A 54,957-nucleotide genomic window follows, 5' to 3' on the forward strand; every position below is an offset into this window, starting at 1 on the left:
TAACGTTTGACGTGAGGGGCCGCCGTAGCGGCGAAGCCGCGAAGGGAACCCACAAGCGCAGCTTGTGGGCGGTCCCTCTCGACGGAATGGTTAGGCAACCCTCTCAATTTTGCCACCATCTATATTTAGTTTGGAATAGCTAAAGCAGCCATCGAATAAAGGCATAAAAACCAGCGACAGTGAAAGCGACAACAAAAATGAGGAAAACTACCAGAGCAACATTGGCATAACGAATCGGCTTTGCATTCATCGGGCTCTTGAACCAAGAGGATTCTGGTTCTGACTCGGATGTGTTTTTGTTTTTTCAAATCTAGAAAATATGAAACGTCGCCACGCGTAGCAGAGAAAACCAAAAAACGCAGAATCCATCAAAATCCCGGCAAGCCAAGAGAAATCCACCCAATCTAACGGCGGTCGTGGCGGCGAAAATTCTAACCACCACCACATGAATACCATGTTATTGGCAATGGCTGCGGTCAGAGCCCCGAATAGTATAGGTTTGTCTTTTGAAATAAATGCAATCACGGCGGAAATAAAAACAGCAGCGATTAGGCCGGAAATTTGTTCAGAGTTACGGATCGAGAGTCCAATGTGTAGCGAGTAAATTTCAGAAGAAATAAATATACAAATATTGTTTAAGATTGCGCCGATAAAAATCGAGACAACAGTTGACGCAAACAAAGACGTACGTAACGACATGAGCGACGCCTAACGTTTGACGTGAGGGGCCGCCGCAGCGGCGAAGCCGCGAAGGGAACCCACAAGCGCAGCTTGTGGGCGGTCCCTCTCGACGGAATGGTTAGGCGATTTTGCGGGCATCACTTGAAATCAATGCATGCTAGGCGCATGGAAGAAAGTGTTTTTGTATCTGTCACAGGCTGCGGCGGAGGTGTTGTAGCTGAGGCCGCCCGTGCGCGCAATTCGCGCATTGGGGTTAAGGTGGCTGATTTGATATCGGTTTGATGCTTCCCGCTCTCCAACGGCAAAGTAACTGAGCCATTCGGACCCATCATTACTTTCTTTCCGCAACCATCGATTGAAATCAACATTTCCAGATAGTAATCGGACGTTAAGTTTTTAACGACAACAGAATTTAACGTCGTTTGAACATCGAATGAGTTTTCTGCAAATGAATACGTGGGTAACGCAGCTATCAGGGCTAAAAAGATTTTGAATGTATTTCTCATGCTCAGACCCAATGATTCAAAACGCCTAACGTTTGACGTGAGGGGCCGCCGTAGCGGCGAAGCCGCGAAGGGAACCGCAAGCGCAGCTTGCGGCGGTCCCTCTCGACGGAATTGTTAGAGCGCGGACCACTTTGCACCACGCCCAGAAATTAAAGCTTGGCATACATCACCAATGCACTGCACATCTACGGGATGACGTTTGTGGTCATCTGCGCTGTCGCGCGCGAGCCAAATTCTGAATGGAACGCTTTTGGCAAAGCAAAGCTGAATCATTTGATATGCAGCTAGCTCTGTCGCGGAGCCGCTATCAGAAATTGCTTCTTGTAAGTCACCAATCAGTAAATCACTGGTGCCCGTTTCTCCATCGTGAACCAAAAACACTGGGGCACCATCTTCTTCAGCGAGCTCACCTTCAAGCGACGAAATATAGCGCTGCGCGTTAGCGGCAGGCACCAACTCCACACCAGCAACAACTTCGCTGTTTGGAATTCTTCCGCTAACGGTCATGAAGTAACTCATAGAGCGCTCTAACGTGAAGTAGTCCTCAAAACGAGGAAATAAAGGTTTATTTGTCAAAACGACCCGCAAGGGCAAGCCATTGGTTATTAACGGGCTTGTTGTCTTTACTGGCCTCATGATGACAAATAAAACCACGACCGCCAAGACGGTGCCGGGCGCGGCTGCCCCGGCGTCCCTTGAGCCTGGCGCTGCGCCGAAACTGCTCGATCTGTTGCGTGATCGCTTGCGTTTGAAGCATTACAGCATTCGCACCGAAGAGGCTTATCTGCATTGGGTCAAACGCTTCATTCTTTTTCACGGCAAGCGGCATCCTGCAGAGATGGGCAAGGATGAGGTGGAGGCGTTTCTGACTTCGCTGGCGGTGGAGCGCAATGTGGCGGCCTCTACGCAATCGCAGGCGCTTTCGGCGATCCTGTTCCTGTATCAGGAGGTGCTGGGTCAGGTGCTGCCTTGGCTGGATGAGGTGACGCGGGCGAAGAAGCCGGTGCGCTTGCCGACGGTGTTGGCGGTACCCGAGGTGCAGGCCTTGATGGCGGCGGTGGATGATCCGGAGATGGCACTGCTGGTGCGCTTGCTCTACGGCACAGGGATGCGGGTGATGGAGGGGGTGCGCTTGCGGGTGAAGGATGTGGATTTTGCACGGCGCGAGATCGTGGTACGCGAGGGCAAGGGCAACAAGGATCGGGTGACGATGCTGCCGGGGAGCCTGGTGGAGCCCCTGCGCGCGAAGATCAAGTGGCGCCAGCAGCAGCACGTGGCGGATCTGGCGCTCGGGCGCGGCTCGGTATATCTGCCGCACGCGTTGGCGGTGAAGTATCCGGCGGCGGATTCCTATTTTGGCTGGCAGTATGTTTTTGCAGCGACGGGCTTTTCGACGGATCCGCGCTCGGGTGTGATGCGGCGCCATCATATTGAAGACCAGCGGGTGCAACGGGCTGTGAAGAAGGCGGCGCACGCGGCAGGGATCGTCAAATCCGTGTCGCCACACACCTTGCGCCATTCGTTTGCAACGCATCTGCTGGAGGCTGGGCAAGATATCCGTACCGTGCAGGAACTGCTGGGCCACAAGGATGTGAGCACCACCATGATCTACACCCATGTGCTCAATCGCGGCGGGCTGGCGGTGCTGTCGCCGCTGGACCGGGTCTGATGGGCTTCGGGTGATAGACACGGCCTTGTTTTTGTGACGATCCAGCGCCTTGAGCAGGCTGATCTTTGTGGGGGCTCCGGAGGGGGCGAGTCTGAGATTCAGGGGTGGGGCTTTGGCCTCACTGTTTTGGTGAGGGTGTTTAGATCTTTTCTGTGTTGTATTGGCAGGCTTTGAGCGGGCAGGCGGGCCTGGGTTTTAGGGGGCTGGATGCACGTTTTTCCGTGGCAGGAAATGGGGGGCGTCTCTGTCCGAAACCAGCGCCAGATCTGTGCGCGAAGGCGCAGTCGGCTGGCTGCGGTAGAATCCGCCCCTGACCTGTTGTCCAGATTGAGGATACCGACGTGAGCGTAGTAACCGGATTGAGAAACCTGAGCCAGCAAACCCTGTTCAAGAAGGGCGATGTATTCGTCCTGTTCGGCGAGCTTTTCGGGCGCGGCTACGCCAATGGCCTGGTGAACGAAGCCCGTGATGCCGGCCTGACCCTGATTGGCATGACCGTGGGCCGTCGCGAAGCGGATGGCAGCCTGCGCAAGCTGAATGACGAAGAGCTTGCTGCGGCCGAAGCCAATTTCGGCGGCAAGATCATCAATGTGCCGATGATGGCTGGTTTCGACATGGATGCCCCCGCTGGCACGCCTACCGTGACCTCGCTGGTCAACGAGATGGGCCTCAAGACCTGGCAGGAAGACAAGCTCGACTGGGCGCATGTGGAAGCCTGCCGCGCAGTCGGCGTGGCCCGCTTCAAGGCCGCCGTGACGGAAGCCATGGCGCAGCTCGACGGCATGATTCCGGATGGCGCCAACGTATTCTTTGCCCACACCATGGCTGGTGGTCTGGTGAAGGCCAAGGTCTTCCTCGCGATTGCCAACCGCATCTACAAGGGCCGCGGCGACCGTTTCATGTCCTCGCAGGCGCTGATCGAGTCCGATCTCGGCAAGCTCAACCTGATGAACTTCGATGAAGTCACCGCCAATACCTTCGGCTACTTGATCGAAGGCTCCGCTGCGATCCGCGCCCGCGTCGAAAAAACCGGTGGCGCCGCGCGTTACACAGCCTACGGTTACCACGGCACCGAGATCCTGATCGGTGGCGAATACTACTGGCAGACCTATACCAACTACACCCAGGGCTATGCGAAGAAGCGTCTGGAGGACATCGCCAAGGCAGCCTGGGACAAGGGTGTGAAGGCAACCGTGTTCAACTGCCCCGAAATCCGCACCAATTCATCCGACATCTTCGTCGGTGTGGAGCTCTCGCTAGTGCCGCTGCTCAACGCACTCAAACGCGAAGGCTGTGGTGCCTGGGGCGAAGCCCAGTGGGCTGCCTGCGAAGCGCTGCTGCAAGAAGGCCATTCGCTGGCCGCCATTCTTGAACAGCTCGATACCTACAATCAGGACCCCGTGATGGTGGGCTTCCGCAATTTCGACGCCTGGCCGATGAACAACACCCCGGAACTGGCAGATCGCATGATCGGCACCTCCGAATCCATCACCGCCATGCACAAGGAGCGCACGGCGCTGATCACCGACCACCTCTCCGGTGTGGTGATCGAAGCCACCGGCCCGCTGATGTTCAACGAAGCCGCCCAGCCCTCCGGCCCGGTGCTGTGGTTGAGCCACGACGTGATCGCCAAGCAGCTGGCGAAGCTGCACGGCTGATCCGTTTCGGCGTTTGAATGCAAAACAGCCCGCTGACGCGGGCTGTTTTGTTTGTGGAAGTCCTAGGGCGTCAATCGCCCGAAGGGCATTGCGCCGAATGCATCAAGCCGCAGCAAATGCTCCCAGCGCTGCCACCACATCGTCCCTGCTCACGCCTTCGACGAAGCTCGCCGGCACGCCGTCCAGCGCGGCGGCGCCTTCGTTTTTGAGGCGCCCGACCCACTGACCGGCATCACGGCCGGAGTCGAAGCCTTGGCTTTGCAGGAGCAGGCGGCCGTCAGCGCTGCTGAGCTTGAAGTAGAACTTGCCGTCGGCTTCGCGGTATTGCTTGAACACCGGCAACTGGGGGGCGGCGATTTCGGCTTTCTTTTCGACGGCGACCGGAATCGCGTTGAAGCGGCGCAGGCCGACGGCTTCGCGCAGCTCGGCCAGAAACGGCGTGGCGACGGCACGGGCCTTGGCGGCACCTTCCTGCAGCAGCGCTTCGATGTGCTCGGGGCGGCTCATCAGTTCGTCGTACTTGGCACGCATCGGGGCGAGGTCACGTTCCAGCACGGTGAGGAAGCGCTGCTTGGCTTCGCCCCAGGCGAGGCCGCTGCGCAGATCTGCGCGGAACTGGCTGCGTTCCTCGGCGTTGGCGAAGGCGTCAAAGAGGGTGACGAGGTGGCTGTTGTCCGGGTCTTTCGGTTCGCCGGGCAGCTTGGAGTCGGTGACGATGCGGGCCACCGCAGCTTTCAGCGCCTTGGCGCCGCCTTCAAACAGCGGAATGGTGTTGTCGTAGCTCTTGGACATCTTGCGGCCGTCCAGCCCTGGCAGCGTGGCGACGTTGTCTTCGATGGCCGCCTCGGGCAGCACAAAGAGTTCGCGGCCTGCACCAAAGAGATGGTTGAAGCGCTGACCAACGTCGCGGGCCATTTCGATGTGCTGGATCTGATCGCGGCCGACCGGCACCTTGTGTGCCTTGAACATGAGAATGTCGGCCGCCATCAGCACCGGGTAGCAATAAAGGCCCATGGTGACGCCGGCGTCCAGCTCTTCGCCAGCGGCTTCATTGGCGTCGGTGCTGGCCTTGTAGGCGTGGGCACGGTTCATCATGCCCTTGCTGGTCACGCAGGTGAGCAGCCAGTTGAGTTCCGGGATCTCGGGGATGTCGCTCTGGCGGTAGAAGGTGACGCGCGAGGTGTCCAGCCCGCTAGCCAGCCAGGTGGCGGCAATTTCGAGACGCGAGCGCTGGATGCGCGCGGGGTCGTCGCACTTGATCAGGGCGTGGTAGTCGGCCAGGAAGAAGAAACTTTCGGCACCGGGCTGGCGGCTGGCGGCAATCGCTGGGCGGATGGCGCCAGCGTAGTTGCCGAGGTGAGGGGTGCCGGAGGTGGTGATGCCGGTGAGTACGCGCAGAGTCATGATCGGATTCGGTGATGAGCGCCGGAGGGGCGGGCAAGGCGCAAGTGTACGGTGGAATTGGGCGTGCGGGGCAGTGCCGACTGCGGAATGGCGGGCGGGTGTTCAGTTCTCGTCCGCACTGCGCAGGAGGAGCGGATTCTGGCGCTGCAGTGGGTTGCGCGCCTCCAGTTCGCTGATGTACTGCGCCATGCCGTCTGATTCCCGCGCCAGAAAGTCTTCCACGGCACGGGCAAAGCGTGCGTCGGCGAGCCAGTGCAGCGAGCTGGTTTCCACCGGTTGCAGCCCGCGTGCGAGCTTGTGCTCGCCCTGGGCACCGCCTTCGAAGCGTTGCAGCCCGTGCTGGATGGCGTATTCGATCGGTGCGTAATAGCAGGCTTCGAAGTGCAGGCAGCTGACCTCGGCGAGCGTGCCCCAGTAGCGTCCGTAGAGGCTCGTGCTGTCGCGCAGGAGCAGGCTGGCGGCGATGTCCTGCCCGCTCTGATGGGCGATCAGCAGAACGCAATGCTGCGGCAGGCGCTCGCCCAGTAGCTCGAAGAAATCCAGATTGAGATAGGGGGCGGAGCGGTGCAGGGCGTAGGTGCGGGCGTAGCAGCGGGTGAAGAAGGCCCAGTCCTGCCGGCTGATCCGCGCTCCTTCGAGCACCCGCAGGCTGACGCCGGCTTCGGCCACGCGGCGGCGCTCCTGGCGGATCTTCTTGCGCTTCTCGCCGCTGAGTGCGGCGAGGAAGTCCTCGAAGTTGCGATAGCCCGCGTTATGCCAGTGAAACTGCACGCTGGTGCGGCGCATGCAGCCCAATTCCTGTGCCCAGCGCACTTCATCGGCTGCCGCAAACAACAGGTGCAGGGACGACAGGCCGCTGTGCTGGGCGGCTTGCAGAACGCCACCCAGCAGCGCACGGCGACAGGCTGCGTCAACGCCCAGCACGCGTTGCCCCGGCACTGGCGTGAAGGGTATGGCCGCCAGCCATTTCGGGTAATAGTCGAGACCGTGCCGGGCGTAGGCCTCGGCCCAGGACCAGTCGAACACGTATTCTCCCATCGAGTGCTGCTTGAGATAGAGCGGCATGGCGGCGAGCAGCCGGCCGTCGTCCCATAGGGCGGCGTGGGCGCTTTGCCAGCCCGTGCCTTCGCCGACGCAGGCGGTGGCCTCTAGTGCGTGCAGGTAAGCGTGACGCAGGAAAGGCTGGTCATTCGGCGCCAGGGCATCCCAGGCCCGGGCCGGGATTTCGCTGATGCGGGCGTGGTGGCGGAATTCCATGATGCGGTTCGAGATGCCGGGGGCGGCGCTTAGTGTTTTCCAAGATGATGCCTGAAGCAGGCGCCGCAGTCTGGCTTGCCGGAAACGCCAAGGGCCAGCGCGTGGCTGGCCCTTGGGCGGCGAAGCGGGAGGCGTTTATTCCTTGATGGCTTCGACGGAGATGCTCAGGGTGACTTCGTCCGACACATAGGGGGCGTACTTGCCCATGTTGAAATCGCTGCGCTTGAGGGTGGCCACGGCGTTGGCGCCGATGGTGTCCTTCTTCATCATCGGATGCGGCGCCAGCGTGAAGTTGGTGACCGTGAGGGTCACGGGCTTGGTGATGCCCTTCATCGTGAGGTTGCCTTCGATGGATGCCGGCTTGTCGCCCTCGAATTTCACGGCGGTGGATTTGAAGCTGATGCTGGGGTACTTGGTGCTGTCGAAGAAGTCTTCGCCCTGGATGTGGCCGTTGAACACTTCATAGCCGGTGTTGACCGACTTGGCGTCGATCACCACATCCACGGCGCCGGTCTTGGCTGCGCGATCCAGCGTGATCTTGCCGCTGGTCTTGTCGAAACGGTGCTGTTGGTTGCTGTAGCCGAAGTGGTTGTACTCGAAGCGCGGCGCGGTATGCGTCGGGTCGATGGCGAAGCTTTCGGGGGCGGCGAAGCTGGTCGCGGAAACCGCGGTCAGGGCGAAGGCTGCGATGATTTTTTTCATGGTGACAATCCTTTGGGTGGGGTGGGGATGGAACTGTTTATTTCTTTGCCGCGGCGAGCAGGCGGAACTTGATCTGGACGTCGTTGGCCACGGTGCCGAAATCGGCCCACATGCCTTCACCGATGGCGTAGTCAGCGCGCTTGATGGTGAAAGCGCCTTCGAAAACGCCGTTGGTTCCGTCGGCCTTGAAGCTGACCGGGGTGCTGACATCCAGGGTCTTGCCCTTGATCGTGAGCTTGCCGGCTACTTCAAAGCGGTTATTGCCCAGTGCCTTGATGCCGCTGGAGACGAAGCGCGCAGTCGGGTGGGTGGCTGTGTTGAACCACAGCTTGCCGCTGACCTCGGAATTGCCTTCCGCTGAGCCCACATCGATGCTGGCCACTTCGATCTCGAAGGCCGCGCTGGCCTTGGCCGGCTGGGCCGGGTCAAAGGCCAGCTGGGCCTTGAAGCGCTTGAAGCTGCCCTCCATCGGCACATTCATCTGACGGTAGGAGAAGCCCAGGCTGCTCTTGTCGGCAAGCAGCTGGCTGTATTCGACGGCCTGTGCTGCAGTGGAGGCGAGCAGGCTCAGCAACAGGGGAATGGTGTAGGCGAGGCGGATTTTCATGGCGGTTCCGGAGCGGGAGGGGAGTCAGGCTTTGTTCAGAAAGGGCAGCATGCGGCCCAGCACTTCGTCGCGATCGATCACGTAGTGTTTGAGGGCGGCAGCAGCATGCAGGGCGACCAAGCCCAGCAGGCCGAAATTGAGGGCGCCGTGCAGCTGGCCGAGCTGTTTGCCGAGTTCAACATTGCGTTCGAGCAGGTCAGGCAGCGGCAGCACGCCGAAATACACGGTAGGCACGCCCTTGGCCGAGCTCATCAGCCAGCCTGAAAGCGGAATCGCCAGCATCAGCAGATAGAGCAGGCGATGCGTCCATTCCGATGCTGCGTGCTGCCAGGCCGGCATCCCCGCCGGGGCGGCCGGAGCCGGGTGGGTGAGGCGCCAGCCGAGGCGGAACACGGCCAGCAGCAGCAGGGTGATGCCGGCCCACTTGTGCCAAGAGTAGTACTGCAGCTTGGCCGGAGAGAAAGGCAGGTCGCTCATGTAGAAGCCAAGCGCCAGGGTGGCGGAGAGGCCGAGGGCCAGCAGCCAGTGCAGGCGGATTGCGGTACGGGTGTAGGAGCCGGGGCGGGAGGAACTCATGGCAAGGCGCAGCCTTCAAGTCAGAATGAAGCGGACTTTACACAAGGCGTTAATTGCGTTGAATCTGCTTGCAGGCAATTAATTGTTGCGAAAACTGCAACTATTGGCGTGGAACTTTCCGGTGGGGCGATGAGCTTGAGCGGAAAGATGGCGGGCTGAGCGGGGCTGCAGGCCTGAACGTTTCAGGAGGTGCGAGGCTCAGTCCGTGGCAGCGGTGACCTCGACCAGACAGTCGTAGAAGGTCGCTCCCTTGCCCAGATCGGTGGGCGCCTGGGAGGTGACGGCGTTGGCGTTGCAGCCGTCGCCGGAGAGTTTCTGCCACCAGATCGAGGGGGCGCTGACAACGCCTTCGCGTATTCCGGGATGGGTTGCATCGACGCGCAGGCTGGCGTGGAAGGCGCCGCGCGCGTTGAAGATGCGAACCCGCGCGCCATTCTGCAGGCCGCGTGCCGCGGCATCGGCCGGATGCATGTCCAGCCAGGGTTTGCCTTCGGCCGCAACAAAGCGCGGCAGGTTGGCGAAGCTGGAGTTCAGGAAGTGGCGCGAAGGGGGGCTGACGAAGGCCAGCGGGTATTTCGCAGCCAGCGCTGGGTTGCTGCGCGGTCCCTCGCGCGGCGGTACGTAATGTGGCAGCGGGTCAATACCCTGGTGCGCCAAAGTGTCGGAGTAGAACTCGCACTTGCCCGAGGGGGTCAGGAAGCCGCCCTCGGCGAAAGGTGCATAGGGCGTCGGCACGTTCAGGCGCTGCCAGCCCTGTGCTTGCAGACTTGCCATGTCGATGTTGCCGCTGCGTGGGTGCTCCTTGCGGAAGGCCTGGGCGCCGATCTCTTCGTCGGTTTCGGCGAAGCAGGGTTCGGTAAAGCCCATGCGGCGGGCGAGTTCGCGGAAGACCCAAGTATTGGGCCGCGCTTCACCGAGCGAGGCGATGGCGGGCTCGTTCACCATCACGTTGAGATGACCGTAGGATTTGTGAATATCCCACTGCTCCAGCTGACTGGTGGCTGGCAGCAGGATGTCGGCAAAGTCGGCGGTATCGGTCTGGAATAGCTCGTGCACCACGCAGAAAAGGTCTTCGCGGGCAAAACCGGCGCGCACCTTGTTCGAATCGGGCGCGACGGCGACTGGGTTCGAGTTGTACACCATGATCGCGCGGATTGCCGGGTCGTCCGCTTCGAGCAAGGCATCGCCGATCGCGCTCATATTGATGTGGCGTGGCGGGAAACGCGAGTCGCAGGGATAGAGGTCGGGGCGTTCCAAGGCATGGCTGTCAGTGCCATAGGTGCCGGAGGTGGACAGCAGGATGCCGCCTTGTGGCCAGCGCCAGTGCCCGGTCAGCGCCGGTAGGCAGCTGATTGCGCGCATGGCGGAGCCGCCACCAGCGCAGCGGTTGAGGCCGTAATTCACGCGGATGGCGGCGGGGCGGCCGTCCTGACCGTATTCGCGGGCCAGTTGTTCGATGTCAGCGGCAGCCAGCCCCGTTTCGCCGGCAGCCCGCTCTGGCGTCCAGTCCGCGACGCGGCGTTTCAGGGCGGCGTAGCCGGTGGTGTAGCGCGCGACGTAGTCTTCGTCGACCAGTCCATCACGGATCAGCACATGCATCAGGGCCAGCGCCAGCGCGCCATCGGTGCCGGGCAGCGGCGCGAGGTGCCAGTCAGACTTCTCGGCGGTGAGGCTGCGGACAGGATCGATGCACACCACGCGGGCACCCTTGCGCTTGGCTTCAACGATGCGCGCCCACAGGTGCAGATTGGAAACAACCGGGTTACTGCCCCAGATCAGGATGTAAGGCGCGTCGGCAAAGGCTTCCGGATCAGTGCCGAGGGTTGCGCCGATAGTGGCCTTGTAGCCCTGATAGCCGGCTTCGGCGCAGATCGTGCGATCAAGGAAGCTGGCGCCGAGGCGGTGGAAGAAGCGCCGGTCCATCGAGCTGCCCTGCACCAGGCCCATGGTGCCGGCGTAGCTGTAGGGCAGGATGCTGCGCGGATCGGTCGCGGCGAGCTGGCGAAACCTTTCGGCGATGGTGTCTAGCGCCAGCTCCCAGCTGATGCGCTCGAAGCGCCCTTCGCCTTTCTTGCCGACGCGCTTCATCGGATACAGCAGTCGCTGCTCGGAGTAGGTGCGTTCCAGGTAGTGGGCGACCTTGCTGCACAGGGTGCCGCGCGTGATCGCCACATCCGGCGCACCGCGCACTGCGGTGGCTCGCCCGTCTTCAACCGTGACCTGCATCGCGCAGGTGTCAGGGCAATCATGCGGGCAGACGGCGCGGACACTGCGGCGGCTGTCGCTCATGGCTTTACCTGTGCGGAACGACGGGGGTTTCGGTGAGTTCGACGTAGCGCTTGCGGTCGGCATCGAAGCTGGCCCGCAGTTGCTCGATCTCGCGGAGCTTGGAGGCGATCACCTGACGGATGCCTTCAAGCTCCGAAGCATTCACGGCGATGTTTTCTGACAAAGTGCGCGGAATCGCCCCCTTGGCCGGCTTCTGCTTTTCGAGCTGGGCGTTCTGGGCGACCAGGTCGGCTTCACGGGCACGCGCGGCGCGGATTTCGCCTTCGATGTTGCCGATGTCGCGATCGCGGCGGCGATCCAGCTCACCGACCGTGGCGTAGGAGTCCAGCAGCACCTGATCGCGGCGGCGGGCTTCGGCCTCCTTGGCAACCTTGGCGCGTTGGGCGCGCAGCTCAACTTCGCGCCTCGCTTTCTGCTCGGGCGTCAGTGGCGCCTCGACTTCGCGTACCACCCGGCCGCCCAGAATTTCGTAGTAGGCGCGGTCGTAACAAATCTGCGGCAGGCTGTCTCCACAGGTTCGGCGACCCGTGCTGTCATTGCAGCAATACGTGCGCGTCTGAGCCTGTGCGGGCGCAGCCAGCATCAGCAGCAAGGGCAGCACGAGCAAGGCGCGCACAGACATTTCAACTCACTCCGTAGGTGGCTCGGTAGGTTTGCACCGCCGGCAGGTATTCAGCGAGACGGGCGTCATCGGCAATGAAAGCCATCAGATCGTCCAGTGTGGCGACGGCCACCACGGGGACGCCGAAGGCGTCACGCACTTCCTGGGCTGCGCTCTTAGCGCCGGTGCCGCGCTCCATGCGATCGATGGCAATCACCACGCCAGCCAGCTCGGCGCCATTGGCGCGGATGATTTCCACAGACTCACGTACCGAAGTGCCCGCCGAAATCACATCATCGACCACGATCACGCGGCCTTTGAGCGGTGCGCCCACCAGGGTGCCCCCTTCGCCATGATCCTTGGCTTCCTTGCGGTTGAAGCAGAAGGGGATGTTGCGACCCAGGGCGGCCATCTGCATGGCGGTACCGGCCGCGAGCGGAATGCCTTTGTAGGCCGGGCCGAAGAGGGTGTCGAAAGCGATGCCGGACGTGCCGATGGCCTGAGCGTAGAAGCGGCACAGCTCGCCAAAGGAGGCGCCGTCATCAAACAGGGCGGTATTGAAGAAGTACGGCGACAGGCGTCCGGCCTTGGTCTTGAATTCGCCAAAGCGTAAAACCCCCTTGCGCTCGGCAAGGGCGAGGAAATCACGGCTAAAATCCACGGCAATCAATCATCCACAAGAAAACACGCTGAATGTTACGCATCATCACTGCCAACCTCAACGGCATCCGCTCCGCAGCGACCAAAGGCTTCTTCGACTGGCTGGCGCAGCAGGAGGCCGATGTGGTCTGCCTGCAGGAACTCAAGGCGCAGGAAGCCGACCTCACGGCGCAGATGCTGCAGCCGCATGGTTTGCAGGGTTATTTCCACTGTGCCGAGAAGAAGGGCTATAGCGGCGTGGGCATTTACACGCGCCAGACCCCCGCGGCGGTGGCGAGTGGCATCGGGGTGGCCGAGTTCGACGCAGAGGGGCGCTATCTGCAGGCTGACTTCGATACGCCGGACGGGGGCTTGTCGGTCGTGGCGCTCTACCTGCCTTCCGGCTCCAGTTCGGAAGAGCGGCAGCAGGCCAAATTCCGTTTCATGGATGAGTTTGCGCCCCGCATGGCCGCTTTGCGTAGCAGCGGGCGGGAGGTGGTGATCTGCGCGGACTGGAATATCGCTCAGCGCGAGATTGACCTGAAAAACTGGAAGAGCAACCAGAAAAACTCCGGCTTTCTGCCCGAGGAGCGGAGCTGGATCGCGGCACGGCTGGCCGAGGGCTGGGTGGATGCTTATCGCCGCCTGCATCCCGAGGCGACTGACGAGTGCTACACCTGGTGGAGCAATCGTGGTCAGGCCTGGGCCAAGAACGTGGGTTGGCGGCTGGACTATCAGCTGGTCACGCCGGGCCTTGCTGCGCGGGTGGAGCGGGCCGCCGTTTACAAGGCGCAGCGCTTCTCGGATCACGCGCCGCTGAGTGTGGATTACCGTTGGAGCAACGCCTGACCCCTGATTTGAACAAGAGTTCAACAGGCTGGGGCGAGGCTGGATTAAAATTCCGCAAATCCGCTTTACGAAGACAATCATGGAAACTCTCGAACTGCTGCAGGAATTCATCAAGCGCCGGGTGCCGAATCCGCCGGAAAACGTGACGCTGGAAAGCAAGCTCGAAGAAGTCGGGGTGGACTCCTTGACCTTGCTGGACCTGATGTTTGATATGGAAGACAAGTTCGGCGTGCGCATGCCGGACGATCTGCCGCGCCCGGAGACCGTGGGTGAATTGATCGAAATCTTCGAAAAGCTCAAGCCGGCCGACGCTGCGATTCCGAATGAGTAATGCTGGCCGCCGCCGTGTGGCGGTGACTGGCGTCGGGCTGGTCAATCCCTTTGGCGGGATGGACGCTCAGGACTTCTTCGCGCGCCTGATGCGTGGTGAGTCTGCCGTTCGCCTCCATCAACATCCTGCTTCGCCTGCGCCACTGGCTCAGCCCGCAGGCATCTGCACCGGCTTTGACGCCGAGGCTGTACTCGGCCGCCCCCTGGCGGCCGTGACCGACCGTTACGCCCAGCTGGGCGTGGCTGCCGGCTTTGCGGCCTGGGACGACGCGGGCATGCCACGCCAGGGCGAAGAGCGCGACGAATACGGCGTGTCCTGGGGCACCGGCATCGGCGGCACGATGAGCATGGAGAAGGGCTATAACGACTTCTTTGTGCACGGCAAGGACCGCGCCCATCCGCTATCGGTGGTGCTGGTCATGAACAATGCGGCTGCCTCGCATCTGGCCATCAATCTAGGCCTCGGTTCGGCTTGCCTGACCTATTCGGTGGCCTGCGCTTCTTCGGCGATCGCGATTGGTGAGGCGATGCGGCGGATCCAGAGTGGTGAGTCGCAAATGGTGATTGCCGGTGGCTCAGAGGCTCCGCTGTCTTTCTCGATCATGCGCGCTTGGGAAGCCATGCGCGTGGTGGCGCAAGGGAACGAAGAAACGGCTTTCAAGGCTTGCCGCCCCTTTCAGGAAGGGCGTAGCGGTCTGGTCCTCGGCGAAGGTGCTGCGGCTCTGGTGCTGGAAGACTGGGAGCATGCCCAGGCGCGTGGCGCCCGTATCTATTGCGAGCTGGCCGGCTATGGCCAGAGCTGCGATCACACGCATCTGGTCAAGCCGGACGCCTACGGTCAGACCCGCGCTATGAACCTGGCGCTGCGCGAGGCGGGCCTGGCGGTTGAAGAGATTGGCTATCTGAACGCCCATGGCACGGCAACCCGCGAGGGAGATCCCTCAGAGATCGAGGCGCTGCGTCAGGTCTTCGGGGCGCATGCGGAGCAACTGCTGGTCAGTGCCAGCAAATCCATGCATGGCCACTTGCTGGGCGCCACCGGTGCATTGGAGGCGCTGATCACGGTGCTGGCCCTGGCGCGTGGTGAAGTGCCGCCGACCGCGCATCTCGATCTTGTGGCCGAAGATTGCCGCGGCGTGCGTCACGTGATGGGCGAGGGCCTGCGCAACGTGCCCTTGCGCGCGGCCGTATCCAACTCTTTTGCTTTTGGCGGCAGCAATGCCGTGCTGGCGTTCAAGGCGGTGTCGTGAGTTTTTTGTCCCTGAGTCTGCAGGCCCCGGGTGCCGCAGAGGCTGCCGGATGGCTGGGGGCGGCGGTTTATGGTGAGGCGCAGGCCTTGCCGGGGGCGGTGCATGTGCCGATGCCCCTGCTCGCCACTTCGCATACCTCCTTGCTGCATGCCTGGCACTGCGATGGCACGCTCAGTGAGGGGCGTCTGGGGGCCGTGGCTTATCGCCGCAGCGAAGACTTCCTGTTCGGAGTCCTGAGTCTGCCCGAGGCGGGGCGTGGCATGCAGGCTCTTGGTTTTGCCGCCTATCGCGACATCTTTGCCTGCCTTGAGCGTGAGGGCATGCCACAGTTGCTGCGCTTCTGGAATTACCTGCCGCGTATCAATGAGGCAGAGGGAGGCATGGAGCGCTATCGCGAGTTCAATGTCGGCCGTCAGGACGCCTTTATCGAAGGTAGCCATCCACATCTGGCCGGTTCTCCCTCGGCGTGTGCGCTGGGCTGTGGCGGCGATGCACTGGTGGTGTATTTCCTCGCTTCGCGACATGCGCCACTGGCGATCGAAAATCCGCGCCAGCTCAGCGCCTGGAGCTACCCGCAGCAATACGGTCCGCGTGCGCCGACGTTTTCGCGTGCCAGCCTGCTGCAGTTACCCGCGCAGGAGGTGCTGTTTATTTCCGGTACAGCCAGCATTCTTGGTCACGAGAGTGTGCATCCGGGCGATGTGGCCGCGCAGACTCAGGAAACCCTGCGCAATATCGAGGCCGTGCTGAGCGAGGCCAATCGCCGCGCCCGCCATGGAAGCTTTGCGGCGCGCGATCTGACGCTCAAGGTTTTCGTTCGCCATGCGGCAGATGTCGTTGCCGTGCAGCATGTGCTGGAGACTGAATTGGGCAAGGATCTGAATGTCATGTATTTGCGTGCCGATGTCTGTCGTGCCGAGCTGCTGGTGGAAATCGAGGCTTTCGGTTTTCTCGGAGCGGCTGCATGAAGGCGCTACTGCTGTTCCTGCTTCTCCTGGCGCTGCCCGCACAGGCCGAACTCAAGCCGCGCTGGGAGTTGGGCATGGGGGTGGCTGCTGCGACTTTGCCGGATTACCGGGGTTCGGATGAAGCCAGTGAGATGCTGCTGCCCTTTCCGTATGCGGCTTATCGTTTCGACTGGCTCAAGGCCGATCGCAACGGTGTGCGCGCCACGCTCTTCGATTCGGACAAGGTTGAGCTGAACCTGAGCGCCGGTGCCACGCCGCCGGTGAAGAGCAAGAATAACCAGGCGCGTCAGGGTATGAGCGATCTGAAGCCGATGATCGAATTCGGCCCCTCGCTCGATTTCAAGCTGTGGCAGAGCGACAACCAGGACACTCGGCTGGACCTGCGCCTGCCGGCGCGTGCGGCCTTCGAGTTGCGCGAGGGCATGCATTACAGCGGCTGGCTGTTCTCGCCGCGCCTGAATCTGGACTTCCTCAATGTGGGGCTGCCCGAAGGCTGGCGCGTGGGGTTGGTGACCGGCCCGACCTTTCAGGACAAGCATCTGAACGCCTATTTCTACTCGGTCGACGAGCAATATGCGCGCGCTGACCGCCCGGCCTACTCGGCCAGCGGCGGTTATACCGGCTGGCAGTTTCTAGGCGCTGTGTCACGCAAATTCGGCAAGACCTGGGTGGGCGCCTACGCGCGCTGGGATACGCTGAAAGGCGCGGCTTTCGAGGATAGTCCGCTGGTCAGGCGCAAGACCTATTTCACCGCCGGTATCGGCGTGACCTGGACTCTGGCGCAATCCTCGGAGATGGTCGAAGTCGGCGACGACTGAGGCGGTGCGCAAGATGAAGTCCCTGATTCTGCTGCTGCGCCGTGCGCATGCTTTCCTTGCCTTGCACCTCGGCTTGGGCTCGCTGGCGGCGGGCTGCCTGTTGTGGACCGCAGTAGCCTTGCCACTGAACCTGCTCCTGCCCCGTCAGGCTGGGATCCTTCTCGGTCGCCGTATCGCCATGCTGGGGTTCCGCCTGTATCTGTGGTGGCTGCGCCGGCTCGGCATTGGCCACTTCGATCTGCGTGCACTGGATGCTTTGCGTGAGGCTGGCCCGCTGATCATTGCGCCGAATCATCCAGGCCTGCTGGATGCGCTGATGGTGATCTCGCGCTTGCCCAATGTCGCTTGCGTGCTCAAGGCCGGCCTGCTCGACAATCCTTTGTGGGGCGCCGGTGCGCGTCTCGCCGGCTATGTGCGTAATGACTGGTTCATTGGCTCGATCAACCTTGCCGTCGAGCAGTTGCGCGGTGGTAGCCAGTTGCTGCTGTTCCCTGAAGGCACGCGAACTGAAACGCCGCCGGTACTGAATCCGTTCCGCGCGGGCACCGGCTATGTGGCCCATCGTGCCGGGGTGCCGATCCAGACCGTGATCATCGAGCAGGACACGCGCTTTCTCGGCAAGGGCTGGCCGCTGTTCCGCCCGCCCGTGATGCCGATGAATTTCCGCGTCCGTCTTGGCCAGCGCTTTGCTCCGCCCGATGACCCGGTTGCCTTCACGGCCGAACTGCAGGATTACTTTGCGCGCGAAATGCGTAGCCCGCCGCTTCCCGACTGACATGCCGACGCCCTCCCAGACCCATCTCGTCCTGATTCCCAGCTACAACCCCGGCGCCAAGGTGTATGAAACCGTGCGTGCCGCGCGCGCGCAGTGGAGTCCGGTATGGGTCGTCGTTGATGGCAGCACCGATGGTACGGATGCCGGCCTGCGCGAGATGGCGGCGACCGACCCCGAACTGCGCGTGATCGTGCTGGCGCAGAATGGCGGCAAGGGCGCGGCCGTGCTGCATGGGCTCGATGAAGCCGCGAAGCTTGGTTTCACGCACGCCCTGACCATGGACTCGGATGGCCAGCATCCGGCGGAGCTCATCCCGGCCTTCATGGCTGCCTCGCAACAGAATGCCGGCTGCATGGTTCTGGGCCGCCCGGTGTTCGATGCCAGCGCGCCAGCGCTGCGGGTGAAGGGGCGCAAGATTTCCAACTGGTGGGCGAATCTTGAAACCCTGTGGATGGGGGTCGGTGATTCGCTCTACGGTTTTCGCGTCTATCCGGTCGAGCCCTTGCGTGCCGTGATGCGCGGCCAGCGCTGGATGCGCCGCTTTGATTTCGATCCCGAAGCCGTGGTGCGCATGTGCTGGCGCGGCGTGACTCCGCTCAATCTTGATGCGCCGGTGAAATACCTCACGGCCGAGGAGGGCGGGGTCTCGCACTTTAATTACTGGCGCGACAACCGTCTGCTCACCTGGATGCACATCCGCCTGATGTTCGGTTTCGGCATGCGTCTGCCGTTGCTGGTTTGCCGCAAACTTTTTTCCTGAATCAACTTCCTGACCCGAGGTCACCATGTCCACCGATCCGAAACTCACGCCGGCCCATGCGCCGCACCAGCCGCTGACCGACTATTACGCCAACGAGGATGCGCGTGCCGGTTTCGTGCGCGAGATGTTCGATTCCACTGCGGAAGACTATGACCGCATGGAGACTATCCTCGGTCTCGGCACTGGCCCCTGGTATCGCGGTCAGGCGCTCGAGCGTGCGGGCCTCAAGGCCGGCATGCGCGTGATCGACGTGGGCACCGGCACCGGCCTGGTCGCCAAGGAAGCCGCCCGCATCGTCGGCGACGGCGCGCTGGTCACCGGCGTCGATCCCAGTCCCGGCATGATGGCCCAGGCCAAGTTGCCGGCCGGCGTGCAACTGGTGGAAGGCCGCGCCGAAGCGATTCCCTTCCCGGACGGCACGGCGGACTTCCTCTCCATGGGCTACGCGCTGCGCCACATCAGTGATCTGGAAGTCGCTTTCCGTGAGTTCCACCGCGTCATGAAGCCGGGCGCCAAGCTGTGTCTGCTCGAAATCACCCGCCCCGAGTCGTCCTGGGGCCGCTTCTTCCTCAAGATCTACATGAAGGGCATTGTGCCGCTGCTGGCTTTCGTGGTTGGCCGCCAGAAGAAGGGCACCTGCAAACTGTGGCGTTATTACTGGGACACCATCGAGGCCTGCGTGCCCGCCGCCCAGGTTGTCGCTACGCTGGAAGCCGCCGGTTTCGTGAATGCCCGTCGCTATATCGACACCAAGGGGTTGCCGATTCTGGCTGAGTATCAGGCCACCAAGCCGGAGTAAGCGAGCTTCGTAGGGAGGTCTTCAGCCCGTCATGTGCGGCTGGAGCCGCACCTACAGCATCAAGCACCATGCTCATCAGCCAGCTCCGCGATCACCTCCGCGCGCTCGGCGCCAAACCGGCGCACGAGCAGCGCATCCTGCGTGCCTGGCTGCAGGGCCAGCCGCTCACGGCCGGGCGCAAGAAGGCTGAAGACGTGCTGCCGCTGGCGGTGCGTGAAGCCTTGCCGGGGATTGAAGCCGAGTTGAACGCGCTGGCCACGCTGCGCAGCAGTCACCCGGGCGAGGACGGCTCGGCGCGTCTGCTGGTGGGCCTGCTCGATGGTCAGACCGTGGAGAGCGTGCTGCTGCCGCGCGATGGGCTGTGCGTGTCGAGCCAGGTGGGTTGTGCGGTCGGCTGCGTGTTCTGCATGACTGGCAAGGATGGCCTGTTGCGTCAGGTCGGCAGTGCCGAAATCGCTGCTCAGCTGGTGCTGGCACGCAAGCAGCGCGCGGTGAAGAAGGTCGTGTTCATGGGCATGGGCGAGCCGGCGCACAACCTCGACAACGTCATGGAGGCGATCGAGGCATTCGGCCTCTATGGCGACATCGGCCACAAGAATCTGGTCTTCTCCACGGTGGGCGACCCGCGCGTCTTTGAGCGCCTGCCACAAGGCCCGGTCAAGCCGGCGCTGGCGGTGTCCCTGCATACCACCGACGCCAAGCTGCGTGAGGAGTTGCTGCCGCGTGCGCCGCGCCTCGACCCGGCCTGGCTGGTCGAGCAGGCCGAAGCCTACGCCCGCGCCACCGGTTACCCGATCCAGTACCAGTGGACCCTGCTCGAAGGCATCAACGATTCCGAAGCTGAACTCGAGGGCATCGTGCGTTTGCTGGCCGGCAAGTACGGCCTGCTCAACATGATTCCCTACAACGCCAACGACGGCCTGCCGTACAAGCGCCCGTCCTGGGACAAGGCCCGCGCGATCGCCAAACGCCTCACTCAGGCTGGCGTGCTCACCAAGCTGCGTGACTCGGCCGGGCAGGATGTGGATGGCGGCTGTGGCCAGCTGCGGGCGCGCGAGAAAGAGAAGTTTGAGCCGGCCGTGGCCAAGGCGCAGCGAGTGGAGTGGCTGAAGCGCGGGACCTAGGGCCGACTTCAGTCGGCCCTTCACGCGTGGCGTGCGACTGAAGTCGCACCTACGACAATGGCTTACCAGCCGTACCAGGCATCCTTCAGCGGGCCGGCTTCCACCTCGCGCACGCTGACCTGCGTCTTGAGCCAGTCCAGCACCGCCTGGCGGGCTTCTTCCCTGACGGTGCCGGGGCCTTCGCTGCACACGAAGGCGTCGGTTTCGCTCAGCGGCAGCTGGCCGCCCAGCCCGACCAGCATCAGGCCCTCTTCGCGGGCACAGGCGCGCAGGCCTTCCCACACCGGCATGTAGGCGCGTGCATCGAGGGCTTCGCTGAACACAAGACGCAGTTCGAAGCCGGTCTCACGGTATTCGCCCACGCGCAGCTTCTTGCGCTGACGCGGGTTCAGGCGATGCAGCCAGGTGGCGGAGGGAACGGGGCGGTTGGTCATGGTGTGGGTCCGATGAGGGGGAGCTTGCAGGGTAGTAGTTGGGTGCAAATTTAGACAAGTCAGCCAGAAAAAACCGGCTTTGTTTTCAATTTCGATCGAGTGAAAACGCGAGGGAAAGGCGTAGCGAGCGCTTCAAGGTCGCGACGAGGAGCGGAAACGTACGCATGTACGTTGAGTACCGGAGTTGCGAGATTGGAGCGCGCTTAGCCTTGCACCGCGTTTAGATCATGCCGCCGTTGATCGAGATGACTTGGCCGCTGATGTAGGCCGCCGCATCCGAAGCGAGAAAGCCCACCAGGGCGGCGACTTCTTCCGGTTTGCCGGCGCGCTTCATCGGCACCAGCTGCTTGATGGTGTCGGCATCGAAGACGTCTTTCGTCATGTCCGACGTGATGATGCCGGGCGCCACCGCATTCACCGTGATGCCGCGGCTGGCGAGTTCCAGTGCCAGCGATTTGCTGGCAGCGTGCAGCGCGCCCTTGGCAGCGGAGTAGTTCACCTGGCCACGGTTGCCAGTGATGCCGGCAATTGAGGAAATGGTGATGATGCGTCCCCAGCGTGAGCGGATCATCGGCATGGTCAGCGGCTGGGTGACGTTGAAGAAACCGTTCAGCGACACGTCCAGCACGCGGCTCCATTGCTCGCGACTCATGCCAGGGAAGACGGCATCGTCGTGGATCCCGGCGTTGTTGACCAGCACCTGGATGGGGCCGGCTTCGAGCAGCTTCTCGAGGGCTGCAGCGGTGGCATCAGGGTTGGCCACATCGAACTGACAGGCTTCGGCGGACAGGCCGGCTGCTGTGAGTTCGGCGACCAGTGCGGCGGCGGCGGCGAGATTGCTGTTGGCGTGGACGATCACGTGCAGGCCGTCGGTGGCCAGCTTGCGGGCGATTGCTGCGCCGATAGCGCCGCTACCGCCGGTGATGAGAGCGCGTTTCATGGCTGACTCCTTGGTAGATAACGTAGGTGCGACTCCAGTCGCACACTGCGCGTGGTTGGCCGATTGAGGTCGGCCCTACCGCAGTTCATGGGGTGTTGTCGGCATCCAGCATCACGCTGGCACGCCCGCTGACCAGCGTTCGGCTGGCCGCTTCGATGCGGAATGCATACATGAGGTGGTTTCCCTCGCCGGAAAGGCACTCGGCGTGCACCTCAAGCTGCTCGGCTTGATCAAGCCGGTCGGTATGGAATTCCACTTCGCGCACGCTGGTCAGGAAGCCCGCGCGTGGGGCGGTGTCCGTTCCGGCACGCAGGGCACCGTGCACGGCCATGGCCTGGGCCGCGTATTCGATGGCGTTAGCCGGGCCAAGGCGCTCGCCTGCGCGCAGCGGGTTATCTGTCAGGCACTGGCTGCTGGCCGTACAGTGGATTGCTTCCGGCGACCAGTGGATGACGGCATCGAGCAGACACATGGCGCCGGCGTGCGGAATCCTGGTTGCGATCCATGCCCGATCAAACATCACTGGCTGACCTCGATCGTCAGCGAAAGATCATCGAAGCAGTCAATCACGACGCTGCCGGTTTCACGCCGGGCGAGCTTGTGCAGCAGTGGCAGGGCGCGCGCTGCAGGCACGCGCTGACGCAGCGTTTCGAGGGTGGCATCGGCCATGGCATCCGGCTGTGCTGTGCTGAGGCGGATGGCGAGTTCTGCCAGGTTTTTTTCGCTGGCTTGCGGTGTCAGCAGCAGGGCCACGCCGATGGCATGTGGGATCGGCCGGCAGGAATACAGCGGCTCGGGGTAGGCTGTGTCATAGGTCAGCAGCAGGCAGGGCTGGCCGGTGGTGGCGACCTGGCTGGCGGCTTCGAGCAGGCCGGCGGCAAAGGTGGCGTCGTAGGCACACAAGCTGGTGGAAGGCGCCATGCAGTGGGTGGCGATGCCCCAGTAGCCGCTCGGGGCGTTGTGCACCGAGTTATGGAAGCGGGTCGGTGATACCGATCGATCGTCACTGGCCAGCACTTCGAGGATGGCGTGGCAATTGTCGCAATCGCCGCCGGTGGAGGAGAACACACTGGCGAGCTGACTGGCATCCACGCCGGCCTGTTTGATCGCATCGAAACCGATGGCCATCGACAGCTTGATCGGCAGGCCCACGCGGCGGCGCTCGGCCGGGGGCAAGGCTTCGGCTGGCGGCAGCGTGAGCGGTGTGAGTTCAAACGGGGCGTTACTGGCGAGCAAGGCCTGCGCGGCTTCCCAGCCATTCAGGCCTGGGCCGTAGAGGCCAACGCCGGCGACGCCGACCTGTAGCGCATCCTGTGCCGGGTGGGCCTTGCTCTCAGCGGGCGCGAGCAGTTTCGAGAGCACGATGCTGCTGTTGCTGCCGCCGAAACCGAAGGAATTGCTGAGCGTGTGGCGCATCGGCTTTGCTTCGTTGGCGAGCAGGTAGTGGCTGGTGAGCTTTGGGTCGATTTCGCGGGTGCCGACGCCCCCCGGTGCGAAGTCATGCGTGAGCGCTAGCGCGCAGATCACTACTTCGACACCACCGGCGGCGCCCAGGGTGTGGCCGGTGTGGCCCTTGGTCGAGCTGCATGGGGTTTGCGAGCCGAACAGGCTTGCCACGCCTTTGTCTTCGGCGGCGTCGTTGCTGGGCGTTGAGGTGCCGTGCAAGTTGATGTAGTCGATATCACGCGGCTGCAGGCCTGCCATGTCCAGCGCGGCCTGCATGGCGAGCTTGGCGCCGAGGCCTTCCGGATGCGGCGAGGACATGTGGTGTGCATCGCTCGACTCGCCGATGCCGCTCATGACGATGTCGCCAGGCTGCGCCAACTCGCCGCGCTCGACGAGGATGAAGGCGCCGGCTTCGCCGATCGAGATGCCGTCGCGGTCCGCATCGAAGGGCTTGCAGGGGTTGGGCGAGACCAGTTGCAGCGAGTTGAAGCCGTAGATGGTGGTCAGGCACAGCGAGTCGACGCCGCCGACGATGGCCGCGTCGATCAGGCCGCAGGCCATCATGCGCTGGGCGTCGGCAAAGACCTTGGCCGAGGACGAACAGGCGGTGGACACCACCCAGGCCGGGCCGTGCAGATCGAAATAGCTGCGCACGAAATCGCCTACCGAATAGCTGTTGTGGGTGTGGCGATAGTCGTGGTTTTCCGGCCAGCCGCCGGCGGCCGGATCGCGGTGGCGGAAAGCGATTTCTGAACTCAGGATGCCTGAGGTGCTGGTGCCGAGGAACACGCCGATGCGGGTCTTGCCGTAGCGGCCAATCGCGTCGCGCACTGCATCGGTGAAGCCGTCGCATTCGAGGGCGCGCTGGGCGAGGCGGTTGTTGCGGCAATCGAAGGCTGCCAGGTCGGCGCGTACCGGCGCATCATCCAGCCCGGCGACGGAGCCGATGCAGGTATCGAGATCGACAGTCTCCCAGTGCTGGCGCGCGAGGCCGCTGCGCTGCGCACGCAGGGCGGCGAGCGTGGCATCGAGGCCGCTGCCGAGGGCACTGGCGAGGGTATAAGCGGTAAGGCGGAGGGGCTGCACAAGGGCTCCGATCTGGGTTGGCGCGCGGATTTTACCTGATGGGCCGGGGCGCGCCCCTCTGTATTGTCAAAGCCAGGCTGGAGATGGCTGGATTGGGCTGCCGGAACCCGTTACGGCTGGGGAAGTACGCGGGCGATCAGCATCACGTTGGCGAAGGGGTTGTGGCCGTTCATGGGCAGACATTCCACCTTGAAGCCACGTGCCTCCAGTGCGGCCACCCAGGCCTTCACCGGGCGGCACCACATGCGCGGCAGGCGATGCCCCTGGACGAAGGAAATACCGCGATCCACCAACTGGCTGATGCGAAAGCGCAGGCCACCCTCGGCATCGCCTACACGGGTCAGGAACAGCCCGCCAGGCGGCAGTGCCGCGCGAATCTTGTCGAGGAGGCGATCTTGCTCGGCGTAGTCGATGTAGTGCAGCACATCGAGGATGGCGATGGCGTTCAGCCCGGAGAGGTCGGCCGCGCGCATGTCGCCGCCGGAGAGTTCGACGCGCCCCGGGTAGCGCGGCTGCAAGGCGCGGTTGCCGACTTCGGCTTCGCGACCCATCAGCTCGCAGCCGCGAAAATGCAGGCCGCGGGGCGGTGGCGGGACGTCGTCGGGCCATTGCCCCTCATCGGCCAGACGCTCGGCGGCGAGGAACCAGGCTGCGAGCAGGCCGCGGCCGCAGCCCAGATCGGTGATGCGGGCGCCGTCCGGAAAGATCTGACGCTCCAGCAGGGCGCAGAAGATCGGATCATTGCCGAGCTTGCCGCGCCCCCAGCGGTAGTGGAACACGCCCAGCCCACGGTAGGGCGCGGTGGCGCGATCGAGGAGATGGCGTTTGAGGCTGGACTTCATGGCAGACAGGAGCGCAGGGTGACCGGGGTGAGGCCGCGTGCGGCGAGGGCTTCGAGCAGCCGTGGCAGGACGCCGAGAATGATCGGCTGGCCGGCCGCATCGCGCGCAGCGTGGCCATCGTGGAGGAGCAGGATGGCGCCGGGCTCGAGTCCCTTGCACAGGCGGGCGAGTACTTCGGCGGGATCGCTGCAGCGGGTGTCAAAGCCGCGCCGGCTCCAGGTGGCGAGATGCAGGCCCAAGGCTTGCAGCACTGGATCCAGGAAGGGATTGCGCAGTCCGGCCAGCGCCCGGTAGAAGCGCGGTGGCGTGCCGGCCAGTTCGCTGAGCGTGAATTGCGCGCTGCCGACCTCGCGGCGCCAGCCGCCAAAGCCGGAGAAGGCGAGGTGATTGCGGTGATGCATGCCGTGGTTCTCCACCGCATGACCCGCGGCCACCATGGCGCGCACGAGTTCAGGATGCCTGGCCGCGCGCTCGCCGATGCAGAAAAAACTGGCTACGGCGCCATGGGCGGCGAGGATCGCCAGCACCTGCGGGGTGACAGCGGGGTCGGGGCCGTCGTCGATGGTGATTGCCACCTCGCGCCGCGCCGCGGCGTGCGCTGGCAGACGGGTGATGTTGGCACCGAGGAGTGTGCTCTGCGGCCACATGCCGGCCAGGCCCAGCACCAGATGGTCCAGCACGAAGATCGCCAGCAGCACCGGCCACCAATCCGGGCGCAGCAGCAGGGCCACGGCCAGCGCGCCATGCAGGCCCAGCGAGAAACGCATGAAGGGGCTCAGCTTCATGCGCGGCTCCAGGGGCCGTGGTCCAGCCAGTGTGCCCACTGCGCCTGCCAGGCCGGCCAGTCGTGCGCGCCGGGCAATTCGGTGCGGCAGGTGGCGGGCAGGGTGTCCATCAGCAGGCGCTGGCCGCGGATGAAGCGGTCTTCCGTGCCGGTGATGGCGTGAATCGGGCAGGGCCAGTGCTCGCTACGCTGGCATTCGGCGAGCCAGCGCCAGAACACGCGTTCGTCGCCTTGCTGAGCCTCGGGTGTCTCGAGCCAGCTTTGCGGTCCGCCAGCGCTGCGGATCTCGCCCAGGATGTCTCCGGTGCCGGGGTAGGGCGAGAGCAGGCACAGACCGGCAAGCTCCGCTGCGTGCTGGCTGGCGTAGAGCAGGCTGTTGAAGGCGCCCAGCGAGATGCCGGCGAGCCAGATCTGGCGGTAGCCGGCGGCCTGGGCCGGCTGGATGACTTCGGTGTGCAGTGTGCTTTCCACCGTGCGCGCCATGACGTGGGTGTAGTCCAGCGCGGCGCACTGGATGTCGAAGGCGTAGCCACGCTCACGCACGGCGGCGATGAAGCCCTGGCGCGCGAAATCCTCCAGCGCAATTTCGGCGCCCGGCAGCAGGATCAGCAGGCGCTCGCTGCCGCCCGGATGAGAGTCAGTGAGCAGACGCATCCTGATCCCGCGCGAGGATGGCGGCCGACACCAGTGCCAGGAAGGCGCCGGGGCCGACGGTGCAACCGAGGTAAGCGAGCACCGGCACCGAGGAGAAGGCCAGCACGCCGAAGCTGCCGACGGCCGTGAGGTTGGCAACCAGGATCGAGACTTGTACCTGGCGTTGCTGCTCGGCGTTGCCGGCGTGGCTGCCGGCGTCGAAAAACAGCGTGTAGTTGCGGCCGATTGCTACGACCAGCAAGAGGCCGATCAGATGCAGGATGGTGAGACTGGTGCCGCTGGCGAGCAGGCCGGCAGTCACTCCGATCACGGCGCAGGCCAGCGGTGCCACGGCGCGCAGCGCACGCGGCAGGGAGCGCAGGGCGGCGAGCAGCAGCAGGAAGATCACGCCCATGCCACAGGCCACCAGCAGCTTGGCTTCGGAGAGATAGCTGGCGAAGAGGCTGGTGGATTCTTCGAGGATGTCCAGCACCGTCACGCCGGATTGCCCGGCCCCCTGCAGGGCAGCTTCGAGCGCGCGGGTGTCGAGTTCTTCCTGGCCCGCCGGCGCCCGCAGCGGCAGCAGCACCAGCCAGTCCTGCTGGCGCTGGATCAGTAGCGAGTCCACGCCCAGCGCGGCGGAGCTGCCGGCGAGATCCGCCCGGCTCAGCAGGGGCTGCTGACGTGCTTTCTGCACATCGGCCACGAAGCCGTCGAGGCGCTCCGCACGCACCGGCAGCTCGCGCAGGGCGTCGCTGAGGCGGCTGCGCAGACTGGCCTCGTCCGGCAGGGCTTGCTGGCGGGCCTGCTGGGTCTGCCGGCTGGGCAGGAACTGGGCTGGCGAGGTGAAGCCACCGAGGCGCCCGGCCGCCACTTCGGCGCGCAGCACGTGACCCACGGCTTCGGCCGCCTGCAGCGCGTGCTCGGCATCCGGCGCGGTGAGCGCGGCGATGTAGCGCATGTCCGGCGCGCCCATGTCATTGCGCAGGGCCATGTCCAGATCCTGCTCGGCGCGCGTCACCGGGCTCAGTGCGTTGAGCTGGCGGTTCCAGATGGCATCTCCCTGCCACAGGATCCAGGCCGTGGCGGCGAGCGCGCCGGCCAGCAGCAACGGACGCAGGCGGCGCAGGCTGCGGAAGATGCGGTCGAGCAGGCGGGCCGGGGCGGACAGATCGCTGATCTGCAGTTGCTGCGGCATCAAGGCCGGCAGCACATGGCGGGCGACCAGCGCCGCACCGACCAGCCCGGCCATCGAGAACACGCCAAGCTGGGCGAGGCCCGGGAAGCCGGAGACCAGCAACACGGCGAAGCCGGCCAGCGAACACAGTACGCCGAGCCACATGGTGCGCCAGAAGCGCGAGGCTTCGATGCCGGCAGCGCGCTGGATGAAGTAGTAGATCGAGTAATCGACTGATTCACCGATCAGGGTGGAGCCGAAGGCGAGCGTGAGGCCGTGGATATTGCCGAAGACGAGGCTCACCGCAGCGATGCCGGCCACCAGGCCACTGGCCACCGGTAGCAGGCCCAGGCCGAGCAGGCGTGGTGAGCGATAGATCGCCAGCAGCAGGCCGATCACCAGGATGCTGCTGCCGATTGCAAGGCGGTGGATGTCGCTCTGGATACGCTCGCGCGACGTCACCGAGAACACCGCCGTGCCGCTCAGCAGCAGGCGATGTCCCGCCTGGTGCGCAGGCAGGCTGGCGAAGGTTTCGCGCACGCGCTCGAGGCTGGCAGCCTGGGCGTCGGTATCGGAGCCGTCGGCACGGGTCTGGACCAGCAGCAGGGCGCGTGTGCCGTCGCGCGAGGCCCAGGCACCTTCGAGCTGGCGCGGCTGCTGGCCACCGGCGAACTGCTCGAGCAGGGCCAGGGTTTCACCGGTCGGATCGCGTGGCAGGAGCTTCTTGAGCATCAGGCCGGCGTCGCCCGAAAGTTTCTCCACCGAGGCGCCGATGGCCGCCTGCAGGCCCTCGCTGCTGAAGCGCTCGGCACTCATCGCCGGGCTCAGCAGATAGCGGTTGTCGAAAAAGTAGCTGCGGTCGCGTGCCTCGACCGAGGCTTCGCCGTTCTGCACGCCGACGAAGGCCGGATCCTGGCGCAGGCGGGCCGCCAGTTGGCGCGAGAGGTCGGCGCGGCTGGCCGCATCGCCGCCTTCGATGCCCACCATCACGAGGCGGGCAATGATGCCGTCACGCAGCTGCTCGATCAGCATCTGCTGACGGGCATTCGGGGCCTTGGGCATGAAGGCCGAGAGGTCGGCGATGAAGCGGGTGTGCAGGATCACCGTGACGCAGGCGGCCAGCGCCAGCAGCCACAGGCCCAGCGGCAGGGCGTGGGTGCGCAGGCGGGCGATCACGGCCCCACCTTGCTGATCAGCATCTCGGAATGGTCGCCATCGGCCAGTGCGAATTCGATGCGCTGCACTTCACCCTGGCGGCCGCTGATCGCGATGCGGGTGAGGATGGCGCTCATGCTGGTGTATTTCGGCAGCAGGATCAGCTGCCATTTATCCGCCGCGCCGAGCAGGTTGAGCTGATAGCTGTTTTCGAGCGCCTTGCGGTCGCCGGCCAGGGTGGCGCGAATGCTGTCGACGAAGGCGGCCACTTCCGGATAGCTCGAAAGGTTCAGGTTCAGCGGGGCCTTGCCGGCCTGCTCGATGTAGAGTTTGTCGCCTTCCAGGCGCAGTAGCTCGGGGCGCGGCTTGAGGGTTCGTTTTTCAAGCTTGTCCGGTGCGGTGAAGGCCAGCGTGCCGGAGGACTCGACCGGCTTGTCGAGAATGCCGATGTATTTCTTTTCGATGTAACTGGCGCGGCCGGATTTTTGCTGGGCGAGCAGCTTGAAGAGCTCAGCCGCGGGCCATTCCGCGGCCTGGATGGCGAGGGGGGCGAGCAGCAGGGCGGGCAGCAGCACCGCGCCAAGCAGACGGCGCAGGCGGGCGTGAAGATCAGGAGTGCTCGGCACGGGCGGATTTCCAGAAGTCGAAGAAGTTGAACCAGTTGTGGGGTGCGGCGCGCACATGCTTTTCGAGCACCCGCACATAGTTTTCCATCGCGGCGCGGATGGCCGCATCGCGCTCACGCGGCCCTACCTGGCTGAAGTCGGCAATCTGTTCGAAGTGCACGTCGTAGCGCTTACCGCCACGGTACAGACCGATCATGAAGAATACCGGGTGGCGCAGCATCGCCGCCATGCGGAAGGGGCCACTCGGGAAGTGCGCCGGGCTGCCGAGAAAATCCAGTGTCTCGTAGGCGTCGTCACCGCTGGCGCGGTCAGCCAGGATGCCGACCATGGCGCCCTCGATCAGGCGGTTGTGTACCTCCAGCATCGAATCGAGGCGCCCCAGCGGAATGATGTCCTGCATAGCGTCCGGGTTGATGGCAGAGAGCGCCGAGTTGATCAGGCGGGCGTTGTCCGGGTACATCGCCATGCTCACCTTGAGTCTGGGGTTGGCGCGTGCCAGGCTGCGCATTACTTCGAAGCTGCCGACATGGGCGCCGAACAGGAAGAAGCCGCCGTCGCGGGCATGCAGTTCGTGGAGGACTTCGGCGCCGATCTGGCGCAGATCGAACTCGTCGAAGCAGTCGTTGAGCAGATAGGTGCGATCGTGGATGGTGCTGGCAAAAGCCAGGATGTGGCGGTACAGATCGAGCCAGCCGGCTGGGCGTCCGAGTACGCGCGGCAGAAATTCGCGCAGGGCGGCGCGTGCCGGCGCCACTGCCAGCAAGAAGTAGAGTGCAATGCCATAGACGATCAGCCGCGAGGCGCGGCGGCCGAAGCTCAGCGAGATCCAGCGCATCACGCGCAGCCAGAACAGGGAGCCGCGCTCCTTGCGCTGCATCCATTCGGGCGTGCGCTTGTCTGCCATGGCACTCACGCCCTGGGCTCCAGCGTGAAGCGGCCGCTGGCCACCTTGCGCTCGGCGCAGCGGATTTCGAAGCGGGCGCTGTCGCCACTGGTGCTGAAATCGAGCTCAAGTGCCTCGCCAGGCAAGGCCGGGCTGAGAAACTTGGCCATGGCCAGGCCGCTTACCTGCTGCCCGCTGGCGGATTCGATGGCGAGCTGGGCCTGATCGAGCAAGACCACGCCCGGCACGATGGGGCGACCCGGGAAGTGACCGGCAAAGGCAGGGTGATCGGCAGGGATCGGCAGGGGTAGGGCAGGCATGTCAGGCACGGGCTTTCAAATGCTGCTCGATCAGGGCCTGCATCTCGGCGGCCGGGATCTTGCCGGTGGCATTGCGCGGCAGGTGTTCGAGAAACACGATCGGGCGCGGCAGGAAGAGCGGGTCGAGGTGCGGGCGCAAGGCCTTGATGAGCTCGGCCGTGGTGAGCCCGGGAGCCACCACGAAGGCGGCGAGACGCCCGGCTTCGCTTTCGTCCGGCAGGCAGAAGGCCGCGTCGCGCACCCCCGGCAGCTTGCACAGGATGTGATTGAGGTAGGCCAGAGAGGAGCGCTTGCCGGCAATATTGATCATGTCGGCATGGCGGCCGATCAGGCGAAAGTGGCCTTCATCGAGCAATTCCAGCACATCGCCGAGCTGCTGGCGCAGCTCCAGAAAGGCGCCGTCGGCCCAGGTGTAGTCGCCCTCCTGCTCCAGCCTGAGGCCTTCGAACAAGGCCCAATCAGGGCCGGCGGTGGTGCGGCGGGTGGCGATCTGGCCGGTTTCGGTGGAGCCGTAGATCTCCAGCAGCGGCGCGCCGAGCTGGGCTTCTGCACGTGTGGCCAGCTCGGTGGCAAGCGGCGCGGTGGCGGACAGCAGGGCGGCCAGCGGTGGCAGGGCGATTTCGGCGTCGAGCAGATTGCGCAGATGGAAGGGCGTGGTGACCAGGAAGCGCGGCGCTGGCAAGTCCGCCAATGCCGAGGCTACGTCGGCCGGGAAGAAGGGGCGTTCGCCGCACAGGATGCCGCCGCCAAAAATCGGTAGCAGCACGGTCGACTCCAGTCCGTACATATGCTGGAAAGGCACTGTGCCGAGCACCGCACAGGGTCCGCCCGTGGTGGCCCAGATGCGCCGGGCCTCGGCTTGGGCACAGGCAAAGAGGCGGCCAAAGGTCTTGATATGGGGCTGGGGCTGGCCAGTCGAGCCGGAGGTGAATACGCAGGCCACCACCTGTTCTGCCGGGATCTGCGGCATGGATGGCGTGGCCGTTGCCATCTCCGGAGCGGTGATGCGCAGGGTGGGCAGGCCAAAGGGCGGCTCCTGCTGGTCGCTGAGGCAGAGCAGATCCGGGTGCGCGGCGTGCAGCGCGGCGATGTTTTCCGGTGCGGTGCTGTTTGGCAGCAGGCTCAGGTTGCCGTGCGCGATGGCGGCGAAGAGTCCGAGCGCGAAGTGGTAGCGATCATTGCAGAGATTCAGCAGGGGCCTGCCTGCAGGCAGCGCTGCGGCCAGCGCCAGCACCTGAGAAAGGAACTCGTCCTGGCTGATGGCGCGCCCCGCGTGCAGGGCGAGAACATGTCCGACAGGGGCGGGCGGGAGCAGGGGCAGGGATGACATACGGCTCCTCACTGCTTGCGCTGGGAGTATTCGCGGTAGGCCTTGATGGTCTGCGCGATGCTGGCGTGGCGATTGCGCGGCAAGGTGCGCTGGCGGATCGCGAACTCGATCACGAAGATCGCCCCGATGATCACCGGGGTCAGCAGGTTGGCAAATACCGACCACCACGCAAGCGGCCCGAGCCAGAACAGCAGCACCGAGAGCAGGGTGGTAAGTGCGAAATAGGCGGTCCACACCACGGTGACGCGCCAGGTGTAGAGGTAGAAAGCGGCATCCAGATCGTTGCCATACACCACGCGCGAAACCTGCGAGCACAGCGCAGCCGAGTGATCGTGGCCGAGCGTGCGGCCGAACATCACCCCGAGCATGGCGTGCATGCCCGCATGCTGGATGAAGTAGACCCAGGCCGTATTGGCGCGCAGGTAATCCAGCTTCAGCAGCATGGCGAGCAGCGCTACCACGCACAGCCCAAGCAGCCACGGCGAGCGGCTGGCCCAGGCCAGCAGCAGGGCGCTGACCGACAGCGGCGCCAGCCCGATCAGCAGACTCAGCAGCGGCGGATCGCTGGAAATCGAAGCCTGGTGCCCCAGCCACAGGTAAGCAGCGCCCACCACGGCGATCAGCCCGGTGCGCAGCCACTGCATGCCGCTCATCACGACTTACTTCGTACGCTTGGCGGCAATATGGCCCGCGAGGCTGCGCAAGGAGGAGAAGATGCGGAAGTTGTCTTCGCTGTCCGCCTTGAGCTGGAAGCCGTAACGCTTGGACACGACCAGCGCCACTTCGAGGATGTCGATCGAATCCAGGCCGAGGCCGTCATCGCCATAGAGGGCCTCTTCGGCCTTGATCTCGTCCGCGCTGATCTCAAGATTCAGGGCTTCGACGATCATGCCGGCCACCTCGCGTTCGAGGGCGGCATCGCTGGCTGCGGGTTCTTGCTGGCTCATGGTGCAAAAGGAAGTAAAAGGTCAATCAACAATTATACAGGCGGCGGGCTGAGCCAGATCAGCCAAGCTTGGTCGGGCGCAGCCAGCGCCGGCAGGCGCAGGGTAGAATCGGCTGCTTTCCGGATTTGAGGGCAGACCCCATGGACAAGCATAACGAAAACCTGCGCGATGCAAAGCTGGCGATGGCCGAGGCGGATTGCCTGGTCGACAACGCACAGGTTGAAGCCGCGCTGGACGCCCTGGCCGGGCGCATTACCGAGAAGCTGGGCGAGAGCGATCCGCTGGTCTTCACCGTGATGAATGGTGGCCTGGTGCTCGCCGGGCGCCTCCTGCCCAAGCTCCACTTCCCCCTCGAAGTGGCCTACCTGCATGCCTCGCGCTACGGGCATGCCCTCAACGGCACCCTGCTCGACTGGCGTGTGCGCCCCACCCAGGATCTGCGTGGCCGCACGGTGCTGATCCTCGATGACATCCTCGACGAAGGCTTCACCCTGAAGGCCATTCTCGAGCACCTCAAGGCCGAAGGCGCCGCTGAGGTGTATTCCGCGGTGCTGGTGCATAAGCTCCACGAGCGCAAGGCCTACCCCGGCATGCGCGCCGACTTTACCGGGCTGGACGTGGCTGACCGCTTCCTCTTCGGTTGCGGCATGGACTACAAGGGCTACTGGCGCAATGCGCCGGGGATCTATGCGCTCAAGGGGCACTGAGCCTCAGGATGGCCCCCCGAATGCGGGGTAAAAAAACAAACGCCGGTTTTTGCCGGCGTTTGTTTTTTACAACGTTTTTAATGATTTTGTACTGTTTTGTTGATTTTCGTGGGCAAGAGCCTGCGGGTGACTTGCTACTGTGCGGCCGCGCAAGTGCGTGACTGCGCCAGAGCAAAACCATCAATAAACTGGAGAAACCATGATTCGTCGCATTCTTACCTGTAGCTTCCTTGCTGCCGCAGCCCTCATGACGGGCTGTGCTTCCGTGCCGATGGCGACCCCCGAGCAGGATGCCGCCGCCAAGAGCTTCGCCGTGACCGCAGACAAGGCAAACGTTTATATCTACCGCAACGAGAACCTTGGCGGTGCGGTCAAGATGCCGGTCGTGCTGGACGGCAAGATCGTGGGGGACACGCTTGCAAAGACCTACATCAAGCAGGAAGTCGCAGCCGGTTCGCACACCATCGTGTCCAAGGCCGAGAACGATGCCGAGCTGAAGTTTGATGTGGTAGCTGGGAAAAACTATTTTGTGTGGCAGGAAGTGAAGATGGGGATCTGGATGGCCCGCTCGGCACTGAACCTGGTGGACGAAGCCCAGGGCAAGGCGGGTGTTGCCGAGTGCAAGCTGATCGAAGGCGCGAAGTAAGCCCTCACTGAGCGCTGGCATGGAAAAGGGTTCCTGTTGCAGGAGCCCTTTTTGTTTATGGAGCGCATCTCGTGCTTTGCGTGGTCACATATGCCGCTCAGCGCGCCTGCCAGATCGCCAGTAGGGCGCCGGCCAGCACGAACCAGGCGAGGGTGGCGCTGATCAGGGTGGGCGCAAGCGCCAGGCGTGGGCTTAGCCAGTACACCACCAGCAGGTAGCCCGCATAGGGCAGCAGCGAGCACAGCCCGAACAGGGCGGTGGTCTGCAGATCGGCTGCAGAGCGCTCGGAGCCGACGATGTAATGGGCGATCAGGGCGAAGGTCGGGAATAGCGGCACCAGCCCGGCCACAAAAAAATGCTGCGAGCGCGACAGCAGGGCGATCAGCAGGACTGCGGCGGCACCGAGAAGGCTTTTGAGGAGCAGGGCAAGCATGGTGTTGGCCTTTAAGCTTCCCGCCCGAAGTGGGTCAGCCGTACATCCACCGTCAGCGAGATTTCGGTCAGCGCCGCCGCGCGGGCACGGCCTTCCGCCGTGGCGCGGTAGAGGTGTGGCGTCATGGCCAGCAGGTCGGCGATCTGCTCGGTGCCACAAACCTTCGCGCGGTAGCTGAGGGTTTTGCTGGTGGGCGCAGTGAAGCCTGTCGGGGTGAGGGTTTCGCCGCTGCGGGGAGGTTTGAGGCTGGGGTAAATGACTTCACGCAGCTCGCGCAGATGGTCCGGCCCGGCGTCCACCTGCAACAGGAAACCGCCGGGTTTGAGGACGCGGGCGAACTCGGTGTAGACCGGGAAGCCGAACATGCACAGCACCCGATCCAGCGTGGCGGGCAGCACCGGCAGGGCGGCATTGCTGCCAACCACCCAGGTCGATTGCTTGTCCCGCTTGGCTGCCGCCAGCACGGCCCACTTCGAGATGTCGAGGCCCAGCAGGGCCAGCGTCTGACCCTCGCGCTCCGCCGCTGCTGCCAGCTGGCGCAGGTAATAGCCCTCACCGCAGCCGGCATCCAGGCAGCCCAGCGTGTCCGCCGACTGCCCGGCCAGAATGGCCTGGCTGACCGCTGCAGCGATCGGAGCGTAATGGCCGGCTTCCAGAAAGCGCCGGCGTGCGGCGACCATTTCCTTGCTGTCGCCCGGATCCAGCGAGCGTTTGTTCTGCACAGGCAACAGATTGGTGTAGCCCTGGCTGGCGATATCGAAGCTGTGGCCAGCGGCGCAGCACAGGGCTGCGCTCTTGTGCTGCAGGGGATGGCCATCGAGCGGGCAGGCGAGCGCCTGAAATGGGAGGGGGGTCATCGGATTCGTGTTCATGGCAAGCGGCTTGCCAGGATGCTGCGGTGAGGGGAGTGGGCGGTGAGGATTCTACCCACTCGGCGCAGGGGGCTTCCACTAGGTCTAGCCGCGCGGGCCTTCGAACTCGAATTCGGTGTCGCCCCACCGCGGGCACGCAGGTCCTGCGCGGCGTGCGGGCAAAAAAGTGGCCGTTACCGGTCGGTAACGGCCAAATAGGACAGATTGGAGACAGACCCGTAGCGGCCTCTGTGAAAACCGGAACGGCAGCACTACACGTGGTCGGCACGCCGGGCGCCCCGGCCACGTGCTTTACTTCGGATTCAGGAGCATTCTGCCTTGAATTCGTTTCGCCCGTAAACTAAGTGGGGTGATTTTGGTGAATTCTATGGCTTTCTTGTCAGACAACAAATTCCAATTACGTGCCAGCAGGGGTGAGATATGACGAGTGGAGCGTTTTCTGGGACCAGCGCTAGCCTTTCAGGCGAATTCGCGATCCTGGCGGGAGGCTGTTTTTGGTGCACTGAGGCGGTATTTGCGCCCTTGCGTGGAGTGCTGGCGGTGGAGCCGGGCTATATCGGCGGTGAGTTGTCAGACACCGCCAACTATGAAGCCGTTTGCAGTGGCCAAACTGGTCATGCGGAGGCGGTGCGGGTGCGCTTTGATCCCGTTTTGCTCACTTATCGCGACTTGCTCGAAGTGTTTTTCGCCACGCATGATCCGACCCAGCTCAATCGCCAGGGCAATGACGTGGGCAGCCAATACCGCTCGGCGATCTTCTGGCTGGACGAGGCGCAGCGGACCACGGCGCAAGCCTTGCTAGACGCGCTGCAGCAGGCGGATGCCTATAGCGCGCCGATCGTGACGGAAGTCGTGGCGGCCGGCGAATTCTTCCCGGCTGAGGCTTATCATCACGACTACTATCGCCGCAATCCACAGCAGGGCTACTGCGCTTTCGTGATTGCGCCCAAGCTTGGCAAACTCCGCGCGAAATTCGCGAATCTCCTGAAAAACGACGCATGAAGGATCTCGAAGCGCTCGGGATGGGCATTTACGCCATCGATAGCGGCTATCTGCGCCCGCGCATGGATGCTCTGCACCTGATCGTCGAGGGTGGCCGCGCCGCGCTGGTCGAAAGCGGCACCGCGCACTCGGTACCGCGTGTCCTGGCAGCGCTGGCGGCGCTTGGTTTGGCGCCAGAGGCCGTGGATTGGATGCTGTTGACGCATGTCCATCTGGATCACGCGGGGGGAGCCGGGGCGCTGATGCAGGTGCTGCCGAACGCCCGTCTGGTGGTGCATCCGCGTGGGGCGCGGCACATGATCGAGCCTTCGAAGCTGTGGGCAGGCACCGTCGCCGTGTATGGCGAAGCCTTCGCGCGTGAGGCCTATGGCGAACTGGTTCCGGTGCCGGCCGGGCGTGTGCTGGAAGCCACGGACGGGTTGCTCATCGAGCTGGCCGGGCGGCGCATCGAAGTGATCGACGCGCCGGGGCACGCGCGCCACCATGTGTGTTATTTCGATACGTGCACGCAAGGCTGGTTTTCCGGTGACGCCTTTGGCCTCTCCTATCGCGAGACGGATCGCGCGGGTCGGGCCTTCATTTTCCCGGCGACCACGCCGGTGCAGTTCGAGCCGGCCGCGATGCATGCCACGATCGCGCGCATGCTGGCGCGGAAGCCGGCCTGCATGTATCTCACGCATTACAGCCGGGTGACGGATCTGACCCGGCTGGCGGCCGATCTGCAGCGTCTGATCGACGCCTTTGTGGAGATCGCCGAAGCCGCTGCCAATGTGGCGGAAGACATGCAGCGGGCGCTGATCCGCGCCGCGCTGGAATCCCTGCTGCGGCGTGAGGCTTCGGAGCAGGGCTGGGCGCTACAAGGCAATGAGGCGGTGGCGCTGTATGCCACCGATCTGGAACTGAACGCACAGGGTTTGCAGCTATGGCTGAAGAACAGGGCCTGAACGGGGCCGATCAGGCACGCCGTTTCGGTGGCGTGGGGCGCCTCTATGGCGAGGCGGCGGCGCAGCGTTTTGCGGCGGCGAAAGTGTGTGTGGTGGGCATTGGCGGAGTCGGCTCATGGGTCGCCGAAGCCCTGGCGCGCAGCGCCGTGGGCCAGCTGACCCTGATCGATCTGGACATGGTGGCCGAATCGAATGCCAACCGGCAGATCCATGCGCTGGACCCTGTGTGGGGGATGGCCAAGGTGGAGGCGATGCGTGCGCGCATTTTGGCCATCAATCCCGCTTGCGAAGTGCGCTGTGTGGAGGATTTCGTGACGCCGGAAAACCTGGCGGAGCTGCTGGGTGGGCATGATCTGATCGTCGATGCGATCGACCAGACCCGCGTCAAGGTGGCGATGGCCGCCTGGTGCGTGGCGCAGGGCGTGCCGCTGGTGATGGCCGGAGGTGCCGGCGGCAAGCAGGATCCGTCGCTGATTTGCAGTGCGGATCTATCCCGTACCGAGCAGGATCCCCTGCTGGCCCGGGTGCGCGCCCAGTTGCGCAAGGAGCATGGCTTTCCGAAGGATCCCAAGCGCAAGTTCGGTATCACCGCGATCTATTCCAGCGAGCCGCTCCAGCGTCCGGTAGTCTGCGAGAGCGGCGAGCCGGTCGACGCGCCACAAGGCCTGTCCTGTGCGGGTTACGGCTCCGCAGTGTGCGTGACGGCGCCGTTCGGTTTTTTTGCCGCAGCCGCGGCCTTGCGTCTTCTTTCTTAGGTTTGAACCATGCACAGCATCATCCTGTTTGCCCATGGCGCCCGTGATCCGGAATGGGCGCGTCCGCTCCAGCGTCTGCGTGAAGCGGTGCTGGCGCGCCGCCCGGCGGCGGACGTGCGCCTGGCCTTCCTTGAGTTCATGACGCCCAGCCTGCCCGAGGCGATCGATGCCGCGGCGGCAGCGGGGGCCACCGATGTTGCGGTGGTGCCGGTGTTCCTGGCCCAGGGCGGCCATGTGCGGCGGGATGTGCCGGCTATGCTGGAAACGGCCTGTGCTCGCCATCCTGCGCTGGATATCCGCCTGCAACCGGTGCTCGGCGAGGCGCAGTCTGTTCTTGATGCGATGGCCGAGGTCGTGCTCGCCGGCTAGTCGGCGTCCCTTGGGGGCAGGTTCAGGCGACCCGCTCCCGGCCGTATTACCGTACTCAGCCCATGCAGAACTTCTGCTCCCGATCCGTTTCTTGTCCCGTCAGCGCACCTGCCCCTTGCCGTGCGCTCGGCTGGGTGCGTGCGGCTTATGCAGGCGCGGTTGTCGGTGGAGGTGTGCTGGGTTGGCTGACAGGTCCAGCCTGGGGTTTGCTGTTTGCGCTGGGCGCTGGAGGTGCCGCCCTGCTGTACTGCCAGCGCCTGCAGTTGCGTGCAACAGAGGCCCGCGTGGCGCGTCTCGAGGCTGATCTTTCGCTGACCCAGCCGCGCTTGGGGCGGGTGATCGAGGCGACTCAGGATGGCGTGTGGGAATACGATGCCCAGGATCGCGCGCTGTTCTGTTCCGAGCGCGCGCTGGAGTTGCTCGGGCGGCGCGTGAGCGGCGAAGGCTCGCCGATCCGTGTGCTGCTGCGCCAGCTTAACCGCGAGCAGCGCCGCCGCTTGATCTGGGCGGTGCGGGATGCCTGGCAGGAAGGTGGGCGCTTCGACGAGCTGTTCCCGATTACCCCTAAAGGTGCGCGCAAGCGCTGGTTGCGGGTCCAGGCCAGCGTGGCGCTGGATCGCCGCTTCTTTACCGGTGCCCTGTCTGATGTAACCGAAGAGGTCGAGCTGTCGCGCGAACGCGCCCTTTATCAAACCTTCATGGAGGGCGTGATCGACGCCTTGCCCTTGCCAGTGTCGGTGAAGGACGAGAACGGCCTGATCATGCTGGCCAACGGAGCATTCTGCCAGGTCATGGATTTGCGTCCGGGCGAGGCCAATGGCAAGCGTGCCGCGCAACTGGTGGGCGGGCATCTGGCCGAGCGCCTCGAAGCACTGGATCGCCTCACCCTGGAAACTGGCCGCTCGCATGCGCTGGAGGACTGGGTCGAACTCAGCCGTGTGCACCGTCGTGAGTTTCTGCGCATCACCAAGAGTCGCTGTGTGGACCGCAATGGTCGCCGTGTGGTGGTAACCGCGTATGAGGACCAGACTGCCGTGCGGGACTACGCCCGCCGCATGGGCGAGCTCTCGATGAACGTGGAAGCCTTTGTGCAGCGGCTGATCCGCACCATGCCTCATCCGGTGTATGTGAAGGATGCCGAGAGCCGTTACCTGATGGTCAATGATGCGATCGCCGAGCAGTGGGGGCTGCATGCCGAAGACATGATCGGGCTGTCCTCCAGCGAGTTGTTCGGCGCTGAAATCGGCAGCGAGATCGAAGCCGAGGATCGGCGTGTGCTGGCAGGCGAAGTGATCTACAAGGAAGACTGTATCCCGGACAAGCGCACCGGCATGAAGCGTTACTGGACGGTGACCAAGGCGGCCTGTACCAACGTGGATGGCAGCCGCATCATCGTTGGATCCAACTTCGAGATCACCGGTGTGCGCCGTGCCGAGGTCGAACTGCGCGAGGCTCTGGCGCAGCAGACACGCTTGCGCGAGTTCCTGCAGCAGGTCTTCGATGCGCTGCCGCACCCGCTCTTCGTCAAGGATGCGCAGCATCGCTACCTGATGACCAACCGTGCTCATGCCCAGTTTCACGGTTGTAGCGTGCAGCAGATCATTGGCGGCCGCTCGGCCGATTACGCCATGCCCGGCGTGGCCGAAGCCGTTGAACGTGAGGAAGCGTCCATCTTCAGCGGCCTGGCCGAAGGCGCCGTGATCGAGAGCGAACACGTGCTCTACGATGCCTCGGGTCATCCACACCAGACCCTGATCCGTAAGGTCGCGGGTGTAGGGGCCGAGGGCGAACCGGTGGTGATCGGGGTGACTTTCGATGTCAGCGAAATGCGGGCGCTGGAGAGCGAGTTGCGCGAGGCGCTGGCCCGCCAGTCGCGCACCCGGGGCTATCTGCAGGAAGTCTTCGATGCCCTGCCGCATCCGGTGGCGGTGAAGGATCATGCCCATCGTCATGTGATGTGCAACCGTGCCTATGCCCGCATGCTCGATCTGTCGGCCGGTGAGATTCTCGGCACCCAGACCAGCGAACTCTTCGATGCCACCCTGGGGGCTGCCATCGAGCAACTGGAGGCTGAACAGCTGAGCCGGCCCGCGGGGCAGATCGGTGAGGTGGAGCAGGACATGCGTTGGCCTGATGGTCACGCACGGCGCATGCGGCTCTTCGTGCGGGTGTGCCGCGATCCGGAAGGGCAGCCACTGGTGGTCAGTGCCTTTCTCGATGTGTCGGCCCAGCATCGCCACGAGGAGCGTCTGCAGCGCATCAATCGCTTCATGCAGGATGTGTTCGACGCCATTCCCAACCCGATCGCTGTGAAGAATCGTCAGCATGTCTACGTCATGGCCAATCGGGCGCTTGGGTTAGCCAACGGCCTGCGGCCGGAGGAAATGGTCGGGCGCACAACCTGGGACTTCAACCTACCTGAAGTGGCTGAACAGACCGTGCAGGCGGATGATGAGCTGTTCGCCCTTGGGCCGGGCATTACCACCGAGCGCGAAGTGCCGCTGCGCTATGCGGATGGCAAGCTGCACCGGGTGCTGCTGCGCAAGGTCGTGTGCCTCGATCCGGATGGCGGCCCGCTGATTATTGCTTCCAACAGCGATGTGACCGAGCTGGCCGAGAAGGAGGCCGAGCTCACCGCCAGCCTGGCCCGCCAGACACGTATGCGTGAATTCCTGCAAACGGTCTTCGACATGCTGCCGTTTGCCACCTATGTGAAGGATGAGGCGCTCACCTACGTGATGGTGAATCAGGCCTACGCCGAGCAGCTCGGCCAGGCGCGCAGTGCGATTGCTGGCCAGCGCCTGGGCGCTTTTGTGCCGGCAGCGCAGGCGCAGGCGGTGGAAGCCTTCGATGCAGAGTTGCTGGCCCGCGATGGCGGCGACGTGTTCAGTGTCGAGGTGGAACTCAGCTATGCCGAGGGACACAGCCACCAGGTCATGTTGCACAAGAAGTTGGCGCGGGATGTGGATGGGCGCCGCGTGATTATCGGCATCAACCAGGATCTCACCGCTTTGCGTGCGGCCGAGTTGCAGTCGCGCAAGACCCTGGAGCGGCTCGATACCCTGGTGCGCAATGCCCCGCTAGGGATTGCGCGCTGCGACAGCAAAGGTCGCTTCCTGCAGGTCAATCCCTTCCTGCAGCAGTTCATTGGCCTGCCCGAGGCTGGCCTGCTCGGGCGGGATTACCGCAGTTTGCTGCCCGCTGCCGAGCGCGAGCGGATCGAAGCTCACCTGCAGGAGTTTCGCCGCAAGGGCGTGCTTCAGCCGCTGGAGCTGGTGCTCCAGCACAGTGATGGACACAGTTTGCCGGTGAGTCTTTCCGGCGTGATGGTGGGGGCCGGTGCAGAAGAGGAAAACTATTGGGTACTGATTTCGGATCAGAGCGCGCGCAAGCAGGCCGAGGCAGAGCTTCTGCGCCACCGCGATCAGTTGCGCGAGCTGGTGCTGGAGCAGACGGCTGACCTGCTGCGCGCTAAGGAGCTGGCCGAGCGCGCCAGTGCGGCGAAGTCGGACTTCCTCGCGCACATGTCGCACGAGCTGCGTACGCCACTGCACGCCATCCTGAGCTTCGCGCGGCTTGGCAACGCGCGCTGCGGGGAAGTGCCGCCCGAGCGTCTGCAGGAATACTTCAGTCGGGTCGCAGACGGCGGCGAGCGCCTGCTGTGCCTGCTCGATGAATTGCTCGATCTGGCCAAGCTCGAAGCCGGGCGCATGCATCTGGAACTACGGGTGCAGTCGCTGGCGCGCCTGCTGGATGATGCCGCGCGCGAGTTTGAAGCTCTGTTGGCGGCCCGGCGCATGAGTCTTGTGCGCGATTACGCCAGAGGGCTGCCACCGCTGGCGGTAGATGCGGTGCGCATGGGGCAGGTGCTGCGCAACCTGCTTTCGAACGCCTCCAAGTTCGCGCCTGAAGGCAGCTGCATTACCATGAGCATCCGCGCCACCCGGTTGGGAGGGGCCCCCGGGGTGGTCGGGCTGGAATTCGTGATCGCCGATGAAGGGCCAGGCATCCCGGCCGGCGAGCTGGAGCAGGTGTTCGACAAATTCGTGCAGAGCAGCCGTAATCGCGCGGCTGCCGGAGGCACCGGACTGGGGCTGGCCATCTGCCGCGAGATCGTGCAGGCGCATGGTGGGCAGATCCGGGCCCGCAATCGGGTGGGTGGGGGCAGCGAATTCATCGTCTGCCTGCCGCTGGAGAGTCAAGTGTTGCCGCCCGCGGCAGCTAATGAGGAGGATGCATGAGTGCATCGATCATGGTGCTCGATGACGAGCCCCTGAATCTGGAAATCATCGGCGAATACCTCGCCGATACGGGCTATCAGCTGAGTTTCTATGAAGACCCCGAGCTGGCCTGGGCCACGCTTGACGAGCGCCCCTACGATTTCGATCTGGTTCTGATGGATCGCATGATGCCCAGGCTGGATGGGCTATCGATGCTCAAGCGGATCAAGGCCGATTCGCGCATGAAACATTTGCCGGTGATCATGCAGACCGCGGCCGCGGGACCCGAGCAGGTCAGCGAAGGCCTCGCCGCCGGCGCTCATTACTACCTGACCAAGCCCTTCCGCTCCGAAGCCCTGCTCGCCATCGTGCGCGCAGCCCTGCACGACCGCGCACGCTGGGCCGACGTTTCGCAGCGCATGGCCAACCATTCGCGCGCGGTGCTGTTGCTCAACGAGGCGCAGTTCGTGCTGCATACGCTGGAAGAGGCGGAGTCGGTCGCCGGTTTGCTGTCACTGTCGGCCAAGGAGGCCGATGCGGTGGCCATGGGGCTGGCTGAACTGTTGGTCAATGGCATCGAGCACGGCAATCTGGGGATCGATTTCAATACCAAGGCCCGTTTGAAGAGCGAGGATCGTTGGCTGGAGGAGGTGTTACGTCGCCAGGCGCTGCCTGAGAACCAGGGCAAGCGCGTGAGCGTGCAGTTGCGCCAGGAGGCCGAACACAGCCGGGTGGTGATCGCGGATGAGGGCGAGGGCTTCGACTGGGAGCCCTTCCTGCATATCGCACCGGATCGCGCCTTCGCACCGAACGGGCGCGGGATTGCCGTTTCGCGCCAAGTGGCCTTTACCGAGCTGCGTTATACCGGCAAGGGTAATGTGGTTGAAGTGCTTTTTGAACGTGGGCAGGACGAGGAGTGAGCATGCTCGACCTCAATCTGGAACCTGCCAATGCCCAGCGTTCCTTCCGTGTTCTGATTGCGGACGATACCCAGGCCAACCGTGCTCTGCTGCGCGCCTATCTGGTCCGTCTGGGCTTCGAAACCCTGATGGCGGAGGACGGCGAACAGGCGCTTGAACTCTTCGAGCGTGAGCGCCCGGACATCGTGCTGATGGACCTGATGATGCCCAAGATGGATGGTTTCGAATCCATCGAGCGCATCCGCATGCTGCGCAGCGACCGCTGGGTGCCGATCGTGATCGTTTCGGCGATGGATGCCGAGTACGACATCACGCGCGGGCTGGAGGCCGGTGCGGATGATTTCATGACCAAGCCGCTGTCCTACCAGATGTTCGCGGCCAAGATGCGCAACCTGTCGCGGGCGCTTGAGTTCCAGGTCAGCCGCGAAGAGTCGCAGCGCAGGGAGGCCGCGATCGCCGATGCCGTGATCGACGGCATAATTACCTTCGATGCCGGTTTCTGTGTAGTGGACGCCAACCGTGCGGCCGCCACCATTTTCGGGCGCAGCGAAGGTGAGTTGCCGGGTTCTGATCTGCGCAACCATCTGCGTGAGCCGAGTGGTGAAGGTAGCTGGGAACGTCACTTCCGTGCCTGCGTTGAGGGGCGCGACCCTGATTTCATCGGCAGCCTTCAGGAGCTGATGGGGCGGCGTGCCGATGGCCGCATGTTCCCCTGTGAAATCTGCGTCACCGAACTGCCGCTGGCCGAAGAGCGACTCTTCATTGCTGTGGTGCGCGATATCAGCGAACGCAAGCGCGTCGGCCGCCAGCTCACCGAAAACGCCGCGCGGCTGCAGCAGTATCACGACGAAGCCGAAGCCGAGGCCGAACTGGCCAAGGACATCATGGAACGCCACATCCGTCGTGACGCCCTGGAGCAGAGTGGCGTGCAGCAGGCGGTGATTCCCACTCAGCGCTTCTCGGGCGATATCGTGCTGGCCGCTCGCTCGCGCAGTGGCAAGCTCTACGCGATGCTCGCCGATGCCACCGGCCACGGCCTGGCGGCAGCCATGAGCGGGCTGGCGATCGTGAACGACTTCTATCGTGCCGTGGAGGATGACGTGCCCCTGCGGCGCATGATCCTGATGCTCAACAACACCCTAGCTGAATTGCTGCCGCGCGGGCGTTTCGTGTCGGCTGCGGTGCTGGTGCTGGACCAGAAGCATCGGCGTGGCGAGATGTGGCAGGGCGGCGTGCCGGACGTGCTGCAGGTTGCTCCGGACGGCCAGTTGCTGGCGCGCTATCGGGCGGACCAGCTGCCGCTGGGCATCGAAGTCTGGCAAGCCGAAGAAGTGAGCATCACACCGCTGGAGTGGAATACGGCGTCGCAGCTTCTGCTGTGCTCGGACGGCCTGATTGAGGCCTGTTCCGGCAAGGGGGAAGAGTTCGGCTATGAGGGGGTGCTCGCTGCGCTGGCTTCAAGCCGGGTCGAGGGACGTCTGGACGCCCTGCAGGTCGAGTTGCGCCGGCATCTGGACGTGCTTGCCGGGCACGACGATATCTCCATGCTGTTGCTGGACCTGCCGGTCTGATCGGCGGCGGTATTCCACTGTTTGGATCAGCGCCGGCTTTAGCCGGCGCGGCCGGGGGCTGGCGCTGCTTAGTGTAACTCGCCATCCGCGAGATCTTCGAGCTGGCTGTCCTTGTCCAGCCAGCGGCGGGCGGAGCGCTCGCTCTCGAAGATGCGGATATCGGCCTCGGTGAAGAATTGCGATACCCAGGCAGACCAGCTCACCAGCTGATCGTCGGTCAGCAGGGCGATCTTGCCAAAGTCGCTCTGGTGGGCGCGCACATAGCGCCACTCTTCCATCGCCACATCCAGTGAACCGCTGGTCATGCTACGCAGATCGATCAGCAGGTCGACCGGATGATTAAAGCGGACGCGGTAATCCGAGAGTTCCTCGAAAGTCTTGCAATCGGCTAGGGTCAGGGTGCCATAGGCTCGCATCTCGACGCGGTCAGGCAGAACGTCGGTGGTGATCATGGTGGGCTCCTCGGGCGGTTTCTTGTGTGGAGCATCACGCTCGGTGAGGGGCTCCTGTCCTGACTATAGAAATGCTCAGGAGCCCTTGCCATGCGCGTCTTGCGCCCTTGCCCAAGTGGCCGGACGGGTGATGACAAGGCTGGTAACGATGATCAGCAGCATGCCCAGCCATGAGAGTGGCGGGATGTGTTCATGCCATAGCAACGCACCGTACAGGCTGGAGAAGATCACCGTTGTGTAGCCAAGGCTGGCGGTGATGATGGCGCGTCCGAGCTTGAAGGCGCGGGTGAGCGCAAGCTGCCCGAGTCCACCGCACAGACCTACGGTCAGCAGGAAACACCATTCAATCGGGCCTGCCTCCAGCGGACTGGAGGGTTGCAGTATGGCCAGCGGTGCGGCCAGCACGACATTGCTTGCGGATAGGAAGAACACCGTGCGCCACTCGGGTTCACCGGCGCGCCCTAGCTCGCGCAGATTGAGCTGGGCGATGCAGGCGAAGATGGCCGAGCCCAACCCGAGCAGGCCGCCGGCCCATTGCTCGGGGGTGAAGGTCGGGCGCAGTACCAGCACCACTCCGGCAAAGCCCAGCAGTAGTGCACCGCTCACGGCTCGCGGGGGAGGCTGGCGCAGGGCGACCGCCGCCGCCACGAACAATGCCGAGCAGTTGTTGAGGGTGACGGCGGTCGCCAGCGGCAAGCGCGCGATGGCCGCGAAATACATCAGCATGGCGATACTGCCAGCGGTGGAGCGGTACAGGTGGCTCTTCCAGTGCGGGCTGGCAAGGCTGAGGCGATGCCAGAAGACCCAGGCGCCGATCAGCAGCAAAGGCAGCAGGCCGCGCAGGCCAACCGTCTGCCCGGCATTGAAATGCCCGCCGGCCAGCTTGACGCAGGCGCCCATGGTGGCAAACAGGAAACAGGCAGACAGCATCCACAGTGCGTGCATCGTGATTGATCCGGGGAAAACGGAAACGGCGCCGGGTGCCCGGCGCCGTGGTAAGGGTAGCGCGTTCAGATGGAGCCGTACGCGGCTCCGGTCAGTCGCTTCAGTGGCTCAGTGGGCTTTTTCGAAGAACTGCTCGTTCTCGGTCGAACCCTTCAGTGCGGTGGTGGAGGATTGGCCGCCTTCGATTACCTGGGTGACCACGTCAAAGTAGCCGGTGCCCACCTCGCGCTGGTGCTTCACCGCCGTGAAGCCGCGTTCGGCTGCGGCGAATTCGGCTTCCTGCAGTTCGACGAAGGCTGGCATGCTGTGACGGGCATAACCGTAGGCGAGGTTGAACATCGAGTAGTTCAGGCTGTGGAAGCCCGCCAGGGTGATGAACTGGAACTTGTAGCCCATCGCGCCGAGTTCCTTCTGGAATTTGGCGATGGTCGTGTCGTCCAGATTCTTCTTCCAGTTGAAGGAAGGCGAGCAATTGTAGGCCAGCATCTTGCCCGGGAATTTCTGGTGAATGGCTTCTGCGAAAGCCTTGGCGTAGGCCAGATCAGGCTTGCCGGTTTCACACCAGACGAGATCTGCGTAAGGCGCGTAGGCGAGGCCCCGCGAAATCGCCTGGGCCAGCCCCGGGCGCGTGCGGTAGAAGCCCTCAATGGTGCGTTCACCAGTGCAGAAAGGCAGGTCGTTGGGGTCGACGTCGGAGGTCAGCAGATCCGCCGCTTCGGCGTCGGTACGTGCGACCACCAGCGTCGGTACGCCCATCACGTCAGCCGCGAGCCGGGCGGCGACGAGCTTGGCAACCGCTTCGCGAGTGGGCACCAAGACCTTGCCGCCCATGTGGCCACACTTTTTCACAGAGGCCAGCTGATCCTCGAAATGTACGCCCGCCGCCCCGGCTTCGATCATCGCCTTCATGAGTTCGAAAGCATTCAGTACGCCGCCGAAACCGGCTTCGGCATCGGCCACGATGGGAGCGAAGTAGTCGATCCAGCCTTCGTCGCCAGGATTCTTGCCCTCTGACCACTGGATCTGGTCGGCGCGGGTGAAGGTGTTGTTGATCCGGCGTACCACGGCGGGAACCGAGTCGGCTGGGTAGAGGGACTGATCCGGATACATCTGGCCGGCGAGGTTGGCGTCTCCCGCTACCTGCCAGCCCGACAGATAGACCGCCTTGAGACCGGCTTTGACCTGCTGCATGGCCTGATTGCCAGTCAAAGCACCGAGCGCATTGACGAAGGGGGTTTCAGTGATGAGCGCCCACAGCTTCTCCGCCGCCAGCCTGGCATGAGTGTGCTCGACGGCCACTGAGCCGCGCAGATTGACGACATCGGCAGCCGTATAGCCCCGTTTGATTCCCTTCCAGCGCGGGTGGCTGCTCCAGTCCTGCTCCAATTTGCTGATCTGTGCTTTGCGTGTCATGGCGACTCTCCTGTCGGGTGAAGCGGCCGGCCATGGGTGTTGGGGTGAAGGCCGGCGCTCATCCACTATAGGAAAGCGTATTGTGCATGGCAGCAAATCAAGCCTTGTGGCTTTCCCTGATCGGGTTGCGCCGCAACAAAATAGAAAAGGGCCGCTTGCGCGGCCCTTTCAGATCAGTCATCGGGATCGAAACTTTAAGCGTGGGCCTCTTCCTCGTCGAAGATCAGCGCCACCTTGCCATCCTTGCCCAGATCAATGGTTACCCGGCCGCCATTGGCCAAGCGGCCGAACAGCAGCTCGTCGGCCAGCGCCGAGCGGATCGTGTCCTGGATCAGGCGAGCCATCGGGCGAGCACCCATCAGCGGATCGAAGCCCTTGTCGGCGAGCCAGCCCTTGAGTTCTTCGGTGAAGCTGGCTTCGACCTTCTTCTCCTGCAGCTGACCTTCGAGTTGGAGCAGGAACTTGTCCACCACCCGCATGATGACTTCGCGATCCAGTGCCTTGAAGGAAATCACCGCATCCAACCGGTTGCGGAATTCCGGCGTGAAGTGGCGCTTGATTTCGCCCATCTCGTCACCGGCTTCGCGTGTGGCGGTGAAACCCATGGTGCTCTTCTGGATGGTTTCCTGTCCTGCGTTGGTGGTCATGATGATGATCACATTGCGGAAGTCGGATTCGCGGCCGTTGTTGTCGGTCAGCTTGCCGTGGTCCATCACCTGCAACAGGATGTTGTAGATGTCCGGGTGAGCCTTCTCGATTTCATCGAGCAGCAGCACGCAGTGCGGCTTCTTGTTGATCGCCTCGGTGAGCAGGCCTCCCTGGTCAAAACCGACATAGCCCGGGGGCGCACCGATCAGGCGGCTCACGGCATGGCGCTCCATGTATTCGGACATGTCGAAGCGCTGCAGCTCGATGCCCAGGGTGTAGGCGAGCTGGCGGGCGACCTCTGTTTTGCCAACGCCGGTGGGGCCGGAGAACAGGAAGCAGCCGATCGGCTTGGCCGGGTTACCAAGGCCCGAACGACTCATCTTGATGGCCTTGGTCAGCGCATCGATGGCCGGATCCTGACCGAAGACCAGGTTCTTCAGGTCGCGGTCGAGTTTTGCGAGGGCTGCGCGGTCATCGTTGGAGACCGAGCGCGGCGGGATCCGCGCAATGCGGGCCACAATCTCTTCGATCTCACCCTTGCCGATGGTTTTCTTCTGCTTGCTCTTGGGCAGGATGCGCTGAGCAGCACCAGCCTCGTCGATCACGTCGATGGCCTTGTCCGGCAGATGGCGGTCATTGATGTAACGCGCGGCCAGTTCAGCGGCGCTGGTGATCGCGGCAGCTGAATACTTGATGCCGTGGTGCTCCTCGAAACGGCTCTTGAGGCCCTTGAGGATCTCGATAGTTTCCGGCACCGAGGGCTCGTTTACATCGATCTTCTGGAAGCGCCGGGACAGGGCGTGATCCTTCTCGAAGATGGTGCGGAACTCGGTATAGGTCGTCGCACCGATGCATTTGAGCTGCCCCGAGGACAAGGCGGGCTTAAGCAAGTTGGAGGCGTCCAGCGTGCCGCCCGAGGCCGCACCGGCGCCAATCAGGGTATGGATCTCGTCGATGAAGAGGATCGCGTTCTGATTGTCGACCAATTGTTTCAAAACTGCCTTCAGGCGTTGTTCAAAATCGCCACGATATTTGGTGCCGGCGAGCAGGGCGCCCATGTCCAGCGCGTAGACCTGAGCATCGGCCAGTACTTCGGGCACACGCCCCTCGATGATGTGGCGGGCGAGGCCTTCGGCGATCGCCGTTTTGCCTACGCCGGCTTCGCCGACCAGCAAGGGGTTGTTCTTGCGGCGGCGGCAGAGGGTCTGGATCACGCGCTCCAGTTCCTTGTCGCGCCCGATCAGGGGATCGATCTTGCCCACCAGCGCCTGCTGATTGAGGTTCTGGGTGTAGTTCTCGAGCGCGCCACCGGGGCCGCCGCTCTCGCTCTCACCCTGTTCGCCATGCTCACCATCCGGCGCCTTGCGCTCGATGGATACCGGCTTGTCGCTGCCGCCCGGCTTGGTCACGCCGTGGGAAATGAAATTCACTACGTCCAGGCGTGAAATGCCTTGCCGTTGCAGGAAATACACCGCGTGTGAATCCTTCTCGCCAAAGATCGCGACCAGCACGTTGGAGCCGTTCACTTCCTTCTTGCCAGAGGACTGCACATGCAGGATCGCACGCTGGATCACACGCTGGAAACCCAGCGTGGGTTGCGTGTCGATCTCGTCTGAACCGGAAACGGTGGGCGTGTGCTCGGTGATGAAATTGGAGAGCTCACGGCGCAGCTCTTCAATATTCGCGGCACACGCACGCAGTACTTCGGTGGCCGAAGGGTTGTCGAGCAGGGCCAGCAGCAGGTGTTCCACGGTGATGAATTCGTGGCGTTTCTGACGGGCTTCGACAAAGGCCATGTGGAGGCTGACTTCGAGTTCCTGGGCAATCATTTAGGCTTCCTCCATCACGCAGGCCAGCGGGTGCTGACTCTGACGCGCAAAACTGCAGACCTGCTCGACCTTGGTGGCTGCCAGGTCGCGCGGAAAAACACCACAGACCCCCTTGCCGTCGTGATGCACCTGCAGCATCACACGGGTGGCCTGCTCCCGATCCAGCGCGAAGAACTTCTGAAGCACATGCACCACGAAGTCCATCGGAGTGAAATCGTCGTTCAGTAATAGCACCTTGAAGAGGGGGGGCGGCGCAACTTTCGCGCGTTCTGCTTCAAGGATAGCTTCGGTTTGTTTACGGGTTGGCATGCGACCAATTTTAATGACTTCGCTTTGGACTACAAACTATCACGACGGTTGCAAAAACCTTTCTGTTCCGGCGATCAGGCCGGATGTGCTGCAGCGCACCGATTCCTGCTTAACGACAAGCAATCCATGTGCCTGAATGGCGGCACGGAAAACATCTGTGCGTCATGTGTCGCATCCTTGCCACGATCAGGGCCCGGCCCGCTTGACGCTGCGCGGCGCCTTGGCGTAAAAGCCGAAGGTGCTCCACCGTGGTGCAGGGGTTTGCAAAAGCCTGGGTGTCGCGGTTCCGGCATTCCGCCGGGCAGACCAAGAAGCACCCCGCGCAAGCGGGAAAGTTACAGATAAACCAGAGGAAGAAGGAAGAGGTAAAGGGAATGGCAACTGGTACCGTGAAGTGGTTCAACGACGCCAAGGGTTTTGGTTTCATCACCCCGGACGACGGCAGTGAAGATCTGTTTGCGCATTTTTCCGCCATCAACATGAACGGCTTCAAGTCGCTCAAGGAAGGCGAGAAAGTTTCGTTCGAAGCCACGCAAGGCCCGAAGGGCAAGCAGGCGGCGAACATTCAGCGCGCATCCTGATCGCGTCCGCGCAAGCGGATACCGAGGCCTGCCAGACTCTGGCGGGCCTTTTTGTTTGTTTTTCCTGCATTTTCCAGTTTTCAGCGACCTAACCTGCCATGAGCCGCATCCTTCTGCTCAACAAACCTTTCGGCGTGCTCAGCCAGTTCACGGGTGAGCCGGGCCAGCGCACGCTGGCCGAATGTGTGACCGAAAAAGGCGTGTATGCCGCCGGCCGACTGGATGCCGACAGCGAAGGACTCTTGCTGCTGACTGACGACGGGGCTTTGCAGCATCGTCTGGCCGATCCGCGCCATAAGCAGGTGAAAGTCTATCTGGCTCAGGTAGAGGGTTTGGTGACGCCCGAGTCGCTGGCACGCCTTCAGGCGCCGCTGGATCTGGGGGATTTCGTGACCCAGCCCTGCCGGGCACGCGAAGTGGCCGAGCCGTCCTGGCTGTGGCCGCGCACCCCGCCGATCCGGGAGCGCAAGGCGATCCCGACCAGCTGGTTGCGCATCGAGCTACGCGAAGGCAAGAACCGCCAGGTGCGACGCATGACGGCCAAGGTCGGCCTGCCCACCCTGCGCCTGATCCGCGAGGCGATCGGCGAGTGGACGCTGGGCGATCTGCAGCCGGGTGAATGGAGAGTCGGTTGATCCTCGGGCACAATGCCCGCTTTCTTGAATGTTTGCGGAGCGATTCATGTTGCGTGCCCTGTGGCTGAGCTGTCTTGTTTTTACCAGTGGTGCTGCGCTGGCGCAGCAAAGCTTGCGCACCGTCGAGCTGCGAGCCGGCATGTATCGCATCGAGGCGGAAGTGGCCTCCACGGAAAAGCAGCACGAGATCGGCCTGATGCATCGCGCCAGCATGCCCGCCCATGCCGGGATGCTCTTCGTGTTCGATCAGGCGCAGGAATACTGCTTCTGGATGAAGAACACTCAGATTCCTCTCTCCATTGCCTTTCTGGATGAGGCCGGCAAGATCGTGAACATTGCCGACATGCAGCCGCAGAGCGAGGAAAACCACTGTGCGGCCAAGCCCGTGCGCTATGCGCTGGAGATGAATCAGGGCTGGTTCAGGAGCAAGGGCATCAAGGCAGGCTCCAGCATCCAGGGGATCAAATGAAAAAAGCGCCCAAGGGCGCTTTTTTCATGGGGTGCTGAAAGCTGTTAGCCCTTGCGGGCGCCACCGAGCAGGAAGGCGACGCGTGATTTCTGTTTGCCCTCTGGCTTGTCCTCCGGCGCAGCTTTTGCTGCGCTCGTTGAGCCTCCGGTGCCGCCTTTGGCAACGTAGGGGGCGCTGAAGTCAAAGCCGTCCGCAGCGATCTGCGGCTTGCTGGCAGGTTTGCTGGATGTACGGGGCGGGCGGGGCCTGCTGCCGGGTTTGAGTTCGCTGGCGCTGTCGTAGGGGCGGTTAAAATCAAAACCGTCCTCGGTGACCTGAGCGCGCGGGCGGCCGTGGCCGTTGCGATAGCGACGTAGTTCTTCAACCGTAGTTTCCGGGCCGTAGCCGGGCACTTCTTGCTGGGTGATCTTGAGCTTGATGAGCTTTTCGATGGCCACCAGCTTGTAGTTCTCTTCCGGCGCCACCAGTGACACAGCGGCGCCCTGCTTGCCGGCACGGCCGGTGCGGCCGATGCGGTGTACGTAATCTTCCGGCGTACCGGGGATCTCGAAGTTCACCACATAGGGCAGGTCATCCACATCCAGTCCGCGTGCGGCTACGTCGGTGGCCACCAGCACGCGGATCGCACCGGACTTGAAGGCTTCCAGCGCTGCGCTGCGCTCCAGCTGGCTCTTGTCGCCGTGGATGGCGTCGGCCGAAATGCCTTCCTTCTGCAGGTGGCGGGCCAGGCGCGCGCAGCCGAATTTGGTGTTCACGAACACGAGGGTCTGGCCCAGGCCATCCGCGCCGGCATTCAGGATGTCGGCGAGCAGGTCGCGCTTCACATGGCTGGAGACCGGGTGCACCAGGTGGGTGATGTTTTCGGACACGGCGTTGCGGCGTGCCACTTCGATCAGCTGTGGCTGGCGCAGCATGGTGTCGGCGAGCTTCTTGATTTCGTCCGAGAAAGTGGCCGAGAACAGCAGGCTCTGGCGCTTGGCCGGCAGCAGCGCGAGGATGCGGCGGATATCCGGGATGAAGCCCATGTCGAGCATGCGGTCGGCTTCGTCAAGGATCAGGAATTCAACGTTCTGGAGCAGGATGGTCTTCTGCTCGACGTGATCGAGCAAACGGCCCGGCGTGGCGACCACGATCTCGATGCCGCGCTTGAGTTCGGCCACCTGAGCCTTCATGTCCACGCCGCCATAGATGCAGGTGGAGCGTAGCGGCACGTACTTGCTGTAGGTTTTGACCGACTCATGCACCTGCACCGCGAGTTCGCGGGTCGGGGCGATGATCAGCGCACGCACCGGATGCTTGGCCGGCGAGGTGCTGGCGCTGGCATAGGGTTGCAGGCGTTGCAGCAGGGGCAGGGTGAAGCCGGCGGTCTTGCCGGTGCCGGTCTGGGCACCACCCATGACGTCCTTGCCGGCCAGCACGACCGGGATGGCCTGGGCCTGGATCGGTGTGGGCTCGGTGTAGCCGGCTTCGGTGACGGCGCGCAACAGTTCGGGGCTGAGCCCCAGATCGGCAAAACTCATGGATGCAGGTGGCCGGGCAGCAGGCGCGGCAGGTCTCGGGTCATTGAAGCTCGCGAGTATACCCGCCTCACTGCGCTAACGTCTTGACGGTTTTGGAGTTTCCACCACCGGGACGTGGATTTTCGCCAGGTAAGCGGTGACTTCCTCCCGGTCGTGATAGAGGTGGCGGATGCGCAGCACATAGCTGTCGCCATGCAGTTTGAAGCGCGCGTCGATCACCTGGCGGCACTTCTTCAGCTCCTCGAAGCGCTTCTTCATGGGCAGCTTGAGGTTGAAGATGCAACGCTTGGCCTTGCCGGAGGCGATCCAGTCCGACACCAGCTGGGCCACGCGGGCCGGCTGCTCGACCATGTCGCAGACCAGCCATTCGACTTGTTTGCGCGGCGCGCGCCAGGAGAAGCCGTCGGCCTTCACATGTTCGACCATGCCGGTGGCGACCAGTGAGTCGGCCAGCGGGCCGTTATCGACGGCGAACACATGCATGCCGCGCTCGGCAAACTGGAAGCTCCAGCCGCCCGGCGCGGCACCGAGGTCGACCGCGTAGAGGCCTGCCTTGAGGCTCTGGGCGCGTTCTTCCTCGGTCATCAGCGCGTCGAAGGCTTCCGCGAGCTTCAGCGTGGAGCGGCTTGGCGCATTGCGCGGCATGCGCAGGCGGGCGATGCCCATCGGCCAGGGCGATGCGTCTTCTGGGCGCGAGAGGCCCAGGTCAACCTGGCTGGAGTCTTTGAAGAACAGGTGCAGAGTGGGCAGCTCCGGCTTGTTCTCGCGCAGGAAACCGGTGGCCTTGAGATGGCGTTCGATGTGCGGGATGAAGCGCTTGAGAAAGCCTGCCAGCGATTTGGCGTCGTTGGT

At 63.6% G+C, this 54,957-nt stretch carries 57 protein-coding genes (1 of these 57 only partly in view); 23 read left to right on the plus strand and 34 right to left on the minus strand.

The window, feature by feature from the left end; genetic code table 11:
• Window positions 1-246: 246 nt before the first annotated feature.
• The 3 genes from C0V76_RS19670 to C0V76_RS19680 form a co-directional block, all read right to left on the minus strand.
• On the minus strand, window positions 247-699 hold the full coding sequence (locus C0V76_RS19670; RefSeq protein WP_143707432.1) for a hypothetical protein: 453 nt from the start codon (window positions 697-699) through the stop codon (window positions 247-249).
• Between the two features lie 119 nt (window positions 700-818).
• Entirely contained in the window at window positions 819-1,187 is a 369-nt protein-coding gene (locus C0V76_RS19675) for a hypothetical protein (protein ID WP_143707433.1), read from the minus strand.
• Between the two features lie 114 nt (window positions 1,188-1,301).
• On the minus strand, window positions 1,302-1,706 hold the full coding sequence (locus C0V76_RS19680) for a hypothetical protein (protein ID WP_143707434.1): 405 nt from the start codon (window positions 1,704-1,706) through the stop codon (window positions 1,302-1,304).
• 118 nt (window positions 1,707-1,824) lie between these two features.
• On the opposite strand from C0V76_RS19680, the gene C0V76_RS13965 reads away from it, so the two are divergent.
• On the plus strand, window positions 1,825-2,856 hold the full coding sequence (locus C0V76_RS13965; RefSeq protein ID WP_101943409.1) for an integron integrase: 1,032 nt from the start codon (window positions 1,825-1,827) through the stop codon (window positions 2,854-2,856).
• 341 nt (window positions 2,857-3,197) lie between these two features.
• The gene (locus tag C0V76_RS13970; protein ID WP_101943227.1) at window positions 3,198-4,514 is read left to right on the plus strand and encodes a hypothetical protein; all 1,317 of its coding nucleotides are present in this window, start codon (window positions 3,198-3,200) and stop codon (window positions 4,512-4,514) included.
• A gap of 102 nt (window positions 4,515-4,616) precedes the next feature.
• On the opposite strand, the gene C0V76_RS13975 is transcribed toward C0V76_RS13970, so the two are convergent.
• The 8 genes from C0V76_RS13975 to pyrE all read right to left on the minus strand — a co-directional run bounded on the left by C0V76_RS13975 (window position 4,617) and on the right by pyrE (window position 12,611).
• Window positions 4,617-5,918, minus strand: coding sequence for a tryptophan--tRNA ligase (locus tag C0V76_RS13975; protein WP_101943229.1), 1,302 nt, complete (start codon window positions 5,916-5,918; stop codon window positions 4,617-4,619).
• Between the two features lie 102 nt (window positions 5,919-6,020).
• A complete protein-coding gene (locus C0V76_RS13980; protein WP_101943231.1) occupies window positions 6,021-7,175 on the minus strand; it encodes a GNAT family N-acetyltransferase in 1,155 nt (384 codons plus the stop codon).
• 135 nt (window positions 7,176-7,310) lie between these two features.
• Window positions 7,311-7,877, minus strand: a complete 567-nt coding sequence (locus C0V76_RS13985; protein WP_173894003.1) for a YceI family protein — start codon at window positions 7,875-7,877, stop codon at window positions 7,311-7,313.
• Between the two features lie 37 nt (window positions 7,878-7,914).
• A complete protein-coding gene (locus C0V76_RS13990) occupies window positions 7,915-8,484 on the minus strand; it encodes a YceI family protein (RefSeq protein ID WP_101943232.1) in 570 nt (189 codons plus the stop codon).
• Window positions 8,485-8,508: 24 nt separating this feature from the next.
• The gene (locus C0V76_RS13995; RefSeq protein WP_101943234.1) at window positions 8,509-9,060 is read right to left on the minus strand and encodes a cytochrome b; all 552 of its coding nucleotides are present in this window, start codon (window positions 9,058-9,060) and stop codon (window positions 8,509-8,511) included.
• Window positions 9,061-9,258: 198 nt separating this feature from the next.
• Window positions 9,259-11,349: a molybdopterin-dependent oxidoreductase gene (locus tag C0V76_RS14000; protein WP_101943235.1), complete on the minus strand. Its 2,091-nt coding sequence runs from the start codon at window positions 11,347-11,349 to the stop codon at window positions 9,259-9,261.
• Between the two features lie 4 nt (window positions 11,350-11,353).
• Window positions 11,354-11,971, minus strand: coding sequence for a DUF4124 domain-containing protein (locus C0V76_RS14005; RefSeq protein WP_101943237.1), 618 nt, complete (start codon window positions 11,969-11,971; stop codon window positions 11,354-11,356).
• Between the two features lies 1 nt (window position 11,972).
• Entirely contained in the window at window positions 11,973-12,611 is a 639-nt protein-coding gene (gene pyrE / locus C0V76_RS14010; protein WP_101943239.1) for an orotate phosphoribosyltransferase, read from the minus strand.
• Window positions 12,612-12,643: 32 nt separating this feature from the next.
• Between pyrE and C0V76_RS14015 the strand changes: the two genes are divergently transcribed.
• The 9 genes from C0V76_RS14015 (at window position 12,644) to C0V76_RS14055 (ending at window position 20,262) form a co-directional block, all read left to right on the plus strand.
• Window positions 12,644-13,438, plus strand: a complete 795-nt coding sequence (locus C0V76_RS14015; RefSeq protein WP_101943241.1) for an exodeoxyribonuclease III — start codon at window positions 12,644-12,646, stop codon at window positions 13,436-13,438.
• Between the two features lie 79 nt (window positions 13,439-13,517).
• Window positions 13,518-13,769, plus strand: coding sequence for an acyl carrier protein (locus tag C0V76_RS14020; protein ID WP_101943242.1), 252 nt, complete (start codon window positions 13,518-13,520; stop codon window positions 13,767-13,769).
• On the plus strand, window positions 13,762-15,018 hold the full coding sequence (locus C0V76_RS14025; protein ID WP_101943243.1) for a beta-ketoacyl synthase: 1,257 nt from the start codon (window positions 13,762-13,764) through the stop codon (window positions 15,016-15,018). Before C0V76_RS14020 ends, C0V76_RS14025 begins: the two co-directional genes overlap by 8 nt.
• Entirely contained in the window at window positions 15,015-15,986 is a 972-nt protein-coding gene (locus C0V76_RS14030; RefSeq protein ID WP_254048251.1) for a hypothetical protein, read from the plus strand. Before C0V76_RS14025 ends, C0V76_RS14030 begins: the two co-directional genes overlap by 4 nt.
• Window positions 15,983-16,804: a MipA/OmpV family protein gene (locus C0V76_RS14035; protein WP_101943244.1), complete on the plus strand. Its 822-nt coding sequence runs from the start codon at window positions 15,983-15,985 to the stop codon at window positions 16,802-16,804. The genes C0V76_RS14030 and C0V76_RS14035 overlap by 4 nt, the downstream gene beginning before the upstream one ends.
• Window positions 16,805-16,817: 13 nt before the next feature.
• Window positions 16,818-17,579, plus strand: coding sequence for a 1-acyl-sn-glycerol-3-phosphate acyltransferase (locus C0V76_RS14040; RefSeq protein ID WP_101943412.1), 762 nt, complete (start codon window positions 16,818-16,820; stop codon window positions 17,577-17,579).
• A 1-nt stretch (window position 17,580) separates the two neighbouring features.
• Complete coding sequence (locus C0V76_RS14045; protein WP_101943245.1) at window positions 17,581-18,339, plus strand: glycosyltransferase family 2 protein; 759 nt, start codon at window positions 17,581-17,583, stop codon at window positions 18,337-18,339.
• A gap of 25 nt (window positions 18,340-18,364) precedes the next feature.
• Window positions 18,365-19,138 carry a class I SAM-dependent methyltransferase gene (locus tag C0V76_RS14050; RefSeq protein ID WP_101943246.1) on the plus strand — a complete coding sequence of 258 codons (774 nt, stop codon included), beginning with the start codon at window positions 18,365-18,367 and terminating at the stop codon, window positions 19,136-19,138.
• 68 nt (window positions 19,139-19,206) lie between these two features.
• Window positions 19,207-20,262, plus strand: coding sequence for an RNA methyltransferase (locus tag C0V76_RS14055; RefSeq protein WP_101943247.1), 1,056 nt, complete (start codon window positions 19,207-19,209; stop codon window positions 20,260-20,262).
• A gap of 62 nt (window positions 20,263-20,324) precedes the next feature.
• Here the strand turns inward: C0V76_RS14055 and C0V76_RS14060 are convergent, their stop codons facing one another.
• The 14 genes from C0V76_RS14060 to C0V76_RS14125 all read right to left on the minus strand — a co-directional run bounded on the left by C0V76_RS14060 (window position 20,325) and on the right by C0V76_RS14125 (window position 32,865).
• The gene (locus C0V76_RS14060; RefSeq protein ID WP_101943248.1) at window positions 20,325-20,696 is read right to left on the minus strand and encodes a 50S ribosome-binding protein YggL; all 372 of its coding nucleotides are present in this window, start codon (window positions 20,694-20,696) and stop codon (window positions 20,325-20,327) included.
• Between the two features lie 220 nt (window positions 20,697-20,916).
• Complete coding sequence (gene fabG, locus C0V76_RS14065; RefSeq protein ID WP_101943249.1) at window positions 20,917-21,636, minus strand: 3-oxoacyl-ACP reductase FabG; 720 nt, start codon at window positions 21,634-21,636, stop codon at window positions 20,917-20,919.
• Window positions 21,637-21,721: 85 nt separating this feature from the next.
• The gene (locus tag C0V76_RS14070; protein ID WP_101943250.1) at window positions 21,722-22,156 is read right to left on the minus strand and encodes a 3-hydroxylacyl-ACP dehydratase; all 435 of its coding nucleotides are present in this window, start codon (window positions 22,154-22,156) and stop codon (window positions 21,722-21,724) included.
• Window positions 22,156-24,168, minus strand: coding sequence for a beta-ketoacyl-ACP synthase (locus C0V76_RS20240; RefSeq protein WP_101943251.1), 2,013 nt, complete (start codon window positions 24,166-24,168; stop codon window positions 22,156-22,158). The genes C0V76_RS14070 and C0V76_RS20240 overlap by 1 nt, the downstream gene beginning before the upstream one ends.
• Before the next feature lie 110 nt (window positions 24,169-24,278).
• The gene (locus C0V76_RS14080) at window positions 24,279-25,010 is read right to left on the minus strand and encodes a class I SAM-dependent methyltransferase (RefSeq protein WP_101943252.1); all 732 of its coding nucleotides are present in this window, start codon (window positions 25,008-25,010) and stop codon (window positions 24,279-24,281) included.
• Entirely contained in the window at window positions 25,007-25,795 is a 789-nt protein-coding gene (locus C0V76_RS14085) for a polysaccharide deacetylase family protein (RefSeq protein WP_101943253.1), read from the minus strand. Before C0V76_RS14085 ends, C0V76_RS14080 begins: the two co-directional genes overlap by 4 nt.
• A complete protein-coding gene (locus tag C0V76_RS14090; RefSeq protein ID WP_101943254.1) occupies window positions 25,792-26,448 on the minus strand; it encodes an alpha/beta hydrolase in 657 nt (218 codons plus the stop codon). Before C0V76_RS14090 ends, C0V76_RS14085 begins: the two co-directional genes overlap by 4 nt.
• Window positions 26,432-28,780 carry an MMPL family transporter gene (locus C0V76_RS14095; RefSeq protein ID WP_101943255.1) on the minus strand — a complete coding sequence of 783 codons (2,349 nt, stop codon included), beginning with the start codon at window positions 28,778-28,780 and terminating at the stop codon, window positions 26,432-26,434. Before C0V76_RS14095 ends, C0V76_RS14090 begins: the two co-directional genes overlap by 17 nt.
• Window positions 28,777-29,385: a LolA-related protein gene (locus C0V76_RS14100; protein WP_101943256.1), complete on the minus strand. Its 609-nt coding sequence runs from the start codon at window positions 29,383-29,385 to the stop codon at window positions 28,777-28,779. Before C0V76_RS14100 ends, C0V76_RS14095 begins: the two co-directional genes overlap by 4 nt.
• Window positions 29,369-30,289, minus strand: coding sequence for an acyl-CoA synthetase (locus C0V76_RS14105; protein WP_101943413.1), 921 nt, complete (start codon window positions 30,287-30,289; stop codon window positions 29,369-29,371). The genes C0V76_RS14100 and C0V76_RS14105 overlap by 17 nt, the downstream gene beginning before the upstream one ends.
• Before the next feature lie 5 nt (window positions 30,290-30,294).
• Window positions 30,295-30,588 (minus strand): beta-hydroxyacyl-ACP dehydratase, encoded by a 294-nt coding sequence (locus C0V76_RS14110; protein ID WP_101943257.1) that lies wholly within the window; start codon window positions 30,586-30,588, stop codon window positions 30,295-30,297.
• Window position 30,589: 1 nt separating this feature from the next.
• Entirely contained in the window at window positions 30,590-31,918 is a 1,329-nt protein-coding gene (locus C0V76_RS14115) for an AMP-binding protein (protein WP_101943258.1), read from the minus strand.
• Between the two features lie 8 nt (window positions 31,919-31,926).
• Window positions 31,927-32,571 carry a hypothetical protein gene (locus tag C0V76_RS14120; RefSeq protein WP_101943259.1) on the minus strand — a complete coding sequence of 215 codons (645 nt, stop codon included), beginning with the start codon at window positions 32,569-32,571 and terminating at the stop codon, window positions 31,927-31,929.
• A gap of 6 nt (window positions 32,572-32,577) precedes the next feature.
• Entirely contained in the window at window positions 32,578-32,865 is a 288-nt protein-coding gene (locus C0V76_RS14125; RefSeq protein ID WP_101943260.1) for a phosphopantetheine-binding protein, read from the minus strand.
• A gap of 140 nt (window positions 32,866-33,005) precedes the next feature.
• Here C0V76_RS14125 and C0V76_RS14130 point away from each other — a divergent pair, with 140 nt between their 5' ends.
• Window positions 33,006-33,572 (plus strand): hypoxanthine-guanine phosphoribosyltransferase, encoded by a 567-nt coding sequence (locus C0V76_RS14130; RefSeq protein ID WP_101943261.1) that lies wholly within the window; start codon window positions 33,006-33,008, stop codon window positions 33,570-33,572.
• A gap of 199 nt (window positions 33,573-33,771) precedes the next feature.
• The gene (locus C0V76_RS14135) at window positions 33,772-34,218 is read left to right on the plus strand and encodes a DUF2846 domain-containing protein (RefSeq protein WP_101943262.1); all 447 of its coding nucleotides are present in this window, start codon (window positions 33,772-33,774) and stop codon (window positions 34,216-34,218) included.
• 97 nt (window positions 34,219-34,315) lie between these two features.
• Here the strand turns inward: C0V76_RS14135 and C0V76_RS14140 are convergent, their stop codons facing one another.
• A complete protein-coding gene (locus C0V76_RS14140; RefSeq protein WP_101943263.1) occupies window positions 34,316-34,651 on the minus strand; it encodes a GlpM family protein in 336 nt (111 codons plus the stop codon).
• An 11-nt stretch (window positions 34,652-34,662) separates the two neighbouring features.
• The gene (locus C0V76_RS14145) at window positions 34,663-35,508 is read right to left on the minus strand and encodes a putative RNA methyltransferase (RefSeq protein ID WP_101943264.1); all 846 of its coding nucleotides are present in this window, start codon (window positions 35,506-35,508) and stop codon (window positions 34,663-34,665) included.
• 435 nt (window positions 35,509-35,943) lie between these two features.
• Between C0V76_RS14145 and msrA the strand changes: the two genes are divergently transcribed.
• The 7 genes from msrA (at window position 35,944) to C0V76_RS14180 (ending at window position 45,304) form a co-directional block, all read left to right on the plus strand.
• Window positions 35,944-36,525 (plus strand): peptide-methionine (S)-S-oxide reductase MsrA, encoded by a 582-nt coding sequence (gene msrA, locus C0V76_RS14150; RefSeq protein WP_101943265.1) that lies wholly within the window; start codon window positions 35,944-35,946, stop codon window positions 36,523-36,525.
• Entirely contained in the window at window positions 36,522-37,469 is a 948-nt protein-coding gene (locus C0V76_RS14155) for an MBL fold metallo-hydrolase (RefSeq protein WP_101943266.1), read from the plus strand. Before msrA ends, C0V76_RS14155 begins: the two co-directional genes overlap by 4 nt.
• Window positions 37,448-38,224, plus strand: a complete 777-nt coding sequence (locus C0V76_RS14160) for a ThiF family adenylyltransferase (RefSeq protein ID WP_101943267.1) — start codon at window positions 37,448-37,450, stop codon at window positions 38,222-38,224. Before C0V76_RS14155 ends, C0V76_RS14160 begins: the two co-directional genes overlap by 22 nt.
• A 9-nt stretch (window positions 38,225-38,233) precedes the next feature.
• The gene (locus C0V76_RS14165; protein ID WP_101943268.1) at window positions 38,234-38,593 is read left to right on the plus strand and encodes a sirohydrochlorin chelatase; all 360 of its coding nucleotides are present in this window, start codon (window positions 38,234-38,236) and stop codon (window positions 38,591-38,593) included.
• Between the two features lie 134 nt (window positions 38,594-38,727).
• On the plus strand, window positions 38,728-42,834 hold the full coding sequence (locus tag C0V76_RS14170) for a PAS domain-containing protein (RefSeq protein ID WP_158239249.1): 4,107 nt from the start codon (window positions 38,728-38,730) through the stop codon (window positions 42,832-42,834).
• On the plus strand, window positions 42,831-43,733 hold the full coding sequence (locus tag C0V76_RS14175) for a response regulator (protein ID WP_101943270.1): 903 nt from the start codon (window positions 42,831-42,833) through the stop codon (window positions 43,731-43,733). Before C0V76_RS14170 ends, C0V76_RS14175 begins: the two co-directional genes overlap by 4 nt.
• 2 nt (window positions 43,734-43,735) lie before the next feature.
• Complete coding sequence (locus tag C0V76_RS14180; protein ID WP_101943271.1) at window positions 43,736-45,304, plus strand: SpoIIE family protein phosphatase; 1,569 nt, start codon at window positions 43,736-43,738, stop codon at window positions 45,302-45,304.
• 68 nt (window positions 45,305-45,372) lie between these two features.
• Here the strand turns inward: C0V76_RS14180 and C0V76_RS14185 are convergent, their stop codons facing one another.
• From C0V76_RS14185 to clpS, 5 genes are all read right to left on the minus strand, one after another.
• Window positions 45,373-45,756: an STAS/SEC14 domain-containing protein gene (locus C0V76_RS14185; protein ID WP_101943272.1), complete on the minus strand. Its 384-nt coding sequence runs from the start codon at window positions 45,754-45,756 to the stop codon at window positions 45,373-45,375.
• 75 nt (window positions 45,757-45,831) lie between these two features.
• Entirely contained in the window at window positions 45,832-46,701 is an 870-nt protein-coding gene (locus C0V76_RS14190) for a DMT family transporter (protein WP_101943273.1), read from the minus strand.
• A 108-nt stretch (window positions 46,702-46,809) separates the two neighbouring features.
• Window positions 46,810-48,114, minus strand: a complete 1,305-nt coding sequence (aceA, locus tag C0V76_RS14195) for an isocitrate lyase (RefSeq protein ID WP_101943274.1) — start codon at window positions 48,112-48,114, stop codon at window positions 46,810-46,812.
• A gap of 194 nt (window positions 48,115-48,308) precedes the next feature.
• Window positions 48,309-50,591, minus strand: coding sequence for an ATP-dependent Clp protease ATP-binding subunit ClpA (gene clpA, locus C0V76_RS14200; RefSeq protein WP_101943275.1), 2,283 nt, complete (start codon window positions 50,589-50,591; stop codon window positions 48,309-48,311).
• Window positions 50,592-50,900: an ATP-dependent Clp protease adapter ClpS gene (gene clpS, locus C0V76_RS14205; RefSeq protein ID WP_101943276.1), complete on the minus strand. Its 309-nt coding sequence runs from the start codon at window positions 50,898-50,900 to the stop codon at window positions 50,592-50,594. It abuts the gene before it with no gap.
• Window positions 50,901-51,274: 374 nt separating this feature from the next.
• Here clpS and C0V76_RS14210 point away from each other — a divergent pair, with 374 nt between their 5' ends.
• The 3 genes from C0V76_RS14210 (at window position 51,275) to C0V76_RS14220 (ending at window position 52,585) form a co-directional block, all read left to right on the plus strand.
• Window positions 51,275-51,481 (plus strand): cold-shock protein, encoded by a 207-nt coding sequence (locus tag C0V76_RS14210; protein ID WP_101943277.1) that lies wholly within the window; start codon window positions 51,275-51,277, stop codon window positions 51,479-51,481.
• Window positions 51,482-51,579: 98 nt separating this feature from the next.
• Window positions 51,580-52,116: a pseudouridine synthase gene (locus tag C0V76_RS14215; protein WP_101943278.1), complete on the plus strand. Its 537-nt coding sequence runs from the start codon at window positions 51,580-51,582 to the stop codon at window positions 52,114-52,116.
• A 46-nt stretch (window positions 52,117-52,162) separates the two neighbouring features.
• Window positions 52,163-52,585: a DUF192 domain-containing protein gene (locus C0V76_RS14220; protein WP_101943279.1), complete on the plus strand. Its 423-nt coding sequence runs from the start codon at window positions 52,163-52,165 to the stop codon at window positions 52,583-52,585.
• A 44-nt stretch (window positions 52,586-52,629) separates the two neighbouring features.
• Here the strand turns inward: C0V76_RS14220 and C0V76_RS14225 are convergent, their stop codons facing one another.
• Window positions 52,630-54,105 (minus strand): DEAD/DEAH box helicase, encoded by a 1,476-nt coding sequence (locus C0V76_RS14225; RefSeq protein WP_101943280.1) that lies wholly within the window; start codon window positions 54,103-54,105, stop codon window positions 52,630-52,632.
• A gap of 75 nt (window positions 54,106-54,180) precedes the next feature.
• Window positions 54,181-54,957, minus strand: partial view of a 23S rRNA (cytidine(2498)-2'-O)-methyltransferase RlmM gene (rlmM, locus tag C0V76_RS14230; RefSeq protein ID WP_101943281.1) — the 3' portion only. The gene runs 339 nt beyond the window's last position; the window shows 777 of its 1,116 coding nt (coding positions 340-1,116); the start codon falls outside the window, past its right edge; its stop codon occupies window positions 54,181-54,183.

Source organism: Uliginosibacterium sp. TH139 (assembly GCF_002855595.1).
In the GTDB taxonomy this organism is placed as follows: Bacteria; Pseudomonadota; Gammaproteobacteria; order Burkholderiales; family Rhodocyclaceae; genus Uliginosibacterium; species Uliginosibacterium aquaticum.

Excerpts from the sequence above, each read along its gene's own strand:
- C0V76_RS14160 (WP_101943267.1), top strand. The coding sequence starts at position 37,448 with ATGGCTGAAGAACAGGGCCTGAACGGGGCCGATCAGGCACGCCGTTTC.
- C0V76_RS14000 (WP_101943235.1), bottom strand. The coding sequence starts at position 11,349 with ATGAGCGACAGCCGCCGCAGTGTCCGCGCCGTCTGCCCGCATGATTGC.
- C0V76_RS13975 (WP_101943229.1), bottom strand. The coding sequence starts at position 5,918 with ATGACTCTGCGCGTACTCACCGGCATCACCACCTCCGGCACCCCTCAC.
- clpS (WP_101943276.1), bottom strand. The coding sequence starts at position 50,900 with ATGCCAACCCGTAAACAAACCGAAGCTATCCTTGAAGCAGAACGCGCG.
- C0V76_RS14135 (WP_101943262.1), top strand. The coding sequence starts at position 33,772 with ATGATTCGTCGCATTCTTACCTGTAGCTTCCTTGCTGCCGCAGCCCTC.
- C0V76_RS14220 (WP_101943279.1), top strand. The coding sequence starts at position 52,163 with ATGTTGCGTGCCCTGTGGCTGAGCTGTCTTGTTTTTACCAGTGGTGCT.
- C0V76_RS14020 (WP_101943242.1), top strand. The coding sequence starts at position 13,518 with ATGGAAACTCTCGAACTGCTGCAGGAATTCATCAAGCGCCGGGTGCCG.
- C0V76_RS13990 (WP_101943232.1), bottom strand. The coding sequence starts at position 8,484 with ATGAAAATCCGCCTCGCCTACACCATTCCCCTGTTGCTGAGCCTGCTC.
- C0V76_RS13980 (WP_101943231.1), bottom strand. The coding sequence starts at position 7,175 with ATGGAATTCCGCCACCACGCCCGCATCAGCGAAATCCCGGCCCGGGCC.
- C0V76_RS13985 (WP_173894003.1), bottom strand. The coding sequence starts at position 7,877 with ATGAAAAAAATCATCGCAGCCTTCGCCCTGACCGCGGTTTCCGCGACC.
- C0V76_RS14125 (WP_101943260.1), bottom strand. The coding sequence starts at position 32,865 with ATGAGCCAGCAAGAACCCGCAGCCAGCGATGCCGCCCTCGAACGCGAG.
- C0V76_RS14215 (WP_101943278.1), top strand. The coding sequence starts at position 51,580 with ATGAGCCGCATCCTTCTGCTCAACAAACCTTTCGGCGTGCTCAGCCAG.
- C0V76_RS14120 (WP_101943259.1), bottom strand. The coding sequence starts at position 32,571 with ATGAGCGGCATGCAGTGGCTGCGCACCGGGCTGATCGCCGTGGTGGGC.
- C0V76_RS14225 (WP_101943280.1), bottom strand. The coding sequence starts at position 54,105 with ATGAGTTTTGCCGATCTGGGGCTCAGCCCCGAACTGTTGCGCGCCGTC.
- aceA (WP_101943274.1), bottom strand. The coding sequence starts at position 48,114 with ATGACACGCAAAGCACAGATCAGCAAATTGGAGCAGGACTGGAGCAGC.
- C0V76_RS14110 (WP_101943257.1), bottom strand. The coding sequence starts at position 30,588 with ATGCCTGCCCTACCCCTGCCGATCCCTGCCGATCACCCTGCCTTTGCC.
- C0V76_RS19670 (WP_143707432.1), bottom strand. The coding sequence starts at position 699 with ATGTCGTTACGTACGTCTTTGTTTGCGTCAACTGTTGTCTCGATTTTT.
- C0V76_RS14130 (WP_101943261.1), top strand. The coding sequence starts at position 33,006 with ATGGACAAGCATAACGAAAACCTGCGCGATGCAAAGCTGGCGATGGCC.
- C0V76_RS14090 (WP_101943254.1), bottom strand. The coding sequence starts at position 26,448 with ATGCGTCTGCTCACTGACTCTCATCCGGGCGGCAGCGAGCGCCTGCTG.
- C0V76_RS19680 (WP_143707434.1), bottom strand. The coding sequence starts at position 1,706 with ATGAGTTACTTCATGACCGTTAGCGGAAGAATTCCAAACAGCGAAGTT.
- C0V76_RS14035 (WP_101943244.1), top strand. The coding sequence starts at position 15,983 with ATGAAGGCGCTACTGCTGTTCCTGCTTCTCCTGGCGCTGCCCGCACAG.
- C0V76_RS19675 (WP_143707433.1), bottom strand. The coding sequence starts at position 1,187 with ATGAGAAATACATTCAAAATCTTTTTAGCCCTGATAGCTGCGTTACCC.
- C0V76_RS14165 (WP_101943268.1), top strand. The coding sequence starts at position 38,234 with ATGCACAGCATCATCCTGTTTGCCCATGGCGCCCGTGATCCGGAATGG.
- C0V76_RS14050 (WP_101943246.1), top strand. The coding sequence starts at position 18,365 with ATGTCCACCGATCCGAAACTCACGCCGGCCCATGCGCCGCACCAGCCG.
- C0V76_RS13965 (WP_101943409.1), top strand. The coding sequence starts at position 1,825 with ATGACAAATAAAACCACGACCGCCAAGACGGTGCCGGGCGCGGCTGCC.
- C0V76_RS14210 (WP_101943277.1), top strand. The coding sequence starts at position 51,275 with ATGGCAACTGGTACCGTGAAGTGGTTCAACGACGCCAAGGGTTTTGGT.
- C0V76_RS14005 (WP_101943237.1), bottom strand. The coding sequence starts at position 11,971 with ATGTCTGTGCGCGCCTTGCTCGTGCTGCCCTTGCTGCTGATGCTGGCT.
- C0V76_RS14045 (WP_101943245.1), top strand. The coding sequence starts at position 17,581 with ATGCCGACGCCCTCCCAGACCCATCTCGTCCTGATTCCCAGCTACAAC.
- clpA (WP_101943275.1), bottom strand. The coding sequence starts at position 50,591 with ATGATTGCCCAGGAACTCGAAGTCAGCCTCCACATGGCCTTTGTCGAA.
- C0V76_RS13995 (WP_101943234.1), bottom strand. The coding sequence starts at position 9,060 with ATGAGTTCCTCCCGCCCCGGCTCCTACACCCGTACCGCAATCCGCCTG.
- C0V76_RS14055 (WP_101943247.1), top strand. The coding sequence starts at position 19,207 with ATGCTCATCAGCCAGCTCCGCGATCACCTCCGCGCGCTCGGCGCCAAA.
- C0V76_RS14140 (WP_101943263.1), bottom strand. The coding sequence starts at position 34,651 with ATGCTTGCCCTGCTCCTCAAAAGCCTTCTCGGTGCCGCCGCAGTCCTG.
- C0V76_RS14175 (WP_101943270.1), top strand. The coding sequence starts at position 42,831 with ATGAGTGCATCGATCATGGTGCTCGATGACGAGCCCCTGAATCTGGAA.
- C0V76_RS14180 (WP_101943271.1), top strand. The coding sequence starts at position 43,736 with ATGCTCGACCTCAATCTGGAACCTGCCAATGCCCAGCGTTCCTTCCGT.
- C0V76_RS14145 (WP_101943264.1), bottom strand. The coding sequence starts at position 35,508 with ATGACCCCCCTCCCATTTCAGGCGCTCGCCTGCCCGCTCGATGGCCAT.
- C0V76_RS14115 (WP_101943258.1), bottom strand. The coding sequence starts at position 31,918 with ATGTCATCCCTGCCCCTGCTCCCGCCCGCCCCTGTCGGACATGTTCTC.
- C0V76_RS14190 (WP_101943273.1), bottom strand. The coding sequence starts at position 46,701 with ATGCACGCACTGTGGATGCTGTCTGCCTGTTTCCTGTTTGCCACCATG.
- C0V76_RS14015 (WP_101943241.1), top strand. The coding sequence starts at position 12,644 with ATGTTACGCATCATCACTGCCAACCTCAACGGCATCCGCTCCGCAGCG.
- C0V76_RS14185 (WP_101943272.1), bottom strand. The coding sequence starts at position 45,756 with ATGATCACCACCGACGTTCTGCCTGACCGCGTCGAGATGCGAGCCTAT.
- C0V76_RS14060 (WP_101943248.1), bottom strand. The coding sequence starts at position 20,696 with ATGACCAACCGCCCCGTTCCCTCCGCCACCTGGCTGCATCGCCTGAAC.
- msrA (WP_101943265.1), top strand. The coding sequence starts at position 35,944 with ATGACGAGTGGAGCGTTTTCTGGGACCAGCGCTAGCCTTTCAGGCGAA.
- C0V76_RS14105 (WP_101943413.1), bottom strand. The coding sequence starts at position 30,289 with ATGGCAGACAAGCGCACGCCCGAATGGATGCAGCGCAAGGAGCGCGGC.
- C0V76_RS14155 (WP_101943266.1), top strand. The coding sequence starts at position 36,522 with ATGAAGGATCTCGAAGCGCTCGGGATGGGCATTTACGCCATCGATAGC.
- C0V76_RS14070 (WP_101943250.1), bottom strand. The coding sequence starts at position 22,156 with ATGTTTGATCGGGCATGGATCGCAACCAGGATTCCGCACGCCGGCGCC.
- C0V76_RS14085 (WP_101943253.1), bottom strand. The coding sequence starts at position 25,795 with ATGAAGCTGAGCCCCTTCATGCGTTTCTCGCTGGGCCTGCATGGCGCG.
- C0V76_RS14025 (WP_101943243.1), top strand. The coding sequence starts at position 13,762 with ATGAGTAATGCTGGCCGCCGCCGTGTGGCGGTGACTGGCGTCGGGCTG.
- C0V76_RS14040 (WP_101943412.1), top strand. The coding sequence starts at position 16,818 with ATGAAGTCCCTGATTCTGCTGCTGCGCCGTGCGCATGCTTTCCTTGCC.
- C0V76_RS14080 (WP_101943252.1), bottom strand. The coding sequence starts at position 25,010 with ATGAAGTCCAGCCTCAAACGCCATCTCCTCGATCGCGCCACCGCGCCC.
- fabG (WP_101943249.1), bottom strand. The coding sequence starts at position 21,636 with ATGAAACGCGCTCTCATCACCGGCGGTAGCGGCGCTATCGGCGCAGCA.